Annotated in this window: 46 protein-coding genes and 2 pseudogenes (2 of these 48 only partly in view); 25 read left to right on the top strand and 23 right to left on the bottom strand. The window is 68.1% G+C overall.

Annotated elements, in window-relative coordinates; genetic code table 11:
- Together PSQ39_RS02960 and PSQ39_RS02955 are read right to left on the bottom strand one after the other, a co-directional pair.
- Positions 1-275, bottom strand: the 5' portion of a protein-coding gene (locus PSQ39_RS02960; RefSeq protein WP_273925100.1) for a transporter substrate-binding domain-containing protein. 595 nt of this gene lie to the left of the window's left edge; the window shows 275 of its 870 coding nt (coding positions 1-275); its start codon is at positions 273-275; its stop codon lies beyond the left edge, outside the window.
- Positions 276-526: 251 nt separating this feature from the next.
- The gene (locus PSQ39_RS02955) at positions 527-1,009 is read right to left on the bottom strand and encodes an Lrp/AsnC family transcriptional regulator (RefSeq protein WP_273925099.1); all 483 of its coding nucleotides are present in this window, start codon (positions 1,007-1,009) and stop codon (positions 527-529) included.
- A gap of 104 nt (positions 1,010-1,113) precedes the next feature.
- On the opposite strand from PSQ39_RS02955, the gene mdeB reads away from it, so the two are divergent.
- Complete coding sequence (gene mdeB, locus PSQ39_RS02950; protein ID WP_273925098.1) at positions 1,114-3,768, top strand: alpha-ketoglutarate dehydrogenase; 2,655 nt, start codon at positions 1,114-1,116, stop codon at positions 3,766-3,768.
- 161 nt (positions 3,769-3,929) lie between these two features.
- On the opposite strand, the gene PSQ39_RS02945 is transcribed toward mdeB, so the two are convergent.
- Positions 3,930-6,809 carry a bifunctional diguanylate cyclase/phosphodiesterase gene (locus PSQ39_RS02945; protein WP_273925097.1) on the bottom strand — a complete coding sequence of 960 codons (2,880 nt, stop codon included), beginning with the start codon at positions 6,807-6,809 and terminating at the stop codon, positions 3,930-3,932.
- A 157-nt stretch (positions 6,810-6,966) separates the two neighbouring features.
- Here PSQ39_RS02945 and PSQ39_RS02940 point away from each other — a divergent pair, with 157 nt between their 5' ends.
- The gene (locus tag PSQ39_RS02940; RefSeq protein ID WP_273925096.1) at positions 6,967-7,812 is read left to right on the top strand and encodes a creatininase family protein; all 846 of its coding nucleotides are present in this window, start codon (positions 6,967-6,969) and stop codon (positions 7,810-7,812) included.
- A 62-nt stretch (positions 7,813-7,874) separates the two neighbouring features.
- Here PSQ39_RS02940 and PSQ39_RS02935 read toward each other — a convergent pair whose 3' ends face one another.
- From PSQ39_RS02935 to PSQ39_RS02925, 3 genes are all read right to left on the bottom strand, one after another.
- Positions 7,875-10,286 (bottom strand): ATP-binding protein, encoded by a 2,412-nt coding sequence (locus tag PSQ39_RS02935; protein WP_273925095.1) that lies wholly within the window; start codon positions 10,284-10,286, stop codon positions 7,875-7,877.
- Positions 10,287-10,368: 82 nt separating this feature from the next.
- Complete coding sequence (locus PSQ39_RS02930) at positions 10,369-12,636, bottom strand: EAL domain-containing response regulator (protein ID WP_273925094.1); 2,268 nt, start codon at positions 12,634-12,636, stop codon at positions 10,369-10,371.
- Positions 12,637-12,768: 132 nt separating this feature from the next.
- The gene (locus PSQ39_RS02925; protein ID WP_273925093.1) at positions 12,769-13,695 is read right to left on the bottom strand and encodes a LysR substrate-binding domain-containing protein; all 927 of its coding nucleotides are present in this window, start codon (positions 13,693-13,695) and stop codon (positions 12,769-12,771) included.
- Between the two features lie 183 nt (positions 13,696-13,878).
- Between PSQ39_RS02925 and PSQ39_RS02920 the strand changes: the two genes are divergently transcribed.
- The 7 genes from PSQ39_RS02920 to PSQ39_RS02890 all read left to right on the top strand — a co-directional run bounded on the left by PSQ39_RS02920 (position 13,879) and on the right by PSQ39_RS02890 (position 22,663).
- Positions 13,879-15,552 (top strand): ABC transporter substrate-binding protein, encoded by a 1,674-nt coding sequence (locus PSQ39_RS02920; protein WP_409241973.1) that lies wholly within the window; start codon positions 13,879-13,881, stop codon positions 15,550-15,552.
- A gap of 25 nt (positions 15,553-15,577) precedes the next feature.
- Positions 15,578-16,531 carry an ABC transporter permease gene (locus tag PSQ39_RS02915; RefSeq protein ID WP_273925092.1) on the top strand — a complete coding sequence of 318 codons (954 nt, stop codon included), beginning with the start codon at positions 15,578-15,580 and terminating at the stop codon, positions 16,529-16,531.
- A gap of 32 nt (positions 16,532-16,563) precedes the next feature.
- Positions 16,564-17,457: an ABC transporter permease gene (locus PSQ39_RS02910; protein WP_273925091.1), complete on the top strand. Its 894-nt coding sequence runs from the start codon at positions 16,564-16,566 to the stop codon at positions 17,455-17,457.
- 2 nt (positions 17,458-17,459) lie between these two features.
- A complete protein-coding gene (locus PSQ39_RS02905) occupies positions 17,460-18,569 on the top strand; it encodes an ABC transporter ATP-binding protein (protein WP_273925090.1) in 1,110 nt (369 codons plus the stop codon).
- On the top strand, positions 18,566-19,630 hold the full coding sequence (locus PSQ39_RS02900) for an ABC transporter ATP-binding protein (protein WP_273925089.1): 1,065 nt from the start codon (positions 18,566-18,568) through the stop codon (positions 19,628-19,630). Before PSQ39_RS02905 ends, PSQ39_RS02900 begins: the two co-directional genes overlap by 4 nt.
- Complete coding sequence (locus PSQ39_RS02895) at positions 19,617-20,804, top strand: amidase (protein ID WP_273925088.1); 1,188 nt, start codon at positions 19,617-19,619, stop codon at positions 20,802-20,804. The genes PSQ39_RS02900 and PSQ39_RS02895 overlap by 14 nt, the downstream gene beginning before the upstream one ends.
- A gap of 164 nt (positions 20,805-20,968) precedes the next feature.
- Positions 20,969-22,663: a Na+/H+ antiporter gene (locus PSQ39_RS02890; protein WP_273925087.1), complete on the top strand. Its 1,695-nt coding sequence runs from the start codon at positions 20,969-20,971 to the stop codon at positions 22,661-22,663.
- Positions 22,664-22,688: 25 nt separating this feature from the next.
- On the opposite strand, the gene PSQ39_RS02885 is transcribed toward PSQ39_RS02890, so the two are convergent.
- The 4 genes from PSQ39_RS02885 to PSQ39_RS02870 are packed head-to-tail and all read right to left on the bottom strand — an operon-like array spanning position 22,689 to position 26,587.
- Positions 22,689-23,786: a serine/threonine protein kinase gene (locus PSQ39_RS02885; RefSeq protein ID WP_273925086.1), complete on the bottom strand. Its 1,098-nt coding sequence runs from the start codon at positions 23,784-23,786 to the stop codon at positions 22,689-22,691.
- A 59-nt stretch (positions 23,787-23,845) separates the two neighbouring features.
- Positions 23,846-24,826 (bottom strand): Bug family tripartite tricarboxylate transporter substrate binding protein, encoded by a 981-nt coding sequence (locus PSQ39_RS02880; protein ID WP_273925085.1) that lies wholly within the window; start codon positions 24,824-24,826, stop codon positions 23,846-23,848.
- Positions 24,827-24,851: 25 nt separating this feature from the next.
- The gene (locus PSQ39_RS02875) at positions 24,852-25,205 is read right to left on the bottom strand and encodes an AtuA-related protein (protein WP_273925084.1); all 354 of its coding nucleotides are present in this window, start codon (positions 25,203-25,205) and stop codon (positions 24,852-24,854) included.
- Positions 25,202-26,587: an acyclic terpene utilization AtuA family protein gene (locus tag PSQ39_RS02870; protein ID WP_273925083.1), complete on the bottom strand. Its 1,386-nt coding sequence runs from the start codon at positions 26,585-26,587 to the stop codon at positions 25,202-25,204. The genes PSQ39_RS02875 and PSQ39_RS02870 overlap by 4 nt, the downstream gene beginning before the upstream one ends.
- 60 nt (positions 26,588-26,647) lie before the next feature.
- On the opposite strand from PSQ39_RS02870, the gene PSQ39_RS02865 reads away from it, so the two are divergent.
- The 4 genes from PSQ39_RS02865 to PSQ39_RS02850 all read left to right on the top strand — a co-directional run bounded on the left by PSQ39_RS02865 (position 26,648) and on the right by PSQ39_RS02850 (position 30,668).
- Positions 26,648-27,580, top strand: a complete 933-nt coding sequence (locus tag PSQ39_RS02865) for a LysR family transcriptional regulator (protein WP_273925082.1) — start codon at positions 26,648-26,650, stop codon at positions 27,578-27,580.
- Positions 27,581-27,678: 98 nt separating this feature from the next.
- Positions 27,679-28,449 (top strand): transporter substrate-binding domain-containing protein, encoded by a 771-nt coding sequence (locus tag PSQ39_RS02860; RefSeq protein WP_273925081.1) that lies wholly within the window; start codon positions 27,679-27,681, stop codon positions 28,447-28,449.
- Positions 28,450-28,690: 241 nt separating this feature from the next.
- The gene (locus tag PSQ39_RS02855) at positions 28,691-29,380 is read left to right on the top strand and encodes a substrate-binding periplasmic protein (RefSeq protein WP_273925079.1); all 690 of its coding nucleotides are present in this window, start codon (positions 28,691-28,693) and stop codon (positions 29,378-29,380) included.
- Position 29,381: 1 nt separating this feature from the next.
- Positions 29,382-30,668: a GGDEF domain-containing protein gene (locus PSQ39_RS02850; RefSeq protein WP_273925078.1), complete on the top strand. Its 1,287-nt coding sequence runs from the start codon at positions 29,382-29,384 to the stop codon at positions 30,666-30,668.
- Between the two features lie 107 nt (positions 30,669-30,775).
- Here PSQ39_RS02850 and PSQ39_RS02845 read toward each other — a convergent pair whose 3' ends face one another.
- The 3 genes from PSQ39_RS02845 to PSQ39_RS02835 all read right to left on the bottom strand — a co-directional run bounded on the left by PSQ39_RS02845 (position 30,776) and on the right by PSQ39_RS02835 (position 32,605).
- The gene (locus tag PSQ39_RS02845) at positions 30,776-31,204 is read right to left on the bottom strand and encodes an organic hydroperoxide resistance protein (RefSeq protein ID WP_273925077.1); all 429 of its coding nucleotides are present in this window, start codon (positions 31,202-31,204) and stop codon (positions 30,776-30,778) included.
- Between the two features lie 55 nt (positions 31,205-31,259).
- Positions 31,260-31,742: a MarR family winged helix-turn-helix transcriptional regulator gene (locus PSQ39_RS02840; protein WP_273925076.1), complete on the bottom strand. Its 483-nt coding sequence runs from the start codon at positions 31,740-31,742 to the stop codon at positions 31,260-31,262.
- Between the two features lie 131 nt (positions 31,743-31,873).
- Positions 31,874-32,605 carry a GntR family transcriptional regulator gene (locus tag PSQ39_RS02835; RefSeq protein WP_273925075.1) on the bottom strand — a complete coding sequence of 244 codons (732 nt, stop codon included), beginning with the start codon at positions 32,603-32,605 and terminating at the stop codon, positions 31,874-31,876.
- Between the two features lie 125 nt (positions 32,606-32,730).
- Here PSQ39_RS02835 and pcaB point away from each other — a divergent pair, with 125 nt between their 5' ends.
- From pcaB to PSQ39_RS02820, 3 genes are read left to right on the top strand one after another with little or no spacing between them, the layout of a single operon-like run.
- A complete protein-coding gene (gene pcaB / locus PSQ39_RS02830) occupies positions 32,731-34,098 on the top strand; it encodes a 3-carboxy-cis,cis-muconate cycloisomerase (protein WP_273925074.1) in 1,368 nt (455 codons plus the stop codon).
- 29 nt (positions 34,099-34,127) lie between these two features.
- Positions 34,128-35,105 carry a tripartite tricarboxylate transporter substrate-binding protein gene (locus PSQ39_RS02825; protein ID WP_273925073.1) on the top strand — a complete coding sequence of 326 codons (978 nt, stop codon included), beginning with the start codon at positions 34,128-34,130 and terminating at the stop codon, positions 35,103-35,105.
- A 5-nt stretch (positions 35,106-35,110) separates the two neighbouring features.
- Positions 35,111-36,622 carry a fumarate hydratase gene (locus tag PSQ39_RS02820; RefSeq protein ID WP_273925072.1) on the top strand — a complete coding sequence of 504 codons (1,512 nt, stop codon included), beginning with the start codon at positions 35,111-35,113 and terminating at the stop codon, positions 36,620-36,622.
- Positions 36,623-36,645: 23 nt separating this feature from the next.
- Here the strand turns inward: PSQ39_RS02820 and PSQ39_RS02815 are convergent, their stop codons facing one another.
- Together PSQ39_RS02815 and PSQ39_RS02810 are read right to left on the bottom strand one after the other, a co-directional pair.
- A complete protein-coding gene (locus tag PSQ39_RS02815) occupies positions 36,646-37,476 on the bottom strand; it encodes a crotonase/enoyl-CoA hydratase family protein (RefSeq protein ID WP_273925071.1) in 831 nt (276 codons plus the stop codon).
- 109 nt (positions 37,477-37,585) lie between these two features.
- Positions 37,586-38,434, bottom strand: coding sequence for a 3-hydroxybutyryl-CoA dehydrogenase (locus PSQ39_RS02810; RefSeq protein WP_273925070.1), 849 nt, complete (start codon positions 38,432-38,434; stop codon positions 37,586-37,588).
- A 140-nt stretch (positions 38,435-38,574) separates the two neighbouring features.
- Here PSQ39_RS02810 and PSQ39_RS02805 point away from each other — a divergent pair, with 140 nt between their 5' ends.
- Together PSQ39_RS02805 and PSQ39_RS02800 are read left to right on the top strand one after the other, a co-directional pair.
- Positions 38,575-40,164 (top strand): GMC family oxidoreductase, encoded by a 1,590-nt coding sequence (locus tag PSQ39_RS02805; protein ID WP_273925069.1) that lies wholly within the window; start codon positions 38,575-38,577, stop codon positions 40,162-40,164.
- A gap of 101 nt (positions 40,165-40,265) precedes the next feature.
- Positions 40,266-42,170 (top strand): YhgE/Pip family protein, encoded by a 1,905-nt coding sequence (locus PSQ39_RS02800; protein WP_273925068.1) that lies wholly within the window; start codon positions 40,266-40,268, stop codon positions 42,168-42,170.
- Between the two features lie 6 nt (positions 42,171-42,176).
- Here the strand turns inward: PSQ39_RS02800 and PSQ39_RS02795 are convergent, their stop codons facing one another.
- Together PSQ39_RS02795 and PSQ39_RS02790 are read right to left on the bottom strand one after the other, a co-directional pair.
- Entirely contained in the window at positions 42,177-43,055 is an 879-nt protein-coding gene (locus tag PSQ39_RS02795; RefSeq protein WP_409241972.1) for an ABC transporter permease, read from the bottom strand.
- A 69-nt stretch (positions 43,056-43,124) separates the two neighbouring features.
- Positions 43,125-44,048 (bottom strand): ATP-binding cassette domain-containing protein, encoded by a 924-nt coding sequence (locus tag PSQ39_RS02790; RefSeq protein WP_273925067.1) that lies wholly within the window; start codon positions 44,046-44,048, stop codon positions 43,125-43,127.
- Positions 44,049-44,158: 110 nt separating this feature from the next.
- Between PSQ39_RS02790 and asd the strand changes: the two genes are divergently transcribed.
- The 3 genes from asd (at position 44,159) to PSQ39_RS02775 (ending at position 46,989) form a co-directional block, all read left to right on the top strand.
- Complete coding sequence (gene asd / locus PSQ39_RS02785) at positions 44,159-45,013, top strand: archaetidylserine decarboxylase (protein ID WP_273925066.1); 855 nt, start codon at positions 44,159-44,161, stop codon at positions 45,011-45,013.
- Between the two features lie 62 nt (positions 45,014-45,075).
- Positions 45,076-46,278, top strand: coding sequence for a formate-dependent phosphoribosylglycinamide formyltransferase (gene purT, locus PSQ39_RS02780; protein WP_273925065.1), 1,203 nt, complete (start codon positions 45,076-45,078; stop codon positions 46,276-46,278).
- Positions 46,279-46,308: 30 nt separating this feature from the next.
- Positions 46,309-46,989 (top strand): sce7726 family protein, encoded by a 681-nt coding sequence (locus tag PSQ39_RS02775; protein WP_273925064.1) that lies wholly within the window; start codon positions 46,309-46,311, stop codon positions 46,987-46,989.
- A gap of 92 nt (positions 46,990-47,081) precedes the next feature.
- Here the strand turns inward: PSQ39_RS02775 and PSQ39_RS02770 are convergent.
- From PSQ39_RS02770 to PSQ39_RS02760, 3 genes and pseudogenes are all read right to left on the bottom strand, one after another.
- Positions 47,082-47,183, bottom strand: a pseudogene (locus PSQ39_RS02770) (hypothetical protein); the annotation flags it as partial.
- Positions 47,184-47,326: 143 nt separating this feature from the next.
- A pseudogene (locus PSQ39_RS02765) lies at positions 47,327-47,551 on the bottom strand (beta family protein); the annotation flags it as partial.
- Positions 47,552-47,670: 119 nt separating this feature from the next.
- A complete protein-coding gene (locus PSQ39_RS02760; protein ID WP_273925063.1) occupies positions 47,671-49,668 on the bottom strand; it encodes a sigma-54-dependent Fis family transcriptional regulator in 1,998 nt (665 codons plus the stop codon).
- 375 nt (positions 49,669-50,043) lie between these two features.
- Here PSQ39_RS02760 and exaC point away from each other — a divergent pair, with 375 nt between their 5' ends.
- Positions 50,044-51,564: an acetaldehyde dehydrogenase ExaC gene (exaC, locus tag PSQ39_RS02755; RefSeq protein WP_273925062.1), complete on the top strand. Its 1,521-nt coding sequence runs from the start codon at positions 50,044-50,046 to the stop codon at positions 51,562-51,564.
- 110 nt (positions 51,565-51,674) lie between these two features.
- The gene (locus PSQ39_RS02750; protein ID WP_273925061.1) at positions 51,675-52,034 is read left to right on the top strand and encodes a DUF779 domain-containing protein; all 360 of its coding nucleotides are present in this window, start codon (positions 51,675-51,677) and stop codon (positions 52,032-52,034) included.
- 71 nt (positions 52,035-52,105) lie between these two features.
- Here the strand turns inward: PSQ39_RS02750 and PSQ39_RS02745 are convergent, their stop codons facing one another.
- The 3 genes from PSQ39_RS02745 to PSQ39_RS02735 form a co-directional block, all read right to left on the bottom strand.
- Positions 52,106-52,450 carry a TfoX/Sxy family protein gene (locus PSQ39_RS02745; protein ID WP_273925060.1) on the bottom strand — a complete coding sequence of 115 codons (345 nt, stop codon included), beginning with the start codon at positions 52,448-52,450 and terminating at the stop codon, positions 52,106-52,108.
- 93 nt (positions 52,451-52,543) lie between these two features.
- On the bottom strand, positions 52,544-53,098 hold the full coding sequence (locus PSQ39_RS02740; RefSeq protein WP_273925059.1) for a hypothetical protein: 555 nt from the start codon (positions 53,096-53,098) through the stop codon (positions 52,544-52,546).
- A gap of 21 nt (positions 53,099-53,119) precedes the next feature.
- Complete coding sequence (locus PSQ39_RS02735) at positions 53,120-54,616, bottom strand: AMP nucleosidase (protein WP_273925058.1); 1,497 nt, start codon at positions 54,614-54,616, stop codon at positions 53,120-53,122.
- Between the two features lie 119 nt (positions 54,617-54,735).
- Here PSQ39_RS02735 and dbpA point away from each other — a divergent pair, with 119 nt between their 5' ends.
- A complete protein-coding gene (dbpA, locus tag PSQ39_RS02730) occupies positions 54,736-56,151 on the top strand; it encodes an ATP-dependent RNA helicase DbpA (protein WP_273925057.1) in 1,416 nt (471 codons plus the stop codon).
- A protein-coding gene (locus PSQ39_RS02725; protein ID WP_273925056.1) for an SDR family NAD(P)-dependent oxidoreductase crosses the window boundary here: on the top strand, positions 56,148-56,496 show its beginning. It continues 434 nt past the right edge of the window; the window shows 349 of its 783 coding nt (coding positions 1-349); the start codon lies at positions 56,148-56,150; its stop codon lies beyond the right edge, outside the window. Before dbpA ends, PSQ39_RS02725 begins: the two co-directional genes overlap by 4 nt.

Below are 56,496 nucleotides of genomic sequence, written 5' to 3'. Positions count from 1 at the left end.
GAGATCAGGTCCACCTCGCCGCGCTGGGCTGCTGCCAGGATGTCCTTCAGGGGCTGCGCGGGCAGGATTTCCAGCTGCAGACCGGCGGGTTCGGCCAGTGCCACCAGCATGTCCATCGACAGGCCGCGCACCGCGCCTTCGCTGTCTTCGTAAATGAAGGGGCCGTAGTCTTTTTCGGGGGCAAAGCGCACGCGCAGCGGGGGCGTGTCGGCGGGGACGGCGGCGTTGGCCGGCCAGGGGCCCAGCGCGGCCAGGGCCATGAACAGCGTCAGCAAGGCCGTGAGCCACCGCCTGCCACGACCCGGGGGCGACGCCGTTACGGCAGCCTGCTCCCTCAGCACCCAAGGCAGGGCACCGATGGCGCATTCATGAAACACCCCCTTGCCCTGCATGGCTGACGACTTTCCTTGTTCGGACGCGACTGACCTGGGACCAATCACCCCATTCTGGAGGAATCCCCCAATCGTTACAAGTTGTTGCTTTACAAGGAGTCAAGTTAATTTGTCGGCCAGTTTTGACCGCTGAATCAGCGCCCGCTGGCTGGGGGCGCAGGCAGGGGCAGGGCGGTCTTGTAGCGCACCTGTTTCAAGGCAAAGCTGGAGCGGATTTTTTCGATGCCCGGGATGGGGGTGAGTTGCTCCAGGATGAAGCGCTCCAGGGCGGCGATGTCGGCCACCGCGATGCGGATCAGGTAGTCGCTGTCGCCGCTCATGAGGTAGCACTCCATGACCTCGTCGTGCTCGGCGATGCGTTGTTCAAAGTCGGCCAGCGCGGCCTTGCTCTGGGTGGTCAGGCTGATCGAAATGAACACGTTGAGCCCCAGGCCCAGTGCCGCCGCGTTGGCCAGCGCCACATAGCGGGCGATCACGCCGGCCTGCTCCAGCGCTTTGACGCGCGCCAGGCAGGGCGAAGGGGACAGGTGCACCCGGCGCGCGAGTTCGACATTGGACAGCGAGCCGTCTTGCTGCAATTCGGCCAGGATGCGTAAATCGAGTTGGTCCAGTTTCATGTGCTTTGAAAGTGATTTTTGAAGGCATTTTATGCTTCTTGAAATGGGTTTTATGCCGTAGATGAGCCGCAAATTTGGCGAGGACTTACCTACAGTCAAGGTCCATGAACGCCCCCACGCCCCCCCAGCACCTGCTCCATCCCCTGGCCTCGGACGCGGCATTGCCGGCCGACCTGGACCCTGTTGAAACCGCCGAATGGCGCGAAGCTTTTGACTCCCTGGTGCAAAGCCAGGGGCCGGAGCGTGCGCGCTTTGTGCTCGACGAGCTGGTGCGCCTGGCACGTCAGTACGCCACGGGCTGGCAGCCCGACCTCAACACGGCCTATGTCAACACCGTGTCGCTGGCGCAGCAGCCGGTGTTCCCGGGCGACCTGGCCATCGAGGAGCGCCTGGCCTCGCTGATGCGCTGGAACGCCCTGGCCATGGTGGTGCGCGCCAACCAGGCTTACGGCGAGTTGGGCGGTCACATCGCCAGCTACGCCAGCGCGGCCGACCTGTTTGAGGTGGGTTTCAACCACTTCTTCCGCGCCCGTGAAGGCGTGGGCCCGCAGCAGCACCGCGGGGACCTGGTGTTCTTCCAGCCCCACAGCGCCCCCGGCGTGTACGCGCGCGCCTTCTTGGAAGGCCGCCTCGATGAGGCCGACCTGCGGCATTACCGCCAAGAGATCGTGGCCCCGAGCGCGGGCGCGCGCGGCCTGTCCAGCTACCCGCACCCCTGGCTGATGCCGGACTTCTGGCAGTTCCCCACCGGCTCCATGGGCCTGGGGCCCATCAGCTCAATCTACCACGCCCGCTTCATGCGTTACCTGAGCCACCGCCAGCTGCTGGACTGCAGCCAGCGCAAGGTCTGGGGCGTGTTCGGCGACGGTGAAATGGACGAACCCGAAAGCATGAGCGCCCTGACCCTGGCCGCCCGCGAAGGCCTGGACAACCTGGTCTGGGTGGTCAACTGCAACCTGCAGCGCCTGGACGGCCCGGTGCGCGGCAATGGCCGCATCATCGACGAGCTGGAGCGCCTGTTTGCCGGCGCGGGCTGGAACGTCATCAAGCTGGTCTGGGGCAGTGACTGGGACGGCCTGCTGGCGCGTGACGTGACCGGCGCCCTGGTGCGCGCCCTGTCGGGCACGGTGGACGGCCAGATGCAGACCTTCGCCGCCAAGGACGGGCGCTTCAACCGCGACAACTTCTTTGGTCAGAACGAAGACCTGGCCCGCCTGGCCATGGGCCTGACCGACGAGCAGATCGACCGCTTGAAGCGTGGCGGCCACGACCTGGTGAAGATCCACGCCGCCTACGCGGCCGCCGCCGCCCACCGCGGCCAGCCCACCGTGATCTTGGCCCACACCAAGAAGGGCTATGGCATGGGCACGGCCGGCCAGGGCAAGATGACCACGCACAGCCAGAAGAAGCTCGACGACACCGACCTGATCGAGTTCCGCAACCGCTTCAACCTGCCGCTGAGCGACGAGCAGGCCACCTCGCTGAGCTTCTTCAAACCCGCGCCCGACAGCGCCGAAATGCAGTACCTGCAGCAGCGCCGCCAGCAGCTTGGCGGCTACCTGCCCCAGCGCGACACCGCCTGCGCCCCGGTGCCCGTGCCGGCCCTGGCCCACTACGGCCAGTTTGCGCTGACGCCGGCCGGCAAGGAGATGAGCACCACCATGGCCTTTGTGCGCATGCTGGGCAACCTGCTCAAAGACCCCGAATTGGGCCCGCGCATCGTGCCCATCGTGGCCGACGAAGCACGCACCTTTGGCATGGCCAACCTGTTCAAGCAGGTCGGCATCTACAGCAGCGTGGGTCAACGCTACGCGCCCGAAGACATCGGCTCGGTGCTGAGCTACCGCGAGGCCTTGGACGGCCAGATCCTCGAAGAGGGCATCAGCGAGGCCGGCGCCATCGCCAGCTGGACGGCCGCGGCCACCAGCTACAGCGTGCACGGTCTGGCCATGCTGCCCTTCTACATCTATTACTCGATGTTCGGCTTCCAGCGCGTGGGCGACGCCATCTGGGCCGCCGCCGATCAGCGCGCGCGCGGTTTCCTGCTGGGCGCGACGTCGGGCCGCACCACGCTGGGCGGCGAAGGCCTGCAGCACCAGGACGGCAGCAGCCACCTGGTGGCCGCCACCATCCCCAATTGCAAGGCCTACGACCCGGCCTTTGCCGGCGAGCTGGCGGTGATCGTCGACCAGGGCATGCGCGAGATGCTGGTCGAGCAGCGCGATGTTTTCTACTACCTCACCCTGATGAACGAGAACTACGCCCAGCCCGACCTGCCCGAAGGCGCTGCCGAGGGCGTGCTGCGCGGCGCCTATGTGTTCCAGCCCGGCGCCCCGGTGGCCGAAGCCGCCGCCCCCCAGGTCACCTTGCTGGGCTCGGGTGCCATCCTCACCGAGGTGCTGCAGGCGGCCGACCAGCTGCGCGCCGAGGGCGTGTCGGTGGAGGTGATCAGCGTCACCAGCTGGAGCGAGCTGGCGCGCGACGGCCAGGCCTGCGAGGCACGTGCGCTGGCCGGCCAGGCCGAGCCGGGTGAGCCCTGGATCAGCACCTTGCTGGCCGCCCGCAGCGGCCCGGTGATCGCCGCCAGCGACTATGTGCGTGCCGTGCCCGAGAGCGTGCGCGCTTTCGTGCCGGCCGGCCGCCGCTTGCTGACCCTGGGCACCGACGGCTTCGGCCGCAGTGACACCCGGGCCGCCCTGCGCGCCTTCTTTGGTGTGGACGCGGCCAGTGTGGTGCGCGCGGCGCGGCACTGCCTGTAAGAACCGCTCACACAAGCCTTGATGCGTCGTTGCTTCGCCTGGCCGTACCGCTGGTACTGCCTGTGGCTTCGCGCCTCGTCTCCAGCGCGAATCTTCGATGGGCGGGGTCGCGTGGGCGGTTCCAAGTGCCCCTGCGCCGGGGCGTGCGCCCCGGCCGGGCCTCAGGCGCTGCGCTGGCGGTAGCGGTACTGGCGAATCCATTCCCGGCATTCCTGCTCGGGCATGGGGCGGGCAAACAAATAGCCCTGCAAGGTGTCACAGCCGCGTTCGGTCAGGAACGCTCGCTGCGCCTGTGTTTCCACCCCCTCGGCCACGCAGTGCAGACCCAGGTCCTTGGCCATGGACAGGGTGGCGCGGGTGACAGCCTCGTCTTCCACATCGCCGGGCAGGTCGGCCACAAAGGACTTGTCGAGCTTGATGCGGGAGATGGGCAGGCGCTTCAGGTAGCCCAGGCTGGAATAGCCGGTGCCAAAGTCGTCCAGCGCAAAGGTCAGGCCCATGGCGGTCAGCTCACGCAGGCGGCTGTCCAGGTCGTTGAGCGGCTGCATCAGCAGGGTTTCGGTGATCTCCAGCTCGACGCGCTGTGGGTCCACGCCGCTGCTGTTGAGCGCGCTGCGCACCGTGTCGATGAAGCCGGGCTTGCGGAACTGCATGGGCGAGATGTTGATGGCCATCATCAAGCCGTCCAGGCCGTCATCGCGCCAGTCCTGCAGCTGTCGGCAAGCCTGGTGCAGCACCCAGGCACCCAGGGGTTCGATCAGGCCGCAGTCCTCGGCCACCGGGATGAAGCGGTCGGGCGGGATCAGGCCTTCTTCGGGGTGGTTCCAGCGCACCAGGGCCTCGACCCCGGCCACGCGACCGGTGCTGGCTTCGATCTGCGGCTGGTAGACCAGGTACATCTCGTTGCGCTCCAGCGCGCGGCGCAGGTTGTTCTCCAGGAACATGCGGCGCGACACGCGGGCGTTCATTTCCTTCATGAAGAACTGGTAGCCGTTGCGTCCCGCTTCCTTGGCCACGTACATGGCGGTGTCGGCGTGCTTGAGCAGGTGGTCCAGCGTGTCGCCGTCTTCCGGGTAGCAGGCGATGCCCATGCTCATGGACAGGTTGATTTCATGGCCTTGCACCAGCAGCGGGGTGTTCAGGGCGGCGCGCAACTCTTCGGCCACTTGGGCCGCCTCCTGGGGCTGCTCGACGCGTGGCATCAGCACCACGAACTCGTCGCCGCCGATGCGGGCGAGCAGGTGATGGCTTTCCAGGCAGGGGGCCAGGCGCTTGGCCACGGCCTGCAGCAACTCGTCGCCCAGGGCGTGGCCCAGGGTGTCGTTGATGTGCTTGAAGTGGTCCAGGTCCAGGAACAGCACCACCAGGCGTTCGCCCAGGCGCTGGGCCTGCTCCAGCTCGGTCTGGCTGCGGCTGACCCACTGGCTGCGGTTGGGCAGGCCGGTCAGGCTGTCGTAATGGGCCAAGGCCGCCAGCTCACGCGTGCGCAGGTCCACCAATGCCTGCGTGCGGCGCGCCTGGCCGGTGATCACCAGCAAGAAGGCCCCCAGCAGCCCCACGCACAGCAGGCACAGGGCCACGATGACCCAGGCGCTCCAGTCCCGCGCGCTGTCCATGAAGGCGGGGGTGGCGCGCACCCGCAGCTCCCACTCCCGGCCGCCAAAGCGCAGTGGGTGGCGCAGGCTCAATTCATGGGTCATCCATTGGGCTCGGTCGCAACCCAGAGGCCCTGCCAAGCGCTGGTTGTCCACTTCGGCCTGGGGGTCGACCAGGCAGCTCTCAGGCCGGTGTCCGCTGTCGGGCTGGCTCATGGCCTGCAGCACATCGTCCATGCGGAACACGGCCGAGACCACGCCTTTGAGCTGCTCGGGCGCCTGGGGCTCGAACACGGCCTGGTACATCACCACGGCGCGCTGTTCCCCGGCTTCCTGCACCAGGCGAATGCCTTCGCTGACCCGGGCCTGGCCGCTGGCGCGCGAGCTGGCCACGGTGGCGGCGGTGGCCGGCAGCACGGCCACGTCCAGGCCCAGGGCCCGGACGTTGTTGGCCCGGGGCTCGATGAGGGTGAGCGGCAGGTATTCGGAGCGCACGGCCGAGGTGTAGGTGGTGCCGGTGGGTGAGCGACCTTTGATCAACCAGTGCTTGGCCTCGTACAGCGATCGATCGTGCACATTCAGGTAGGGGCTCCAGCCAAAGTTCTGCGTGCCGCTGTAGCGCTCCAGCCAGTGCCGCGCGGTCTTGGCAAAGTCTTCCTGGGTGATTTCCTGCGGCGCGCCCACACGGGTCTGGCTGACCTGCATCACGCGGGCAATGGCCTGCACGCTGTCGCTTTGGGCGTCCAGGCGCCGCTGCAGGCGTTGGCCCATCTCGGTGGCGGCTTCCTCCAGCTGGGTCTTGATGCGCCGGTCTTCCCAGGCCTTGATCTCATAGACCACGCTGCCCACCAGCAACAAGGCCACCAGCATGGGCACCGCCACGGTCCAGCGCCGGTTGCGCCAATGGCTGCTGGGCTGGCCTTGCAGCACCAGCACCAAAGGCAGGCACAAGACGGAGCCCACAGCGTCGCCCAGCCACCAAGTCCACCAACTGAACAGCCCCTCGCTGGAGGCAATGGCGTTGGAGAGCACCAGCACGGGCACGGACAGGCTGGCGTTGATGAGCGCACTCAGCGGCCCCACCCCCATCAGCAGCCACATGACGCGGCTGGGACTTTCCACGGGGTCGGGGTAGTGCACCCAGCGCCGCGCCAGCATGGCGCCGACTTGGGCCTGCAGCATGGCGCCGATGGGTGACACCAGCAGGTTCCAGGACCAGTCGGGCAAGCCCGCCTGGCTGCTGGCCAGCCACTGCACCAGCCAGGACCCCAGGCCCACGCCTGGCAGCATCCAGGGTCCCCGCGCCAGCACCATGCCCAGGGCCAGGCCAGCGGGCAGGAACACCAGCGACACGTAGTCGGGCGGGATGCAGATGCGCAACGAGATCCAGCCCAGTGCTGCATACAGGGCCGCAGTCCAGCAGGCGGGGATCAGGCGGTCAGTCAAAAAAGCAGGCACGGGCGGACGGGCGGCAGGGCGGGTAAAAGAGTGGCCTATTGTCACAGCTTGAAATGATGGTTTTGCGGGAACTGCGCGAAGTGTTTCGCTTGCGCGACGTTATGGGCGGCTTGGGCGGGAGATGACAAGCACTAATATGCTCGCCATGACACTTTCATCGCGTTTTTGGGCCGAGTTGGGCAGCCGTGATTTCGCCCGCCTGCAGGCCAGCGGCCAGGCGGCCGAGGTGGTGGCGGTTTTGCCGGTGGCGGCCATCGAGCAACATGGCCCGCACCTGCCGCTGAGCGTGGACACCACCTTGGTCGACGGCATCGTGCAGGCCGCCTTGCCGGGCCTGCCTGCCGATTTGCCGGTCTTGTTCCTGCCGACCCAGGCGGTGGGGCTGAGCCCCGAGCACCAGCGCTTTGCCGGCACCCTGACCCTGTCGCCCGAGACGGTGATCCGCCTGTGGACCGAGCTGGGCGAGTGCGTGGCGCGCGCCGGGGTCAAGAAGCTGCTGTTGTTCAACAGCCACGGCGGCCAGGTCAGCGTGATGGACATCGTGGCACGCGAGCTGCGCAGCCGCTGCGGGCTGATCGTCTACAGCTGCAGCTGGTTCAACCTGCCATTGCCTCCCGAGGTGGAGTCGCTGTTCGGCGCGCAAGAGCAGCGCTTTGGCATCCACGCCGGCGACACCGAAACCTCCATGATGCTGGCCCTGCGCCCAGACCTGGTGCAGATGGAGCGGGCCCGAGATTTCCGCAGCAGCTCGCAAGACCGTGCCGAGCGCTATGCCTTGCTGGGCAACGGGCGCAGTGCCAAGCTGGGCTGGCAGATGCAGGACTACCACCCCGCCGGGGCGGCAGGCAATGCGGCGGCGGCCACCGCGGACAAAGGCCAGGCCCTGGTCCAGGCGGCGGCCCAGCAATTGGTCTTGCTGTTGCAAGAGCTGGCGTCTTTGCCCTTGAGCACCTTGGTCGACACGCCCGACCCAGGGCTGGCGCAGGACTGAGCCTGGCGCAGCCGGGCCGGCAGCCGGTCTGGCGGACGGTTGAGCGGGCTGTTCTGGGGGCCTCAGGCGGCGGTGCTGCGGGGCTGCTCGCCGTCAGGGGCGGGCACTGCCTGGGCCGGCATGCCCTCGCGCTCTGCCTTCGCCGGGGTCGGGGCCTGCCAGGGCAGGCGCAGCCGAAAGCAACTGCCCTCACTGGGCGCGCTGCTCACCTGCAAGTCCCCGCCCAGCACGTTGGCGGTGACGTTGTAGGCGATGTTCAGCCCCAGGCCCGTGCCCCCGCGCCCCATGCGGGTGGTCACAAAGGGGTCGAAGATGCGCTCGATCAAGCCGGGTGGAATGCCGTGTCCGTCGTCCTCGACGCGCAGCAGCACGCTGTCACCCGAGGGGTTGGCCTCGGCCAGGATCAGCACCCGCCCGTGGTCGCGGCCATCAAAGCCATGGGTGATGGCATTGGTGATCAGGTTGGTCAGCACCTGGCCCAGCGGGCCGGGGTAGCTGTCCAGCACCAGGCCAGTGGGCACCTGCACCTCGATGCGGTAGGGCTGGCGCGCAAAACTGGGCTTGAGGGTGAGCACGATTTCGTCGATCACTTCGCGCAGGTCAAAGCGCCGCCGCTGGGAGCTGGTCTGGTCGGCCGCCACCTGCTTGAAGCTGGTCACCAGCTCGGCGGCGCGTTCCAGGTTGCGGCTGCTGATGCGCGTGGCCTGTTCAGCGCTCTCCAGCAAGCCCTCCAGGGCGGAGCGGCGCAGGCCTTGGGCCAGACCGTCGCGGAACTGCCGCAGCTCGTCGCGGAAGGTGGTGACGGCCATCAGGCTGTTGCCCAGCGGGGTGTTGAGTTCATGGGCCACCCCGGCGACCAGGCTGCCCAGGGCGGCCATTTTTTCTGCCCGCACCAGCTCGCTGCGGGTGCTGGTCAGGTGCTCCACCGTCTGGGCCAGTTCGGCATTGCTCTGTTGCAAGGCCTCGGTGCGCTGCGCCACGCGGACTTCCAGCCGCTGGTTGAGGCTTTGCAAGGCCTGCTCCGCCTGGCGGTGCTCGGTGATGTCCTCCAGCGCCCAGACCGTGAGCCGCTGCGGACCCAGGGCCACCTGGCGCACGTTGACGCGGCACAGCAGCAGCCGGCCATCGGCGCACACCATCTCGGTTTCCAGCTGAGCCCCTTCGAGGTGGGTCTGCGCCAGGGACAGCAGGCGGTCACGCACCTCGGGATCACGCCACAGGCCGAGGGAGGAGCCACGCTGTCCGATCATCTGTTCGCGCGGGTAGCCCAGTTGGCGCTCGCAAGCGTCGTTGATCTCCAGGATCAAGCCCCCTTGGGCCAGGTCGGTCACCACCATGGGCACGGGCGCGGTGTTGAAGATGATCAGGCGCTTGTCCTCGCGGTCTCTCAAGCGCTCGGACATGGTTTGCAAGTCGGCGCTGAGCCGGTTGAACTCCAGCACCCGGCCGCGCGGCCAGCGGCCGGTCAGGTGACCTTCGGCCACCCGGTGGGCTTGCAAGACGATGGCCCGCAGGGCCCGCACCAGGCCCGAGGCCCAGAACGGGGCCAGCAGCAGCCCCACCAGCAAGGTGCCACCAAAAGCCGCCAGCAGCGAGAGCACCGCCGCCCGGATGCCTTTGTTGGCCAGTCCCGCCGGGGTGCGTGCCGCGTACACCCAGTTGATCAGGTGCGAGCGCTGCAGCGCCACATGCAGGTCGCGGCCTTCATGCGCCAGCAGGCCCGGTTCGGTGGGGACCTGGCCGGCGCGCAGCTGCTGCAGCAAGGGCCAGTCCTGGAGTTGCAGGCGCCGCTCGCCGAGGCCGGGGGCCGAGTCGACCAGCACCTCACCGGCGCCATTGATCACCCACACGTCCACCGGGCTGGTGTTGCTGCGCAGGCCTTCGGCCTGGGTGTTCGACAGGTCGTCGAGCAGGTAGCGCAGCGGGACTTCTGCCAACAGCAGGCGTTGTTGGGGCAGGGGCAGCACCACCCCCAGGCTCAGCTCGCCGCTGAGGGCGGAACGGTGTTCATCACCCCACAGCAGCTGCTGCCGGTGCACGCCCAGTTGGACCAGCTCGGTCGCGGACAGGTCCCGGCCCAGCAGCTCATCTCGGCGCAGGCGCAGCACGGGCGGCAGGCCCACGGACTCGATGCGGCCTTGCGGGTCCAGCACATACAGCGCCCGGAACACCTGGCCGGTGCCCGCGGCCTGGTTCAGCACGGTGGTGATCCCGCCCGGGCTGAGTTGGGGCAGGGCGCTGGCCAGCACGTTGAGCCGGTCCTCCAGCGCGCTGAGCAGCAGGTCTTCGCGGGCCGCAAAGGCGCGCGCCTCGTGGCTCACCAGGTGGCGGGCGTCGTCCTCGAGCCGAGGGATGCGCACCGACAAAATGGCCGAGCCGACCAGGACAAAGGTGATCAAACTGGTGAAGAACAGCAAGCCCGCCAGGGTGCTGCGCAGGCGCCATTCCCGTCGCCCATGGCGTTGCCTGCTCATGGGGTGGCAGCGCCTTCACCGCTCAGGCCCCCGTGCGCGGGCCTGGCCTGGGCGCTGTCTGCGCCCACGCCGCCGTCTGCCGTCATGCCTGGCCGCCCTGCGGCTGGTGCTGGGTCAGCCAGCTTTGCAACTGGTCCAGCGGCATGGGGCGGGCGTACAGGTAGCCCTGCGCCTCGTCGCAGCCCAGTTCGCGCAGGATCTGCGCCTGGGTTTCGGTCTCCACCCCTTCGGCCAGCACCTTCATGCCCAGCTGGCGGCCCAGGGGCACGATCATGCGGGCAATGCGGGCGCCTGGCCGGTCGGTGTCCAGCAGGTTGACAAAGGCGCGGTCGATCTTCAGGCGGTCGGCCGGCAGGCAGTCCAGGTAGGACAGCGAGGAAAAGCCGGTGCCGAAATCATCGATGGCCACCGCCACGCGCCGGGCCTGGATTTCGCGCATCAGGGCGGCCACCCGCTCCATGCCGACCATGGCCACGGACTCGGTGATCTCCAGCTCCAGCCGCTCGGGCGTCACCACGCTGTTGTCGCGCAAGGCCTCGTCCAGGATGTCGAGGAAGTCAGGTTGGCTGAATTGCACCGCCGACACGTTGACCGCCATGCGCAGCCCGGTGAAGCCCAGGGCGTGCAGGCGGCTCAGGTCGTAGAGCGCGGTGCGCAGCACCCAGGTGCCCAGGTTGACGATCAGCCCGGAGCGCTCGGCCACCGGGATGAAGCGGTCTGGCGGGACCATGGAGCCGTCTTCGGCGCGCCAGCGCAGCAGCGCCTCCACGCCCAGCACCTCGCCCGTGCCCAGCGACAGCTGGGGTTGGTAGACCAGGAACAGTCGGTCGTGGTCAAACGCGCGGTGCAGGCCATGCAGCAGCCGGGTGCGCTCTTTGGAGTCCGCGCCCAGCGCAGGTGTGAAGTACTCGATGCGCCCCTGGCCTGCTGCCTTGGCGCGCTTCATGGCGATGGAGGCGTCCTTGAGCAACTCGTTGCCGTTGAGCACGGGCGCGTCTTCGCAGCGCACCAGGCTCATGCACACGGACAGGCGCCGGTCGATGTTTTCGACCACAAAAGCCTCATCGAACAGCGGCTTGAGCACCTCCGGGCAGACCACCTCATGGCAGCCCACCACGGCAAAGGTGTTGCCCGCCACGCGGGCGATGAAGCAGCGGTCGGCCAGGCGTTCGGACAAGCGCCGGGCCATCGCGCCCAGCAGCAAGTCACCGTAGCGGTGGCCGAACATGTCGTTGGTCTCGGCAAACTGGTCGACGTCGATCTTGGCCAGCACCACGCCGGCGAGTTGGTCTTCGTTCACCAGGGCGTCCAGGTGCTGGATCAGCGCGCTGCGGTTGGGAATGCCCAACTGGCGGTCCTCAAAGGCCACGCTGCGCAGGCGGTCGAACAGCGTGACGTTGGACGCGCACAGCGCGATGTTGGTGCAAAACACCTCCAGCAGGTGGTGGTCCACCTCGCGCAACGGCCCCGAGGCGCCCACAAAAGCGGCAAAGTCTTGCTGGTCGCGCCCGGCGAAGAACAGGGTCAGGCTGTCGCTTCCCACGATGCTGCGCCGCTCAGCCAGGCTCTTGGAGAGTTGCGCCACGATGTCGGGGTTGTCGATGTCGCTGAGCCGCTTTTGCATCAGGTGCCGGTAGGGGCCGGCCGCGGCAATCACGATGTAGTCGCCTTCGGGCGTCTGGGCGCTGCTGGGGGCCTGGCTGGCGCAGACCAGGCCTTCGGGCTCCAGCCCCATCAGGCTGGCCATTTGGGTGATCACGCCTTCGGCAAAGGTCTGCAGGCCTTGTTCGGCCAGGAAGTAATGGCTGGCCGCGACGATTTTCTCCAAGCCCCGGCGGCTGGCGTCGAGCCGGCGAAGCTGGTCGTAGGAGCGGATGGCGGCGGTGAGCGTGGCGTACAGCTTGCCCCGGGTCAATTCGCTCTTGGTCTTGTAGTCGTTGATGTCGTACCGGCGGATGGTCTCGATCTCGGGCGCTTGGCCGGGCTGACCCGTGCGCAGGATGATGCGGGTGTTGTGCAGGTTCAGGCCGTTGCGGATGGAGTCCACCATGGCCAGGCCGGCGTGTTCGGTCTCCATCACCACGTCCAGCAGGATCACCGCGACATCGTGTTCGCGGCGCAGGAGCTCGATGCCTTCGGTGCTGGAATGCGCGTGCAGCAGGTGCAGTTTGCGCTCGGCGATTTCCAGACCACGCAGGGCGTAGGCCGTGCTCTCATGCACATCGGCATCGTCGTCCACGATCAGGATGCGCCAGGGCTGCCGAACGGGCTTGGGCGCGACAGGGGGCGACGGACTGCCCTCCGGGGGCATCTCTTCGTCGATGAAGGGAATCAAAGCGTCAGTGGACATGCGGCCCTCGGACTGGCAAACAGGGCCCAGGCCAAGACAGCCCGGGGTGAAATACTGATCAGTTCATGATGTAACGACAGAGTAACTAAGTCAACTTACATGAAGATGATGAAAGTTCAATGTCCCGATGTTTCAGGGCTTATTGCGCGTTTCTACCAAGAAATCCGCCAGCGCGGCCACCCCTTCATCCACTTGGGTCTCCAAAGTCCCCACCATCAGGCGGCGCTGGGCCCAGGGGTCGGACAGGGGGCGCCAGGCCAGTTTCATGGCCCGCACGATGGGCAGTGAGGCCGCTTTGGGCAGCACCGCCAGGCCCAGGCCTGAGGCCACCATGTGGCAGACCGCGTCGAAGCTGCGCACTTGCATGCGCAGGCGAAAGGGCTGACCCGCGATGCGCGCCGCTTGCTGCTGCTGTTGCAGCATGGCGGCGCCGGCGGCCAGGCTGATCCATTGTTCGCCCAGCAAGCTGGTGAAGGCCACGGCCTGGCGCGCGGGGCTGCTCAAGGCCAAGGGGTGCTGGCTGGGCAGCACCAAAATCAATTCGTCGTCACGAAAGTGCTGCGTGCGCAGGCCGCTGGTGTCGGGGCCTTCGACAAACACGGCCAGATCGGCCCGGCCTTCGCGCAGCGTGGCCACCACGCTCTCTGAGACCTGCTCCTCCAGGTCGACCTGCACCTGGGGGTGCAACTCACTGAAGCGCGCCAGCAGCGCGGGCAGGAACTGGTTGATGGCGGCGGTGCTGGCGCACAGCCGGATGTGGCGCGCAATGCCTTGGCGCAGGTCACTCAATTCTTGGCTCAGTTGCGCCATGGTCTGCAGCAGGGTCAACCCGTGTTTGACGAACAGGCGCCCGGCGGCGGTGGGGGTCAGTCCCTTGGCGTGACGCTCGAACAAGGGCAGGCCCAGCGCGTCTTCCAACTCACGGATGCGGCGGCTGGCAGCGGCCAGGGCCAGGTGGTTGTCGCGCGCGGCGGCGGTCAGGCTGCCCTGGTGCGCGCAGGCCACGGCCAGGCGCACCGAAATGAGGTCGAAACGGGCCAGGTTGAACGCCGGGTGCATGGCAGGGCTCCAGGGTGCATGTCCGGTTTTGGCGCCGTGCATGCAAGAAGGGGTTGAACGCGGGCACCAAGCCGGGGCTGCATGCACTCTTGCGGTACAGCGCAGGGGCCATTTGGTGTCAAAACGTTGGCATGTTACTTGCGGATTGTCTCGCTCCTCATTCTTACGTTCGCAGGAGCCCCCATGAATCGCTTGGCAACCCGTCCCTCCCTGAGCTGGCTGAAGCGCCCCGCCACCCTGACCTTGCTGGCCGCCGCGCTGATCGCCACCGGCGCTCAGGCGCAGGAAAAAGTGCTGCGCATCGCCATGACGGCGGGCGACATCCCCCGCACCCTGGGTCAGCCTGACCAGGGCTTCGAGGGCAACCGCTTCACCGGCATCCCCATGTACGACTCGCTGACCCAGTGGGACCTGTCCAAGGCCGATGCCGCCAGCGTGTTGATCTCGGGCCTGGCCCTGAGCTGGGCGGTGGACGCCAAGGACAAGACCAAGTGGGTGTTCAAGCTGCGCCCGGGCGTGAAGTTCCATGATGGCTCGGCTTTCAATGCCGACGCCGTGGTCTGGAACGTGCGCAAGGTGCTGGACAAGGAAGCGCCGCAGTTTGATGCCAGCCAGGTCGGTGTGACCGCCTCGCGCATGCCCACGCTCAAGTCGGCGCGCAAGATCGACGACCTGACGGTGGAGCTGACCACGGGCGAGCCGGACTCCTTCCTGCCCATCAACCTGACCAACCTGTTCATGGCCTCGCCCACCCACTGGGAGGCCAAGCTGAAGGCCGTGCCCGCCAGCGTCAGCGATGCGGCCGAGCGCAGCAAGCAGGCCTGGGCCGCGTTTGCCGCCGACGCCTCGGGCACCGGCCCCTTCCACATGACCCGCTTCGTGCCGCGTGAGCGCCTGGAAGTGGCTGCCAACAAGAGCTACTGGGACCCCAAGCGCACCCCCAAGATCGACAAGGTCGTGATGGTGCCGATGCCTGAAGCCAACGCCCGCACCGCGGCCCTGTTGTCGGGCCAGGTGGACTGGATCGAGGCCCCCGCACCCGACGCCATGGACCAGATCAAGCAGCGCGGCTTCAAGATCTACACCAACGCCCAGCCCCATGTCTGGCCGTGGCAGCTGTCGTTTGCCGAGGGCTCGCCCTGGTTGGACAAGCGTGTGCGCCAGGCCGCCAACCTTTGTGTGGACCGCGAAGGTCTGAAGCAATTGCTGGGCGGCAACATGGCCATTCCCAAGGGCACCGTGGCCCCTGGCCACCCCTGGTGGGGCAACCCGGCGTTTGACATCAAGTACGACACCAAGGCCGCCCAGGCCTTGATGACCCAGGCCGGCTTCAGCGCCGCCAAGCCGGTCAAGGTGAAGGTGCAGATCTCCGCTTCGGGCTCGGGCCAGATGCAGCCGCTGCCCATGAACGAGTTCGTGCAACAGTCGCTCAAGGCCTGCTACTTCGACGTGCAGTTCGACGTGATCGAGTGGAACACCTTGTTCACCAACTGGCGCAAGGGGGCCAAGGACCCGTCGGCCAACGGCACCAACGCCATCAACGTGAGCTTTGCCGCGATGGACCCGTTCTTTGCCATGGTGCGCTTCGTCAGCACCAAGACCTTCCCGCCGGTGTCCAACAACTGGGGCTACTTTGGCAATGCCGAGATCGACAAGCTGGTCACCGACGCCCGCACCACCTTTGACGACAAGTCCCGCGACGCCGCGCTGGCCAAGCTGCACGCGCGCATCGTGGACGAAGCGCCCTTTGTGTGGATTGCCCACGACGTGGGCCCGCGCGCCATGTCGGCCAAGGTGAAGAACGTGGTGCAACCGCGCAGCTGGTTCATCGACATCGCCACCATGACCCTGGACTGACCTTCGTCCTCGCCGGAAGCCCGACATGCTGACCTATCTTTTGCGCCGCCTGAGTTACGCCCTGCCCATCATGCTGGGGGTGTCGCTGGTGTGTTTTGCCCTGGTGCACCTGGCACCGGGCGACCCGCTGGTGTCCATCCTGCCGCCCGACGCTTCGGCTGAATTGGCGGCGCAAATGCGCCAGATGTACGGCTTCGACCGCAGCTACCCCGAGCAGTTCGGGCTCTGGCTGTGGCGTGCGGCCCATGGGGATTTGGGCACCTCGATCGCCACCGGTCGCCCGGTGGCGGGCGAGGTGATCAAGGCCGTGGGCAACACCCTGCGCCTGGCCGTGCTGGCCACCGCCATCGGCTTTGTGCTGGGCAGCCTGTTTGGCTTTGTGGCGGGCTTCTTCCGCAACTCCTGGCTCGACAAGCTGGCCTCGCTGATCTCGGTGCTGGGGGTCAGCGTGCCGCATTACTGGCTCGGCATGGTGATGGTGATCATCTTCTCGTCCACCCTGATGTGGCTGCCCGCCACGGGGGCCGGGCCCTCGGGCTCGGAGGGCTGGGCCTGGGACTGGGAGCACCTGAAGTTCATGGTGCTGCCGGCGCTGACCATGTCGGTCATCCCCATGGGCATCATCTCGCGCACGGTGCGCGCCCTGGTCGCTGAAATCCTGGAGCAGGAGTTCATCGTCGGCCTGCGCGCCAAGGGCCTGACCCAGCTGGGCGTGTTCCGCCACCTGCTGAAGAACGCGGCGCCCACCGCGCTGGCCGTGATGGGCCTGCAACTGGGCTATTTGCTGGGCGGCTCGATCCTGATCGAAACCGTGTTCTCCTGGCCTGGCACCGGCTTCTTGCTGAACTCGGCCATCTTCCAGCGCGACCTGCCGCTGCTGCAGGGCACCATCCTCGTGCTGGCCCTGTTCTTTGTGCTGCTCAACCTGATCGTGGATGTGCTGCAAACCCTGCTCGACCCGCGCATCGCGCGCGCCTGACGCCGAACCCGACCCCACAAGGAGCTTTGCCCATGTCCACCACCCTTGCACCGCGTCGGCGCACCTTGCCCGAGCCGGTGCTTCAATCGCCCGGCTACTGGCAGTCCGTGCTGCAACGCCTGCTGCGTGACCGCGTCGCCATGGCCGCTGGCGTGGTCGTGATCCTGTTGTTGCTGATGGCCGCCCTGGGCCCGTGGATCACCCCGGCCGACCCCTACGCGGCCTCCATGCTCAAGCGCCTCAAACCCCTGGGCACGCCCGGCTTCCCCCTGGGCACCGACGAGCTGGGCCGTGACCTGCTGTCGCGCCTGATGATCGGTGCGCGCCTGTCGCTCTTCATGGGCTTGGCGCCGGTGCTGTGCGCGTTTGTGGTGGGTTCGGTGATCGGCCTGGTGGCGGGCTACACCGGTGGCCCGGTGAACACCGTGATCATGCGCACCATCGACGTGTTCTACGCCTTCCCCTCGGTCTTGCTGGCGATTGCCCTGTCGGGCGCGTTGGGCGCGGGCATTTTGAATTCGCTGGTGGCGCTGACGGTGGTCTTCGTGCCGCAGATCGCCCGCGTGGCCGAGGCCGTGACCACCCAGGTGCGCAACCGCGACTACGTGGACGCGGCGCGCGCCTCCGGGGCCGGGCCCATCACCATCGTGCGCGTGCACGTGCTGGGCAATGTGCTGGGGCCGATTTTTGTCTACGCCACCAGCCTGATTTCGGTGTCCATGATCCTGGCCAGCGGCCTGAGCTTCCTGGGCCTGGGCGTGAAGCCTCCGGAGCCCGAGTGGGGCCTGATGCTCAACACCTTGCGCACGGCCATCTACACCCAACCCGCGGTGGCGGCCTTGCCGGGCGTGATGATCTTCATCACCTCGGTGGCCTTCAACCTGCTGTCGGACGGTCTGCGTTCGGCCATGGACAACAAAGGCTGATCATGAGCACTTGGCATTCCCTTCCCAAGACCGGCGACAGCGAGCCCGCGACCGACGTCGGCGGCCCGGCCCAGCCCCTGCTGACGGTGCGCGGCTTGGTCAAGCACTTCCCCCTGAAAGGCGGCCTGTTCGGTCGCGCCACCGGCCAGGTGCGTGCGGTCGACGGGGTGAATTTCGAGGTGCTCAAGGGCGAGACCCTGGGCGTGGTGGGCGAGTCTGGTTGTGGCAAGTCCACCACCGCGCGGCTGTTGATGCAGTTGATGGAGCCCACCGCCGGCGAGATCGTCTTTGACGGCCGCACCGTGGGCAGCCGCGACCTGCCGCTCAAGGAGTTCCGCCGCCAGGTGCAGATGGTGTTCCAGGACAGCTACGCCTCGCTCAACCCGCGCCTGACCATCGAGGACTCGATCGCCTTCGGGCCGCAGGTGCACGGCGTGTCGGCTGAAGAATCCATGCGCCGCGCCCATGACCTGCTGGCGCGTGTGGGCCTGGAGCCTGCGCGCTTTGCCGGCCGCTACCCGCACGAGCTGTCGGGCGGCCAGCGCCAGCGCGTCAACATCGCGCGCGCCCTGGCGCTGCGCCCGCGCCTGCTGATCCTCGACGAGGCCGTGTCGGCGCTCGACAAGTCGGTGGAAAGCCAGGTGCTCAACCTGCTGCTGGACCTGAAGGCCGAGTTCGGCCTGACCTATGTCTTCATCAGCCACGACCTCAACGTGGTGCGCTACATGAGCGACCGCGTGCTGGTCATGTACCTGGGCGAGGTGGCCGAGGTCGGCCCGGCCGGCGACTTGTTCGACAACCCTGCCCACCCCTACACCCGCGCGCTGCTGTCGTCGGTGCCTTCGATGGACCCCGACCACCGCACCCTGGCGCCAGCCCTCACCGGCGACCCCCCCAACCCCATCAACCCGCCCTCGGGCTGCCGCTTTCACCCGCGCTGCCCTTTGGCGGATCCGGTGTGTTCCACCCGCGTGCCGGCGCGCAGCCTGGCGGGCGAGCACCATGTGGTGGCCTGCCTGGTGCACGAGCTTGGCAGTGGCCACCCACGCGCGCCCACGCGCTCGCTGACCGATCCGCAAAACCTGTTCATCGCGAAAGAGGCCCTGGCATGAGCGCTGACCCCAAGACCCTGTCTCCTGGCGCTGGCGACGACGCGCCCCTGGTGCAGATCGAAGACCTGTGCGTCACCTTCACCGGCGGGCGCAAGCCGGTGCAGGCCGTCAGCGGCGTGACCCTCAACGTGCCGCGGGGCCAGGTGGTGGCGTTGATCGGCGAGTCCGGTTCGGGCAAGAGCGTCACCTTGCGCACCTTGCTGCGCCTGCACCCTGAGCGCCGCACGCAAATGAGCGGCCGGGTCCTGGTCGGGGGGCGCGATGTGCTGAGCATGGGCTCGCGCGAGCTGTACGACTACCGGGGCAAGACCACCTCGATGATCTTCCAGGAGCCGCTGCTGGCGCTGGACCCGGTCTACCCCCTGGGCGCGCAGATCATCGAGTCGATCCGTCGCCACGAAAACATCAGCAAGGCCCAGGCCCATGAGCGCGCCCTGGCCTTGTTTGAGCAGGTGCGCATCCCCAGCCCCGAGCGCCGCCTGCAGGCCTACCCGCACGAGATGTCGGGCGGCATGCGCCAGCGCGCCATGATCGCGCTGGCCCTGGCCTGCCGCCCCCAGCTGCTGCTGGCCGACGAGCCCACCACGGCGCTGGACGCCACGGTGCAGATCCAGATCCTGTTGCTGCTGCGCGAACTGCAGCGCGAGCTGGGCCTGTCGGTGATCTTCGTCACCCACGACATTGGCGCCGCGGTGGAAGTGGCCGACCGTGTGGCCGTCATGTACGGCGGGCGCATTGTCGAAGAAGGCACGGTGCGCGAGTTGATTCGCCACCCGCAACACCCCTACACCCAGGCCTTGCTGGGCAGCCGCTCGCACGGCGCCATGACCCCGGGCCAGCGCTTGCAGACCATCGGGGGCTCGCCACCGGACCTGGCCAACCTGCCCGCCGGTTGCTCTTTCGCCGAGCGCTGCAGCCGTGCCAGCGAGCACTGCCGCAGCGCCCAGCCCGCCGCCCAGGACGTGGTCTACGAAGGCAGCCAGGGCCACCGCGTGCGCTGCTTCCACGCCGGCCCCGCCACCCCCTCGACCCCTGTTGGAGAAGCCCATGCCCTTGCATGACCCGGCGCACGCCTTTGTGCCTTACCCCGATGTGCCGGTGGCCCATGCGTCCACTGGCCCCTTGAGCGGCCTGCGCTTCGCGGTCAAAGACCTGTTCGACGTGGCCGGCTACCCCACCGGCGGGGGCAACCCCATCGTGCTGGCGATGTCGGGCATCAAGACCCGCACCGCACCCACGGTGCAGGCCTTGCTGGACGCGGGCGCGGCCCTGGTGGGCAAGACCGTGACCGATGAGCTGGCCTTCTCCATGAATGGCAACAACGCCCACTTTGGCGCGCCCATCAACGGCGCCGCGCCCGAGCGCATTTCGGGCGGCTCGTCCTCGGGTTCGGCCTCGGCCGTGTCCAGCCACCTGGCCGACTTCGCCCTGGGCACCGACACCGGTGGTTCGGTGCGCGCCCCTGCCAGTCACTGCGGGCTGTGGGGCCTGCGCCCCAGCCACGGCCGCATCTCGCTGGCGGGCGCTTTGGACCTGGCCCCCAGCTTTGACACCTGCGGCTTTTTTGCCCGCGAGGCCGACACCTTCTTGCGCGTGGGCCAGGTGCTGCTGGGCCCGGACACCGCTCCGCTGCCGGCCACGCCGCGCCTGCTCAAGCCCCTGGACCTGTGGGCCCAGGTGCAGCCCGCGGCCGTGGCCGCCGTCACACCGCTGTTCGAGCGGGCCCAAAGCCTGTGGGGTGCTGCCGCTGACAGCGCTGCGGTGCTGGACTCGCTGGAGGCCATGTACTGGAACTTCCGCTACCTGCAAGGCCGCGAAGCCTGGATGACCGATGGCCCGCTGATCGAGCGCTACGCCCCGCCGCTGGGCCCGGGCGTGGCCGAGCGCTTTGCCTGGTCGCGCGCCGTGACCGACGCCCAGGTGGCCCAGGCCCAGGCCTTCCGCCGCGCCTACCAGGCCCACCTGGCGGCGCTGCTGGGCCCCGACGGCGTGATGATCCTGCCCACCATGCCCGATGTGGCGCCGCTGCGCAGCGCACCCGAGTCGGCGCTGGAGGACTACCGCAACCGGGCCATCCACCTGCTGTGCGGCGCTGGCCTGGCGGGCTGCCCGCAGGTGTCCGTGCCTGGCGCCATCCAGCCAGAGACCGGGGCCCCGATCGGCCTGTCCTTGATCGGCCCGGTGGGCTCGGACGCCAGCCTGTTGCGCCTGGCCGCGGCCTTGAGCGCCGCCTGAGCCAGCCCCGCGCCGCCCTCACCGGGGGGCGCGGCGGCTGCCGCAATTTGTAACAAACTCAGCGCCCACTTTGCCGGCTTTTCATGCCGGTCCAGCGCCAAACAGCGCCGACGCCGACTACAGTGCACGGGCCCGCGCGCAGCGGGCGGTGACTGGGTGTTCCGATGCAGACTGTTCTTTCTCTTTTGGCGCTGTTGGCGCTGGTGGCCTTCTCCGGCGTGCTGACGCGGTTTTGGCCGCGCCTGCCGCAGCCTTTGCTGCAACTCGCCCTGGGCGCCTTGGTGGCCTGGCCGGTGTCGGGCCTGCGGGTCGAAATCGACTCCGCCACCTTCATGCTGTTGCTCATCCCGCCGATGTTGTTTGCCGATGGCTGGCAAATGCCCAAGCGCGAGTTCGGCGCCAACATGTGGCCCATCTTGCTGCTGTCGGTGGGCCTGGTGCTGATCACTGTGCTGGTGGTGGGGCACTTCATCCATTGGATCTTGCCCGCCATGCCACTGTCGGTGGCCTTTGTGCTGGCGGCGGTGCTGTCTCCGACCGACGCCGTGGCGGTGTCGGCCGTGTCGCAGCGCCACCCCATGCCGGCCCGGCTGCAAAACCTGCTCGAGGGCGAGTCGCTGATGAATGACGCCTCGGCCCTGGTCGCGGTCAAGTTTGCTGTGGCTGCCACCGTGACACAGCAGTTCTCACTGCGCGAGGCGGGCTGGGACATGCTGTGGATGTCGGGCGGCGGCGCTTTGGTGGGCCTGTTCTTCAGCCGGGTCTTTGCCTGGGTGCATGACCGCTTTTTGTTCTGGCGCGAGGGCGACCCCGCCGGCCCCACTGTGCTGTTGATTCTGCTCATGCCTTTTGCCCCCTACTGGGTGGCCGAGCACCTGGGCCTGTCGGGTGTGCTGGCGGCGGTGGCGGCGGGCATGAGCGCCAGCTTGCTGGACCTGCGCAGCACCCGTTTCAACGCCTTCCATGTGCAGGCCCAGGGCACCTGGGAGGTGATCCGCTTTGCCTTCACCGGCCTGGTGTTCGTGCTGCTAGGCCAGCAGGTGCCCGAGCTGCTGCAAAACCTGCAAGAGCCCCTGCAGGACCTGCGCGAGGCGGGGGCCTTGCTGCACCCCAGTCGGGCCATCGGGCCCTTGCTGGTGAGCACCTTGCTGATCGCCCTGTCCCTGCTGGCGGTGCGCTTTGCCACCCTGGTCCTGGGCGCGGTGTTGCCGGCCTGGCTGCCCCCGCGCTGGCGCCGGGGGCCGGCGCGGCCGGTGCCGCTGAGCTGGGTGGCGGTGGCCTCACTGGGCGGCATCCGGGGGGGCATCACCCTGGCGGCGGTGCTGGGCCTGCCGGTGCTGCTGGGCCATGGCGAGCCCTTTCCGGCGCGCGACCTGCTGGTGTTCTTGACCACGGCCATCATCGTGATCTCGCTCTTGGGCGGCAGCCTGGGCCTGCCGGTCTTGCTGCGCCGCCTGAAAGCGGCCAGCGGCCCGGGGCGACCCCACCTGGAGCAGCGCTGGGCCCGCAAGCGGGCTTTGCGGGCGGCCTTGCAGTCGCTGGACCAGGTGCCCGCCAGCCTGACCTCGCGCCACCTGGGGCCTGAGGCCCAGGCCCAGTCGGCGGTGGTGGAGAAAGTGCGTCTGCGCGTGCGCCACCTCTACCAGCACCGCTTGACCGAGGCGACGGGCGACCAGGCCGGGCGCGCCGCCTCGCAAAGCGTGCTGGGCCTGGAAAAGGGTTTGCGCCTGCACGCCTTGCAGGCCGAACGCGAGGCCTTGTACGCGCTGCGCACACGCCATCAAATCAATGACGAGACCTTGCGCCTGTTGATCCGCGAAATCGACATGGTGGAGCTGGCGCTGCGCGGCGTGGTGTGACGCCCGCACCGCGTGCCGCGCGGGCTCAGACCCACAGCGGCTCGGCCTCCAGCGCCTCCAGTTGGTCGTGCAGCAGGTGGGTCTGACCCTGCCAGTAGTCGCTGCTGCCAAACCAGGGGAAGTGGATCGGGAAGGTGGGGTCGCTCCAGCGGCTGGCCAGCCAGGCGCTGTAGTGGATCAGGCGCAGCGTGCGCAGCGGCTCGATCAGGGCCAGCTCGCGGCGGTCGAAGTCACGCACCTGCTCATAGCCTTCCAACAGGGCGCTGAGCTGGCCGGTTTGCTGCGCGCGGTCCCCCGACAGCAGCATCCACAGGTCTTGCACGGCGGGGCCGGTGCGGGCGTCGTCCAGGTCCACAAAGTGCGGGCCGCCCTCGGGCAGCTCGGTCGGGGTCCAGAGGATGTTGCCGGGGTGACAGTCGCCGTGCAGGCGGATCAGCTTCAGTGCATCGGCGCGGAAGTGCCCGCTCACCGGGTCGCAGGCTGGGTGGGCCGCGATGCGCGCCAGCGCCTCGTTGCAGGCCGCCAACCAGGGGCCGGCGGCGTCGGCGGGCAGGGCGTTGGATTGCAGCAGGCTGTCGCGCGCGGCCCAGCCAAAGCTGGCCAGGTCCAGCGCAGGCCGTGCCACAAAGTCCTGCTGGGCGCCGACCTGGTGCAGGCGGGCCAGGAAGCGGCCGGTCCATTCCAGCACTTCGAAGTCGTCCAGCTCGGGCTGGCGACCGCCGCGGCGCGGGCTGACCGAAAACGCAAACCCCTGGTGCTGGTGCAGGCTGTGGCCGTCGATCAGCAGCGGGCCCACAGCGGGCACTTCAGCCGCACTGAGCTGGGCCGAGAACAGGTGCTCTTCGAGGATCTGCGCCTCGCTCCAACGCCCGGGCCGGTAGAACTTGCACACCACCCGGTCGTGGCCTTGCACGGGCGACTCCAGCTGCACGTCGTAGACGCGGTTCTCGTACGAGGACAGGGCCATCAGGCGGCCGTCGCCATGCAGGCCGATCTGGGCCAGCGCGTCCAGCACGGTGTCCGGGGTCAGGCGCTCGTAGGGGTGCTCGGCGGCCGGGCTGGCCGAGGCCAGTTCGTCGAAGGTGAAGGGAGGTTGGTCGTCCAGGGGATCGGTGTGGGGCATGCCCTGATTGTCGTTGCCCCAGCGCCGCGTGGCGTGGCGGCCGGGGCGCTCCGCAGGCCTTATTCGGGCTCGATGCCCGCGGCCTTGATGATGCGGCTCCACTTCAGCGACTCAGCCGCCTGGAACTTGCGCAGCTCGTCTGGGCTGTTCACATAGACCTCGGTGCCGGTGGGCTGGTAGAAGGCCGGGCCGGCGCTGCCGCGCGCGGCCTTGTGCAGCAGCTCATTGAGCTTGGCCACCACCGGGGCCGGGGTGCCGGCCGGGGCGTAGGCGGCAAACCAGTACGTGGCTTCATAGCCCTTGACGCCGGCTTCTTCGATGGTGGGCACCTCGGGTGCCAGCGGGCTGCGCTGGCGCGGCGTCACGCCCAGGGCGCGCAGCTTGCCGCCCTTGACCTGGGGCAGGCCGGTGGCCATGTCGGTGAACATCAGGTCCAGCTGGCCGCCAATCAGGTCGGTCACCGCGGGCGGGTTGCTGCGGTAGGGGATGGCCACGATGTAGGTGCCCGTCAATTGCTTGAACATCTCGCCCGCGATGCGGCTCGACGAACTGCCGGCGCCAAACGAGTACTTGCCCGGGTTGGCCTTGGCCGCCTTGACGAAGTCGCCCACGCTGTGGAACGGCGACTGCGCGCCCACCACCATCAGCTGCCCGCCCCGGCCCAGCGCGGTGATCGGCTCAAAGTCCTTGATCGGGTCGTAGGGCAGCTTTTTGTAAAGGTGCTCGTTGGCCGCGTGGGTGGTGTTGGTGGCGATCAGCACGGTGTAGCCATCGGGCTTGGCCTTGGCCACGGCCTGGGCGCCAATGAAGGCGTTGGCGCCGGGCTTGTTGTCCACCACCACGGCGTGCTTGCTGTCGGCACTGATGGCATTGGCCAGGGCGCGCGCCAGCTGGTCGGTGGCGCTGCCGGCGGTGAAGGGCACGACGAAGGTAATGGGTTTGTCGGGGAAGCTCTGCGCCAGGGCGCTGCCGCCCAGGGGGGCCAAGCCCGCCAGCAAGGTGGCTTGCAGCAGCAGGTGGCGGCGGTTCGGGGTGTTCATGGGGTCTCCTTGGTGTTGTGGGGGCTCAGGGGGCGGGGCGCGTGATCGGCAAGCTCAGCAACAGGCCGGACAGGCTTTTGCCATGGCCATCGAGGTTGAGCGCGTCGTTCACGCCGCCTTCCAGCACGTCTTCCAGCACGAAATTCAGGGCCTGCAACTGGGGCAGCAGGTAGCGCGTGACCCGGCTTGGGCGGCGGTGGGCGAACAGCTCGGCCACGCGCGCCTCGGTCACTTGCGCCAGCAGCAGCGGCCAGGATTGGGGCTCGTAGGCGATCACGCTGATGTTGGAGTGGTTGCCTTTGTCACCGGTGCGGCCATGGGCCAGGTAGCTCAGTGGCACGGTGTCCGGCAGGGTCTCGAAAAGGGGCGATTTTGTCACAGCAGGCTCCAGCGTTCTTGGATCCAGGCGCGGGGCACGAACCAGGATTCGCTGGCCAGGCGCGGGGTGATGGCCGTGCGCACGCCGGCGCCACCGGCGGGGCCGCAGGTGTAGAGCGCCAGCACTTCGCGGGTCAGTTGTTCGGCGTCCTCGCGCCGTGGGCTGCGGGCCGCGACGCGCAGGCGCACATCGGCCAGGGCCAGCGGGTCGGCCAGGGCCTCGTGGCCCTGGGCCTGGGCCCAGTCGCTGGCGTCGTCGTTGAACAGGCTGGCCACACCAATCAGGTCGCAGCGCAGCGGGGCCAGGGCGGGGGCCAGTTCGGCCAGGCGGGTGCGCACCACCTGCGCGGCCAGGTGGGCGCGGGCCACGGCGTTGGGGCCGGCGTAGGAGATCTCGCCCTCGGCCAGCCAGCCGCCTTCAAAGCAGGCGGTGGTCTTGAGCGTGGCCGGCCGTGGGTGGCCGCGCACACCGCTGACCTGCACCTGGTTGGGGCCGATGGCCGAGACCTGCACCGCGCTGATGTCGGCCACCACGTCGGGGGTCAGGTAGGCGGCCGGGTCGTGGATCTCGTACAGCAGTTGTTCCTTGACGGTGCGCTCGTCGACGCAGCCGCCGGTGTGCTCGGCCTTGCCCACGGTGAAGCGGCCGTCCGCGTCCATGCACAGCACCGGAAAGCCCACGTGGGCCAGGTCGGGCACGTCTTTCAGGCCCGGGTCGGCAAAGTAGCCGCCGCAGACCTGGGCACCGCACTCCAGCAGGTGGCCGGCGATGGTGCCGGCGGCCAGGCGGTCCCAGTCGTCCTCGGCCCAGCCGAAGTGGGCCAGCATGGGGCCCAGGGCCAAGGCCGGGTCGGCCACGCGGCCGGTGACCACGATCTGGGCACCGGCGCGCAAGCAGGCCGCAATGCCCTGGGCGCCGAGGTAGGCGTTGGCGCTGACCGGGGTGCCGGGGTGGGGCCCGCGCACCTGGGCCAGTTGCTCGGGGCTGAGCTGGGCCAGCACGTCGTCGCCTTCGACCACGCCGATGCGCAGTGGGGGCAGGCCCAACTCTAGGGCCAGGGCCTGCAGGCAGGCCGCTGCGCCATGCGGGTGGGCGGCGCCGAAATTGCCCACGATGGGGATGCCGTGCGCCACGCAGTCGGCCAACACCGGGCGGATGAAGCGCGCCAGCGTGGGCTCGTAGCCCGCTTGCGGGTTGAGCCGGCGTTGCAGCTGGGCCAGGGCCAGCGTGCGCTCGGCCAGGGTTTCGAACATCAGCACGGCGGGGCCGCCACGCGCGATCAGGGTGCGCACCACGGGGACGGCAGCGTCCCAGCGGTCGCCCGAGAAGCCGGCGCCGCAGCCGATCAGCAGCGGGGTCTGGGAAGGGTGGGGTGAAGACATGGGCGCAGTCTGGTGGCCGGCTGGGCATTTGTAAAATGGATTGATTGAATGGATTGATCCATGAATTCACTGAATCCTGTTCGCTGGTCCTCGTCCGATCTGGAGGCCTTTGGCGCCCTGGTCCAGACCCGGCATTTCACGCGGGCGGCCGAGCGCTGCCACCTGTCGCAAAGCGCGTTCAGCCAGAAGATCCGCCGGCTGGAGCTGGCCGTGGGCGCGCGCCTGTTCGAGCGCTCCACGCGCCAGGTCAGCCTGACGCCCGAAGGGGAGGTGCTGGCCCAGGAGGTGTTGCGCCTGGAGCAGGAGCTGCAGCAGGCCCTGGGTCGGCTGCAAGCGCTGGCCGGCTTGCAGGCTGGGCGCGTGGCGGTGGCGGCCTTGCCGTCGATGGCGGCGGTCTGGTTGCCCGGGTTGGTGGCGCAGTGGCGTCAGCAGCACCCCCAGGTCCAACTCTCGGTGCACGACACCCTGGCCCAGGGCGCCACCGCCTTGCTGCGCGAGGGGCGGGTCGACTTCGCCCTGACCGCCGGGGGCGACCTGCGCGAGTTCGACACCGAGCTGCTGTTGACCGAGCCCTATTGGCTGGTCTGCCCCGCCAGCCACCCCCTGGCCGCGCGCGGGCCTGCCGGGGCCCACTGGGCGGACTTGGGCGGCGAGGAGTTGATCCACCTGGCGCGCAGCAGCAGCGTGCGCCAGCAGATCGAGCGCCTGGACCTGCCTCCCACCTGGCGCACCAGCCCGCTGGAGGTGGAGCACCTGGCCACGCTGGCGGGCCTGGTGCGCGCGGGCCTGGGCCTGAGCCTGGTGCCGGCGCTCACGCTGTTCCATTTCACCGGGCCGGGTCTGGCGGCGGTGCCGTTTCAGGAGCCCGCGCTGGCACGCCCCCTGGTGCTGGCGCGGCGCAAAGGGCAGGCCTTGTCGGTGGCCGCCCAGGCGCTGCGCGAGCTGCTGCGGCAGCGGCTGGCGACCCCGGCCGCTGCGCTGCCACCGCCCTGAGGCCCCGGCCCGAGGGTTGATGGGGATGGGCGTCAGCCCCGGGGCGCCTGCATGATGGCACCCTACTTGCATATCGTTTCCATTCAACAGGAACCCCCATGTCCATGCTTTCCCGCTCTTTCGTGGCGACCGCCCTGGTCGCCCTGTCCGCCACTGCCGCCCAAGCCGGCGGCGTCGATGAGATCCAAAAAGCCGGTGTGCTCAAGGTCTGCACCCCGGGTGACTACAAGCCCTTTAGCTTTGCCCTGCCCGATGGCAGCTTCGAGGGCCTCGATGTGGACCTGGTCGCCTCGCTGGCCAGCTCGCTGGGGGTGAAGCCGCAGTTCGTCAAAACCAGCTGGGCCAAGCTGATGGACGACTTCACGGGCGGCGCTTGCGACATCGCCGTGGGCGGCATCTCCGTGACCCTGGAGCGCCAGAAGCGGGCTTGGTTCAGTGCGCCCTACATGGTCAATGGCAAGACGCCGCTGGTGCGCTGTGCCGATGTCTCGCGCTTCCAGAGCGTGGCCGCCATCGACCAGGCGGGCGTCAAGGTGGTGGCCAACCCGGGGGGCAGCAACGAGCGCTTTGCCCGGGCCAACTTCAAGACCGCGCAGCTGACCATCCACACCGACAACATCACCATCTTTGACGAGGTGCTCAGTGGCCGCGCCGATGTGTTCGTCACCGAGTCGGCCGAGACCCTGGTGCAGCAAAAACTCAAGCCGGGCCTGTGCGCGGTCAACCCCGACAAGCCCCTGCAATACGGCGAAATGGCCTACCTCTTGCCGCGTGGCGACGCCCTGACCAAGGCCTACGTGGACCAATGGCTGCACCTGATCCGTGCCCAGGGCGACTACCAGCGCATCACGGCCAAGTGGTTGAACTGATGGGGCCCAGGGCCTAGCTTGTCCGCGCATTGGAAGCGCTACCAAGGACGCTTGGTTTGGCGTGTCTCTTTGGCGACAAGTCAGTTGATCGAACGGGAATGTATCCACATGTAACTTCATTCGCCGCATACTGGGGTGATTGATCGAGATATCTTCCTTTGCCGTGCTGAACTGCGCTTCCTTTCCTGTTTGGAGATCTGTTGGACGGCTTGGGTCTGGCCTGTGGCTGGCCCTGGGCCTGATGAGCGCGTCCCAGGCAGCGGAGGTGGTCCGCATGGGCGTGCTGGGCCATGTGCCGCCCATGTCCTACCGCAATGCCCAGGGCGAGTTCGTGGGCTACAGCGTGGACATGGCCCGCGCCGTTTGCCAAGACCTGGGCTGGACCTGCCAATGGGTGCCCACCAGCCTGGCCACGGTGGCGGACGAACTCAAGCAAGGGCAGTTGGATGTGGCCGCCATGAGCCTGTTGTCCACCCCGGAGCGGCGCAGCCACATGCTGTTTGCCCGGCCTTACTACACCTCGATCTCGGCCTGGGTGGCCCGCCCCGGCGTGGCCCTGGAAGCCCCGGGCACCCGCGTGGCCGTGGTGCAGGGCTCGGCCCAGGCGCGATTTGCCCAATCGCGCCAATGGACCCTGGTGGAGGTGAAGACCCACACCGAGCTGGCCCAGCAACTGGCCCAGGGCCGGGTGGATGGCTTGCTGGCGCCGATGATGACCGTGGTGGGCCTGATGGCCGCCCAGCCCTTGCAAAGCCTGCAGCTCCAGGTGCAGCCTCGGCGCGACCCGGAGCTCACCGGGGCCGCCTCGTTTGGCATCAGCCCCATGCGACCCGAACTCAAGCCCTTGATCGACGGCGCCCTGGAGCGCCTGGAGCGCAATGGGGTCTACGACAAAATCAACTCGCGCTACCTGCCGTTCAAGGTGAACTGACATGCCCCGGGCTTGGCGCAACACCCGATCGATCTGGTTTTTCTCGCTGGCGGCGGCCGTGTTCGTGCTGCTGTGCCTGGGCATCTCAGGCCTGATCGACCAGCAACAGCGGCAGGTGCTGGACGCCACGCGGCGCATGCAGGAGCAGACCGTGCCGCAGATCGTGCGCCTGCAGCGCCTGGGTCGCAACCTGGAGCAAATGCGCCACGCGGGCGAGCAGGTGCTGGGGTCGGCCACCGCCACAGACCGGCAAAACACCTTGCTGCTGTTGAACCTGGTGAGCCACCACCCCAGCTTGCTGAGCCACCCGCAAGCGGCCCCCTTGGCCGAGCAAGTGGCCCGCTTCTTGACCGAGGCCGACGCGGCCGTGGCCCGCGACCCGACGGCCATGGCCAGTTGGCGCCAGCGCTGGCAGCCGCTGGCGCGCCAGCTCAGCCAACTGGCCGATGAGGTGATGACGGAAGCCGCGCATTTGATGAGTGCGGACCTGGACAACCTGTCCGACGTGGTGAGCAAGGCCCGTGTTCAGTTGCTGGGCTCCATGCTGCTGGTCGGCGGCTTCAGCCTGGCTTTGCTGGCCAGCCTGCACCGGCAGATCTTCCAACCCTTGGCGCAGATTCACCGCGTCTTGCTGGCCTTGAACAGCCGCGACCCCGTGCCCGATCTGCCGCCTTCCCGGGTCATGGAGTTGCGCTCTGTGGCCTCGGCCATCACGGCGCTGCACCGCGCCATGCGGGACAACGAGTCGGTGCGCCAGCAGCTTGAGTTTCAGGCCCACCACGACGCTTTGACCGAGTTGCCCAACCGCCGCCACTTCATGGCCCAGGCCCAGCTGCAGGCGCAGCGTTTGCTGGGCCATCAAGGACGCGCCATCGTGGGCATGGCCGACTTGGACTTCTTCAAGCGCGTCAACGACGAGCACAGCCACGCCACGGGCGACGACGTGTTGCGCCAATGTGCCCACTTGCTGCGCGGCGCGCTGCGGGCCAACGACCTGGTGTGCCGCTATGGCGGTGAAGAGTTCGCCTTCCTCTTGCCGGAGGCCGGGCCTGAGCTGGGCCAGGCCCTGGCCGAGCGTCTGCGCCAGAGCCTGGCCAGCCATGCTTTTGCGCTGAACACCGGCGGCACCTTGCCCCCGATGACGGTCAGCGTGGGGCTGGCGGTGTTGGGGCCTGAGGGTTTGGAAAAGGCCTTGGCCGAGGCGGACCAGGCGCTCTACTCGGCCAAGCGAGGCGGTCGCAACCAGGTGGTGCTGCATTGGCACCAGCCCCTGCCCGCGTCCGCGTGAAGGGGGAGGCGCAGCCTCCAAAGCAAAACAGCCCACGGGCACGGGGCCGGCGGGCTGTTGTTGCTCGGGGCAGCCCCGTGGTGCGGGGCCGCCGACCGAAGGGCCGATCAGGCCAGGGTCAGGGTGACTTCGATGTTGCCACGGGTGGCGTTCGAGTAGGGGCACACGCCGTGGGCCTTGTTCACCAGGTCTTGCGCCACGGCGCGGTCCATGCCAGGCAGGCTGATGGTCAGGTGGGCTTCGATGCCGAAGCCGGCGGGAATCGCGCCGATGCCGACCTTGGCTTGGATCGAGGCGTCAGCCGGCACGGCGATCTTGGCGGCGCCAGCGACGTGCTTGAGCGCGCCCATGAAGCAAGCCGAGTAGCCGGCAGCGAACAGCTGCTCGGGGTTGGTGGCGCCACCGGCACCGCCCAGTTCCTTCGGCGGGGCCAGCTTGACGTCCAGCAGGCCGTCGGCGCTGATGGCGCGGCCATCGCGGCCACCGGTGGAGGTCACGTCGGCGGTGTACAGGACTTTTTCGATCTTGGTGGTCATGGTGCTTCCTTCAGGTTGATGCCCGCATGGCGGGACAGGGGGTACGGGGTGAATGTCAGGCCGAAGCCAATCGGTGTCGCAAGGCCTGCAACTGGGTGGTCAGGCTTTGCAGTTCGGGCAGGCTGCACTGGCTGGCGGCCAGCACGCAGGGCGGGATGCGCTCGGCCCGGTCGCGCAGGGCGCGGCCTTGGGCGCTGAGCGTCAGGCGCACCCGGCGCTCATCGCTGGCGTCGCGCAGCCGGCTCAGCAGGCCGGCGGCCTCCAGGCGCTTGAGCAGCGGGGTCAGCGTGCCGGAGTCCAGGAACAGGCGCTCGCCCAGCTCGGACACCGTCAGGCCGTCGCCTTCCCACAGCACCAACATCACCAGGTACTGCGGGTAGGTCAGCCCGATCTCGTCGAGCAAGGGCTTGTAGAGTTTGGTCATGGCCAGGGAGGCCGAGTACAAGGCAAAGCACACCTGATTGTCCAGCTGCAGCATGGCCGGGCTGGGGCCCGCGCTGGGCGCTGCCGGGTTGGAGGAGGTGGGCTGCGTTGTCATGGGTTGGATTGTGGGCTTGATTTAAATTGTGTGCAATTTAATTGCGAGAAACCATTTTGAGCGAAGGGCTTCAGCGACTGGGTTTGACGTTCTCGGCGCGGCGGGCTCGGCGTGCCGTGCACGCAGAGGCGTCAGTCCCGGTTGCGCTGCATTTCCATCGAGAAGGTGAAGCGCTGCGCAGGGTGGATGCTGCGTGAGATCTCCAGCATCGCGTCTGCACCATCGAAGTAGCGGCGCACGATTTGCAGCGCCGGGGTGCCTGCATCCGCCTGCAAGGCTTCGGCCAGGGCCGCGGGCAAGGCGATGGCCTGGATGTCCTGCCGGATGCGTGCAATGGCCCGGCCGTAGCGCTTTTCAATCAGGCTGCTGATCAGGGTCTCGGGTGAGGCTTTCACCAGGTCGGCCACTTCACTGAACGCTTCGTCCACATACACATCGGTCCAGCACAGGGGCACGCTGGCGCCGGCGTGGGTCATGCGCAGGCTGGATATGCGCAGCCAACGCGAGCCCCCAGCACAGCCCAATTCGTGGGCCAAAGCGAGGTCGGCGATCACCGACTCGGTGCCGCGTATGACCCGGGTGTGTTGGGCTCCGAACTGAGCCAGGTCGTCCACGGTGGCGATCGACTGGGTGAATCCGGTTGCGGGCTGGGTGGCCTCCACCCGCGTCCCGACATTCTTGCGCCGCGAAATCAGGCCGAGCTCCTGGAGTTGGTCCAAAGCCCGGCGAACGGCGTAGCGGCTCAGGCCGTGCTGCTCACACAAGGCCATTTCGGTCGGCAACAGCGAGCCCACTGGGTGTCGTCCCGCTGCAATCGCCTCCGCCAGTTCACGGGCCAGTTGGGAATGGGTCGAAGCGTTCATGGCGAGGGCAGGCCGTCACGCCCCTCAGGGTAATCCCGAATGTCAGTTTGTTCGAACATATCCATACTCAATATGTTCGAACATATTTCTATGTCCGAATGTTTTCAACATTCTTCTATTCTCCCATGTCCATTTCTTCAGCCAGCACGGTGCTCGACTCCATCTTGTTCCGCGATGCATTCGGCACCCCGGCCATGCGCGCGGTGTTCTCTGACCAGGCCCTGATCGGCCGATACATCGAAGTCGAGGTCGCATTGGCGCGGGCCCAGGCCCGCTGTGGCGTGATTCCCGCCGAGGCCGCACAGGCGATCGAGCGCGAGTCCCGCCTGGACCGCATCGATTTCGACCACATGCGTCATGAGACGGACATCGTGGGTTACCCCATCCTGCCGCTGGTGCACCAACTGGCGGCCATGTGTGGTGAGGCGGGGGGCTATGTGCACTGGGGGGCCACCACGCAAGACATCATGGACACGGCCAATGTGCTGCAGGTGCGGGCGGCACTTGAGCTGATCGAAGCCGACTTGGTGGCATTGCGGGCCATCCTGGCGGACCTGGCTCGCCGACACCGAGACACCCCGATGGCCGGGCGTACCCATTTGCAGCAAGCCCTGCCAGTCACCTTCGGCTACAAGGTGGCGATCTGGCTCGCCATGATGGACCGTCACCAGGAGCGTCTGCGCGAGCTTCGCCCCCGTGTGTTGTGCGTGCAATTCGCGGGCGCGGCCGGGACGCTGGCGTCGCTGGGCGAGCAGGGGCTGCAGGTGCAGCGTGCGCTGGCGGAGGAGCTGCAGCTGGCGGTGCCCGTCACCACTTGGCACGTGGCGCGCGATGGGCTGGCCGAGGCGGTCAATCTGTTGGCGCTGATCACCGGTTCCCTGGGCAAGATCGCCCTGGACATCATGATCATGGCCTCGACTGAATTTGCCGAGGTCTACGAGCCTTTTGTCAAAGGCCGGGGCGCCAGCAGCACCATGCCGCAAAAGCGCAACCCCATCTCCAGCGAATTGATGCTGGCGGCCGCCAAGGCGGTGCGCCAGCACGCCGGGCTGATGGTCGACGCGATGATTCAGGACTTTGAACGCGCCACCGGCCCTTGGCATGCCGAGTGGGTGGCCTTGCCCGAGAGTTTCATCCTGAGCGCCGGGGCGCTGCATCAGGCCAAGTTTGCTCTGGGCGGCTTGATCGTGGACACCGACCAGATGCGCCGGAACCTGGGCATCAGCCGAGGCTTGATCGTGGCCGAGGCGGTGATGATGGGCCTGGCGCCTGCCATGGGGCGCCAGCAAGCCCACGACTTGGTCTACGACGCGTGTCGTCTGGTCCATGCGCAGGGTGGAACGCTGGCCGATGCTCTGGCCACCTTGCCCGCGGTCACCGCCCACTTTGATCGCGCGGCACTGGACCGGATGACCGACCCCGCCAACTACCTGGGCCTCGCCCCACAAATGGTGGATCAGGCGCTGAGCGCCTCGGCAGCCTTGTTCCGTTGACCACCTCGATTCCAGTTGGAGACAGCACCATGAAATGCCTCAAAACCCTCTTGGCCGCCCTGTGCATCACCTTCAGTGCAGGGGCTCTGGCCCAGGCCTGGCCCGCCCGCAACATCACCTGGATCGTGCCTTTTGCAGCGGGGGGGCCGACCGATGCCATGGCCCGCGACATCGCGGACAAGGTCAGCAAGCAAATGGGTCAGGTCATCGTGATCGAGAACGCGGCGGGCGCCGGTGGCACGATTGGCGCAGCCAAGGCCGCGCGCGCCACCCCCGATGGCTACACCTTCCTTGTGGGCCACATGGGCTACATGGGTGCCGGCCCTGCGCTGTACAAAAAGTTGTCGTATGACCCGGTGAAGGACTTCGATGCCGTGTTCCGCTTTCCCGACACACCGCTGGTGTTGCTGGTGGGGAAAAGCTCGCCCTACAAATCCGCCGCCGACCTGATCGCGGCGGCCAAGGCTGCACCGGGCAAGGTGAACTTCAGCAACGCGGGCCTGGGCTCGTCCTCGCACCTGATTGCGGCCTTGTTCGAGGCCAAGGCGGGCATCGATGTGACCCAGGTGGCTTACAAGGGCGCGGCGCCCGCCATCAACGACCTGATCGCCGGCCAGGTCGATGTCATGTTTGACCAAAGCAACACGGCGCTGCCGCAGGTCCAAGGGGGGCGCTTGACCGCCCTGGCGCTCACCTCGACCAGCCCCATGCCCCAACAGTACCCAGGGGTGCCGCCCTTGGCTGAGAAGGTGTTGCCTGGCTTTGAAGCGGCGACCTGGTATGGCCTCTACGCCCCCAAAGGGGTACCCCGCGAGGTGGTGCAGAAGATGCACCAGGCCTACCTCAAGGCCTTGGGTGACAAGGAGTGGACCCGCCGCATGGGCAGTCAGGGCATCCTGCTGCTGCCCGACGCCAGCTACGCCCCCGAGGCCTTTGCCAAGCACACGGCGTCCGAGGTGGAACGCTGGCGCAAGGTGGTGACGGACGCCAAGATCCAGCTGGATTGAGCCCCATGACGCGCATCGCACAGGAGGACTTGGTCGCCAGTCTGGCGCAGGCCTTCCAGCACATCAGCCACCACCATCCCCCCGAATTTGTGCGCGCGCTGCGCCGGGCCTTCGACGCCGAAACCCACCCGCCAGCGCGGGCGGCGCTGTCGCAATTGTTGGTCAACAGCCGACTGGCTGCGCAGGGGCAGCGCCCGCTGTGTCAGGACACGGGGGTGGCCCAGGTGTTTGTCAGCCTGGGCATGGCCGTCCAGTTCTATCGCCGCGACGCCCAGCCGCTGTGGAGCCTGCAGGCCCTGGCCAATGAGGGGGTCCGGCGCGCCTACCGTGATCCCGACAACCCCTTGCGGGCCACGTTGGTGGCCGACCCACTGGGCCAGCGCCGCAACACCGGGGACAACACCCCGGCGATCGTGCAGTGCGAACTGGTGGCCGGTTCTGGCTTGGAGGTGCTGGTGGTGGCCAAGGGCGGTGGCGGTGAGCTCAAGGCGCGCTTTGCCACCCTGCTGCCCAGTGACAAGGTGGCCGATTGGGTCGTGGCCCAGTTGCCCGGCCTGGGCGCGGGCTGGTGCCCGCCGGGCACACTGGGGGTGGGCATTGGGGGCAGTCCGGAGCAGGCCATGCTGCTGGCCAAACAGGCCCTGTTCCAACCCATGGACCTGGCTGAATTGCAGGCGCGCGGTGCCCATACGCCGGAGGAGCAGTTGCGTCTCGAGGTGCACGCTCGGGCCAATGCTTTGGGGATTGGAGCGCAGGGCTTGGGCGGTCTGTCTGCCGTCTTGGACGTGCAGGTCCGATCAGCCCCCTGCCATGCGGCGGCCTTGCAAGTTGCCCTGATCCCGAACTGCGCGGCCACCCGTTACCTGCGCTTCTCGCTGGACGGCCAGGGGCCAGCGACCCTGCCGACGCCAGACCCTTCCTTGTGGGCCGGTGTGCCCGAGCAGGCAGAGCTGCCTGGCGCGACCCGGGTGGCGTTGGATCAGCTCACGCCGGAGGTGGTGGCGGGCTGGGCGATTGGCCAGACCCTTCTGCTGTCCGGGCGGGTGCTGACGGCGCGTGACGCCGCCCACCAGCGCTTGGTGACCCAGTTGGCGAACGGCGAGCCCTTGCCCGTGGATTTGCGCGGCCGGGTGGTTTATTACGTGGGGCCCGTGGAGGCGGTCCGTGACGAGGCCGTGGGCCCCGCAGGCCCCACCACCGCCACCCGGATGGACCGCTTTGTCGAGCCGCTGATGGCTCAAGCCGGTTTGTTGGCCATGATCGGGAAGGCCGAGCGCGGACCGCAGGCCGTGCGCGCGATCCAGCGGCATCAGGGGGCCTACCTGTGCGCCACGGGGGGCGCAGCCTACCTGTTGTCCCGGGCGATTCGGGCCGCCCGGGTGGTGGCGTTTGAGGATCTGGGCATGGAGGCCATCCACGAGTTCGAGTTGCAAGACTTTCCCGTCACCGTCGCAGTGGACAGCCAAGGCCGTTGCCTGCACCGCTTTGGTACGTCCGATCCGTCTGACCAGGCTTGAATAGGGCGGTCGAGCCCAGCACTTCAGCGCCCCACAAAGCGCGCAGCGCGCTTCTCGACGAAGGACTGCACGCCCTCGCGCGCGTCCTCGCTGTTGGACAGGCGCTGCTGGGTCTCAATGAACTCGTGCATCGCCACCACCGGGCCGTGTTCGACCGCCTTGAGGGCGTTGAGCCGTGTGGCCACCACGGCCAGCGGGGCCTGTTCGGCCACGGTTTGGGCCAGGGCCAACGCGACCTCCAGTTGCTGGCCGGCAGGCACCACTTTTTGCACAAAGTTCAGGCGCAAGGCCTCGGCCGAGCCGAATTCGTCGCCAGTCAGCAGGTGCAGCAGGGCGTTGCCCAACCCGGCACGCTCGGCCATGCGCAGGGTGGCGCCGCCCGTGGCCATGATGCCGCGCTTGACCTCGAGTTGGGAAAAACGGCAGTCGTCGGCCGCAATCACGATGTCGGCGGCCAGCATCAGCTCGATGCCCACGGTGAAGGTGATGCCCTGCACGGCCACCACCATGGGTTTGGTGCGGCGTCGGTAGCCGGGCGTGCCCAGGTCGTTGGGCTCGACCAGGCCCAGCGGCATGGCGCGCTCGCCGCGTTTCATCAGCGGCGCGATGGTGGGCAGGTCCAGCCCGGCGGTGAAATGCGCGCCAAACGCATGCAGCACGCCCACGCGCAGCGCGGGGTCCTCGTCGAGCCGGGTGTAGGCCTCGGCCAGCTCTCGGTACATGCGGGGCGTGAAGCCGTTGCGCTTGGCGGGGCGGTTGATGCCGATCAGCAGCACGGCGCCGCGCACTTCGGTGACGATGCAGCCCTCGGGCGGGGCCGGCGGCAGGGTGGGGGCGTTGGGGGTGTGGGTCATGCCGGCCATGCTAGGCCGGCAGCCCGAGCCCCGCTTTCACCGATGTGACAAGGGGGTCGGGCGCTTGGGGGCTGAACGGACGCGCTGTCCGCTCAGCAGGCTGGGCGCCTCAGTAGGCGTAGACGCCGTGGCCCGTCTTGCGGCCCAGGCGGCCGGCAGCGACCATTTCGCGCAGCAGCGGGCAGGGGCGGTACTTGCTGTCGCCGTATTCCTTCAGGTAGACCTCCATCACGGCCAGGCACACGTCCAGGCCAATCATGTCGGCCAGGGCCAGCGGGCCGATGGGCTGGTTGCAGCCCAGCTTCATGCCGGCGTCGATGTCTTCGGCCGTGGCCAGGCCTTCGGCCAGCACGAAGAAGGCTTCGTTGATCATGGGCACCAGGATGCGGTTGACCACAAAGCCCGGCGCGTTCTTCACCGTGATCGGGCTCTTGCCCAGGGCCAGGGCCAGTTCCTTGACGGCGTCGTGCGTGGCGTCGCTGGTTTGCAGGCCGCGGATGATTTCCACCAGGGCCATCATCGGCACCGGGTTGAAGAAGTGCATGCCAATGAAGCGGTCGGCGCGCGAGGTGGCGGCCGCCAGTTGGGTGATGGAGATGGACGAGGTGTTGGACGCCAGGATCACCTCGGGCGCCAGCAGTGCATCGACCTGCTGCAGGATCTTGACCTTGAGCGCGTGGTTCTCGGTGGCCGCTTCGATCACGATCTGGGCCTGCTTGAGAGCCTCGTAGTCGGTGCTGCCCTGGATCAGGGCGAGGGCCGCGTCCTTGTCGGCGGCGCTGATCTTTTCTTTCTTGATCAGGCGGTCCAGGCTGCCCGCGACGGTGGCCAGGCCGCGCTGCACAGCGGCTTCGGCGATGTCCACCATCACCACCTTCAGGCCCGCTACCGCGCAGGCCTGCGCGATGCCGTTGCCCATGGTGCCCGCGCCAATGATGCCCACAGTCTGAATGCTCATAAACAGTGCTCCTAGTGATGAATTCAATGCGTGGATTGTTATCGAATTTGGCGGCGGTCCCGTTTGGGGCGCTGGCAGACAGGTGACAGCGGGGGCGCTCGCGGCCTGCTAAAACACAGTCCCTTGCGGAAAGGCAAACCATGTTCGATTACCTCGTGATCGGTGGCGGTTCGGCGGGCTGTGTGCTGGCCGGGCGCTTGAGTGAAGACCCCGCTGTGCGCGTGGCCCTGCTGGAGGCCGGCCCTGCCGACACCAGCCCCCTGGTGCACTGTCCGGGCGGCCTGGCGGGCATTGCACGTTTTGGCTTGCTGGGCTGGGACCAGCACACCACGCCGCAGCCCGGGCTGAACGGGCGTCGGGGATACCAGCCGCGCGGCAAGGTGCTGGGCGGCAGCAGCTCGGTCAATGCCATGGTGTACGTGCGCGGCCAGCGCGCCGATTACGAGGCCTGGGCCCAGGCCGGCAACCCCGGTTGGGGCTGGAACGATGTGTTGCCGTATTTCAAGCGGGCCGAAGACAACGAACGTGGCGTCGATGCCTGGCACGGCCAGGGTGGCCCGCTGCATGTGATGGACTTGATGTCGCCGCACCCGGCCAGCGCCGCCTTTGTGGCCGCAGCCGTCCAAGCCGGCCACGCCCACAACCCCGACTTCAACGGCGCCGACCAGGAAGGGGTGGGCCTGTACCAGGTCACGCACCGGGCGGGTGAGCGCTTCAGCGCCGCCAAGGCCTACCTGACGCCGCACCTGGGGCGCTCCAACCTGCAGGTCATCACCGGGGCGCGGGCCAGCCGAATCCTGTTCGAAGGCCGCCGGGCGGTGGGCGTGGCCTACCTGCAAGGCGGGCAGGAAAAGCGCCTGATGGCTTCGCGCGAGGTGCTGCTCAGCGCCGGGGCCTTGCTGTCACCCCAGTTGCTCCAACTGTCGGGGGTGGGGGCGGGCGCGCAGCTGCAGGCCCTGGGCATCCCGGTGCTGCACGACCTGCCTGGCGTGGGTCAGCACCTGCACGACCACCCCGACGTGGTGCAGGTGATGGACGCGCCGCACCGCAAGGACTTGTTTGGCATATCACTCACCGGCCTGGGCCGTGTCGCCCACGGCGCCTGGCAGTGGCAGCGCCAGCGGCGCGGCGTGCTGACCACCAATTTTGCCGAGGGCGGGGGCTTCATCCGCAGCCAAGCCAGCGAGCCGGCGCCCGACCTTCAACTGCATTTTGTGATTGGCAAGTTGATGGACCACGGGCGCCAGACCGTGCTCGGCCATGGTTATTCCTGCCATGTCTGCGTGTTGCAGCCGCAAAGCCGGGGCTCGGTGCGCCTGGCCAGCACCGACCCGCGCGACCTGCCCTTGGTGGACCCCAACTTCCTGGCCGAGCGCGCTGACGTGGACCGCCTGGTGCGCGGCGTGCAGCGCATGCGCGAGATCCTGGCCCAACCGGCCCTGGCCGCCCTGGGCGGGCGTGAGCTGCCCGATGCGGCCCGCGCGCGCAGCCCGGCCGAGATCGAGCACTGGGTGCGCCAGCAAGCCGACACCATCTACCACCCGGTGGGCAGCTGTCGCATGGGGCCGGGGCCGCTGGATGTGGTGGACGCCTCGCTGCGCGTGCACGGCCTGCAGGGCCTGCGCGTGGTGGACGCCTCGGTCATGCCGCGCATCGTCAGCGGCAACACCAACGCGCCCACCATCATGCTGGCCGAAAAGGCGGTGGACCTGATCCGCGCCGCGCGCTGAGGCCGCCCGCGCTGGGGGCTTGAGGCGGCCGCCAGCAGCAGGACACGAGCGTTGTTACAGTCTGCCCATTCCCCGCTCTCCTTTCTGTAAGCGCTCCTCCCATGCTCCTGTACCTGCGCGACCTGGTTCGTGGCACCTTGGCCATCGCGGGGGCCGAGTTCGCCCTGCTGCGCCGCTTTCCGCGCATCTGGCTGGCCATCCTGGCCGTGGGCGTGGTGCCTGCGCTGTACTCGCTGATCTACCTGAGCAGCGTCTGGGACCCCAACGGCCACACCAGCGAGCTGCCGGTGGGCATCGTCAACGAGGACCAGGGCATCCACTACATGGGACGCCAGGCCAATGTGGGCGCTGAGCTGAGCCAGACCCTGATCGAACGCCAGTCCTTCGGCTTTCGGCCTTTGAACAACCCCGAGGAGGCGCGCCAGGCGGTGCGCCGGGGCGAGTTGGCCTTTGCCCTGCTGATCCCGCCCAACTTCAGCGCCAACGCCGTGCCTGGCATCGAGCGCGGCGCGGGCGAGCTGGTCATCTACACGTCGGAGGGCAACAACTACAGCTCGGCCGGGCTGGCGCGGCGTTTTGCCTCCGAGATCGGCCACCAGGTCAACGAGATGCTCAACGAGCAGCGCTGGTCCCTGGTCCTGGACACGGCCTCCAGCTCGCAGGACCGACTGACCCAGTTGCGCCGCGCCATGGCCCAGTTGCACGACGGCGCCCACACCCTGGCCACGGGCAGCCAGCGCTACCGCGACGCGGCCAGCCAGGTGGGTGAGGGCTTCAAGGAGGTCAATGCCGGCATCCGCACGCTGGAGTCGCACCTGCCGCCGCCAGCCGACCTGAAGGCCCTCAAGCAAGGCGCCCAGCAGCTCAGCGCGGGCCAACGAGAGCTGGGCAGCGGCCTGGCGCAGCTGGGCAATGGCCTGGACCAGCTCGACGGTGGGGCCGGCCAGTTGCTCGCCGGGGCGCGTCAGATGCAGACCGAGACCGAATCCCTGTGGCTGGTGGGCGAGCGCGTTTCTGCCGGGGCGGGGCAACTGGCCGATGGGGCCGAGCAACTGCAGCAAGGCCTCAAGCAGGCGCGTGCGGCCAACCGCCAGGCGCTGGCGGGCAACAAGCAATTGGTCAGTGGATCGGCCGCGCTGGAGGGGGGCGTGGGCCAGCTCACCGATGGGCTGCAGACCCTGGGCGAGGGCGTGCACAAGATGTCGGCCAAGCTGCCGGCGGACAAGCAGCTCGATGAGTTCAGCGACGCCGGCGTGCAACTGGCCCACGGTGCCCAGCGCTTGTTGATGGGCATTCAGACCATCGAGGCGGCGCTGCCCAAGTCCATCACCCGGCTGGAGGGCAATGCCTCGGGCCTGGCCGAGTCGGTGGCGCCCCAGGTGCAGGTCGAAGCGCCGGTGGCCAACAACGGCGTGGCCTTCATCCCCAACATGGTGTCGGTGGCGCTGTGGATTGGCGCGGTCATGGCCGGCTATTTGTTCAACATGAGCCTGGTGCTGCACGACCACGGCCACTACCCTCGCCTGGCCAAGGCGGTGGGCAAGATGGCCGTGCCGGTGCTGGTGGTGTTGTTGCAAGTGGCCCTGGTGGAGCTGACCTTGCTGTTTGTGCTCTCGGTGCACACCCCGCGGGCGGGGGCGCTGGGCGTGACCATGGCCTTGGCTGCGGTGGTGTTCCTGGCCGTGCTGTCGGCGGTGGTGCAGGTGTTCGGCGACTTTGGCCGCATCCTGACCGTGCTCTTGCTGACCCTGCAACTGTCGGCGGGCGGCGGCGTGCTGCCGGTGGAGCTGTCGGCGGGCTTTTTCCGCGCGGTGCACGACTGGCTGCCGTTCAGCTGGGTGGTCCAGGCCTTCCGAGCGGTGTTGTTTGGCGCTTACGACAACGGCTGGGGCCACGCCTGCGCCATGGTGGTGCTGTCCGGCGTGGTGGCGGTGGCGCTGATGGCCTTGTTTGGCCGATGGGTGCGCGTGGGCCTGGACGAGTACCAGCCCACGGTCAAGCTCTGATCGGGCTCAGCCCCGAAAGCGTTTGCGCGTCAGGGCCAGGGCGACCCAGAAGGCCACCACGGTGTAGCCGGTCAGCACGCCCGCGTGGCGCAGCGCGTGTTCGGGCCAGCGGTCCATGAACAGCGGGCGCACCAGCTCCACGGCGTTGGTCAGCGGCAACCAGTCCGAGGCCAGGCGCACCAACTCAGGCAGCTGCTCACGCGGGAAGAAGATGCCCGACAGGAACATCATGGGCGTCAGCACCAGGGTGAAGTAGTAGGTGAAGAAGTCGTAGCCCTTGGCCAGGGCGTTGAAGATCAGCGCAATGCTGGAGAACATGGCCCCCACGCCCAGCAGCACCAGCCAGGCCAGCAGCAGCTTGGGGCTGTGGCTGATGCCCAGGGCCAGCATCACGCACAGGATGGCGGTCACGGTGAACAAGGACTTGAAGGCGGCCCACAGCATCTCGGCCAGCACCACGTCGTCCAGGGAGACCGGCGCGTTCATGATGCCGTCCCAGGTCTTTTGCACATGCATGCGTGAAAACGCTGAGTACAGCGCCTCGAACGAAGCCGCGTTCATGGCGCTCATGCAGATCGAGCCGCTGGCCAGGAACAGGATGTAGGGCACCTGGGTGGCGCCTTCGGGGCCGTTGACCGTGATCTGCCCCACCAGCGCGCCCATGCCGTAGCCAAAGGCCACCAGCCACATCAGGGGCTCGGCGATGTTGCCCACCAGGCTGGGGATGGCCAGCTTGCGCCAGACCAGCAGGTTGCGCAGGAACACCGGCCACCAGCGCATGGAGAGCTGGGGCGCCCGCCAGATCGACGGCGTGGGCGGGGGGGGTGGCAGGGCCGGTGGATCGGCCGGGATGTCGGCTGGGGCGGCTGAGGTCGGTTCGGTCATGGTGTGTGCGTTGCAAAAGCGCCAGGTCGAGGGGCGTTGGGGGCGGTCGCGGGGCCGTGCGGGCTGGGCTCAGCCGCCCTCGCGGATTTGCCGGCCAGTGAGTTTGAGGAACAGGTCTTCCAGATTGGCCGGCCGGTGCAAGGTGCGCAGCGTGGGCCATTCGGCCAGGGCGCTGAGCAGGGGCGGCGCGGCGTGGGTGTAGAAGAACACGGTTTCGCCACTGACTTCGGTGCGGCTGGCCAGTTCGGCCACCGGGCTGTGGGCCAGTGCCAGCGCGCCTTGGCCATAGACCTCGATCACCTCGGGCTCCAGGTGTTGGGCGATCAACTCGCGCGGCGGGCCTTCGGCGATCTTGCGGCCGTGGTCCAGCACCAGCAGGCGCGAGCACAGTCGCTCGGCCTCGTCCATGAAGTGGGTGGTCAGCAAGATGGACTTGCCCTGCTGCATCAGCAACTGCAGGCGCTCCCACATCAGGTGGCGGGCTTGCGGGTCCAGGCCCGTGGTGGGCTCGTCGAGCAGCAGCAGGCGCGGATTGTTGACCAGGGCGCGGGCCAGGCTCAGGCGGCGTTTCATGCCGCCCGACAGCTCGCCGGGCTTGGCGTCGGCCTTGTGCGACAGGGCGGCGAACTCCAGCAGCTGCGGGCCGCGCTCCAGCATCACGCGGCGCGGAATGCCGAAGTAGCGCCCGTAGACGATCAGGTTCTCCAGGCAGGTGAAGTCGGGGTCCAGGGTGTCGAATTGGGTCACCACGCCCAGCTCGGCCTTGATGGCCAGGGCGTCGGCGGGCATGTTCAGCCCAAAGGCGCGGATCTGTCCCCCATCGGGCGTGGCCTGGCCCAGGCACATGCGGATGGTGGTGGTCTTGCCCGCGCCATTGGGCCCAATCACGCCCAGGCACTCGCCCGGCGCGATGGCAAAGGACAACTGATCGACCACCGTGTTGGGGCCGTAGCGTTTGTGCAGTTCATGCACCTCGAACAGGGTCTGTGGCATGGCCTGCATTGTGGCGCAGGCGCCGCTGGGGCGGGGCTGCTGGTGGCTTTGTCCTGCAGCGCCTGCGGGCTGAATAAAATGGGGGGTTAACAACTCCCCGGGGTGCGCTCTTGTCTGACCGTCTTGTGGTGCTGCCGCAGTACCTGATGCCCAAGTTGGCGCTGACCCGTTTGGCCGGCCGCCTGGCCAGTGCCCGGGCCGGGGCTCTGACCCACTGGGCGATCCGCCGCTTTGTCGCCCGCTACGGCGTGGACCTGTCCGAGGCCCAGCTGGGCCAGGCCAGCGACTACGCCAGCTTCAACGATTTCTTCACCCGGCCCCTGCGCGAAGGGGCGCGTCCCCCCGCCCAGGCCGACTACCTGTGCCCGGTGGACGGCGCGATCAGCCAGTTCGGCCCGATCGAACGCGACCAGATCTTCCAGGCCAAGGGCCACTCGTACAGCACCCAGGCCCTGGTGGGCGGCAACGCCGCGCTGGCACGCCAGTTCGAGGACGGGCACTTCGCCACCCTGTACCTGAGCCCGCGCGACTACCACCGCATCCACATGCCCTGCGACGGCCGCCTGCTGCGCATGATCCATGTGCCGGGCGACCTGTTCTCGGTCAACCCCGCCACGGCGCGCGGCATCCCGGGCCTGTTTGCGCGCAACGAGCGCGTGGTCTGTGTGTTCGAGGACGCCGCGGGGCGCCCCTTTGTGCTGACCCTGGTCGGCGCCACCATCGTGGGCAGCATGGCCACCGTCTGGCATGGCCTGGTCAACCCGCCGCGCCCCGGCACGGTGCGCGAGTGGCGCTACGACAGCCAGTCCGTGCAGTTGAAAAAAGGCGACGAGATGGGCCGTTTCCTGTTGGGCTCCACGGTCGTGATGCTGTTCCCCAAGAACACCCTGGCCTTCAATCCCGACTGGGCGCCCGCCCGCGCCATCCGCATGGGCGAGGCCATGGCCCAGGCCTTGGCGGCCTGATTGGTGTTCTTGTTCTTCTTCCTGCAACCCTTACCAACCGACGCGCACTGCGCTTGATCCCCATGACCACACTCGGCACCCCCCTCTCGCCCTCGGCGACCAAAGTCATGCTGCTTGGCTCCGGCGAGCTGGGCAAAGAAGTGTTGATCGCCCTGCAACGCCTGGGCGTTGAAACCACCGCGGTCGACCGCTACGAGAACGCCCCCGGCCAGCAGGTGGCGCACCATGCGCGCACCATCACCATGAGTGACCCGGCCCAGCTCAAGGCCCTGATCGAGACCGAGCGCCCGCACCTGGTGGTGCCCGAGATCGAAGCCATCGCCACCCCCATGCTCGAAGAACTGGAAGCCGCTGGCGTGGTGCGTGTGATCCCCACCGCGCGTGCCGCCCGCCTGACCATGGACCGCGAAGGCATCCGCCGCCTGGCCGCCGAGACCCTGGGCCTGCCCACCAGCCCCTACCAGTTCTGCGACTCGCTGGCCGAGCTGCAAGCCGCCATCGACGCCGGCATTGGCTACCCCTGCGTGGTCAAGCCTGTGATGAGCAGCTCGGGCAAGGGCCAAAGCAAGATCGACGGCCCCGCCGACGTGCAAAAGGCCTGGGACTACGCCATGGCCGGTGGCCGCGTCAGCCACGGCCGCGTGATCGTCGAAGGCTTCATCGACTTCGACTACGAAATCACCTTGCTGACCGTGCGCGCCCGTGGCGCGGATGGCCAGGTGCAAACCCAGTACTGCGAGCCCATCGGCCACGTGCAGGTCAGCGGCGACTACGTGGAAAGCTGGCAACCCCAGCCCATGCACGCGCGTGCCCTCGAGGCCTCGCGCCACATCGCCAAGGCCGTGACCGACAACCTGGGCGGCCAGGGCTTGTTTGGCGTGGAACTGTTTGTGAAGGGCGAGCAGGTCTGGTTCAGCGAAGTCAGCCCGCGCCCGCACGACACCGGCCTGGTGACCCTGTGCACCCAGCACCAAAGCGAGTTTGAGCTGCACGCCCGCGCCATCCTGGGCCTGCCGGTGGACACCAGCCTGCGCAACCCCGGCGCCAGCGCCGTGATCTACGGCGGCGTCGAAGCCCAGGGCATTGTGTTCGACGGCGTGGACGAAGCGCTGGCCATCCCCGGCACCGACCTGCGCCTGTTCGGCAAGCCCGAGAGCTTCACCAAGCGCCGCATGGGTGTGGCCCTGGCGCGCGGCACCGACGTCGACAGCGCCCGCGACACGGCCAAGCTGGCCGCCTCCAAGGTCAAGCCGCGCCAGGCCTGAGGCCCGCCAAGGCACCGGGGGACGCCTGACATGAACGAGGCCCCAATCCGCGTCGCCTTGATCGATCACCTGCGGCGTCAGGGGGCAGGTTGTCAGGCGCGCTTCATCTCGGAGCTCTTCATTGATCGTTTTGGGCGGCGTGCTGACTTGGTTCAGGTGGGCACGCGTTTAGCGGCGTTTGAGATCAAGAGCGAATACGACCGTTTGGACCGACTGCCTGGGCAGTTGCTCAGCTACTGCCGATTTTTTGAGCGGGTGACCGTGGTCTGCGCCCCATGCCATGGGCTGGAGGTGAAGGCCCTGGTGCCAACGGGTGTGGGGGTTTGGCAGGTCAACACCGATGGTGGGTTTCAGGTTGTTCAAGCGGCGTCCTTGCAAAAAGGGCCTGTCGTGGATGATTGGCTGAGTTTCTTGCCGGTCAGCGAATTGAGGGGGCTGTTGCGTGCGCAGGGGCTCAGCCCCACAGGCTCGCGTGAGTCGCTGCTCACCCGGGCCCGTGTCCTGTCCAAAGCCTGGGTGCGCCAGCAGGTCTTGAGCAGCCTGCGCCGGCGGGCGGACCGCCCGGCGCGCAGGGGGGCGCCGTTGTCCGCCCCGATGGGGCCGACCGCCGAGGAGCGTTTGCAGGCATTCTTGGCCCAGGTCAGTGTGCCTGCTGCTGCCCTGCCTCGGCTTGGGTCCCCTGTTGACTCATCGGTCTCATCTTCGCCTTGATCTGGGTTCTCTCGCAGTCGCTGAGACCAAGCCAACTGTCGAGCCAGGTGGAGGTTGACCCGCACGGCAATCCAGGACACTGGCGCCGCCCCGTGAGGATGTCCTTGAGCGGCCCTCAAAATCATTTGCTCACCCCACAGGCCGCGGGAGCCCAGGTGGGGGTCTGTGCTGACGATGGCTTGGGCTGCGCGCACATAACCTTGGATGCTTTGGTCCTTGGGGCTGCGTGCAAAGTCCCAGAACAACTGGCCTGTGGCCAGCGTGCCACGAACTGGCGCCAGGCTTCATACCCGCGGGCTGGGTTGCGAAGTTGTTGCTGTGCCTCGGGGAGGTGGTTGCCGTCATGGGTCAGGTCCAGGCAATAGGGGGCGCCTTGCATGACCTCAGCCGCCCGCTCCGCGCTTCTGAGAAAGTCGTTGGACCTGGGCCAGCGCCCCAGGGTCAGCAAGGGCAGCATCGCCGCTCGTTGTTCGATGGCGAGATGCTGCAGGCCTTTGAGCTCAGAACTTCGTGTGCGCAGCGCCGGAAAATAGGGGTAGCCATCAAAGCGGAAGTGGTTCATCGGACCCTCCTGAAGGTCGATGATTCTGAGCCGCCCCGTGCCTTGCCTTTTGGTGCTTTCAGATCAAAGGGTTTCGCCAGCTGACCGATCGAGTCAGCCGTGCCCGAACACCACTCTTCTCAAGCCCCCATCCGCCGATAAAGCGTCTGCCGGCTGATGCCCAGCTGCCGGGCGGCGGCCGACAGGTTGCCCTGGTGCTGCTGGATGGCTTGCTGGATCGCCGCGCGCGAGATGTCGGCCAGCTTTTGCTCGCCGCTCGGGGGCGTGCCCACGGCCGCAGCAGGCGGGGTGGTGGCGGCGCTGTCGCTGCCGCCCGCCCATGGCGCGGCGGCGCGCTGCAGCAGCTCGCGCAGGTCGTCGCCCAGGTGGGGCCAGTCGATGCAGTGTTCGTCGGGGTCCAGCATGGCGATGGCGGTGCGCAGCACGCTGGCGTATTGGCGCAGGTTGCCGGGCCAGTCGTAGGCGGCCAGCCGGGCTTGCAGTTCGGGCGCCAGGTGCAGGCGCGGCTCGCCGCTCAGTTCCAGCAGCAGCTTGTCGGTCAGCGCGGCAAAGTCGCTGCGCGCGCGCAAGGGCGGCAACTGCAGGCTCAGGCCGTTGAGGCGGTAGTACAGGTCGGCGCGGAAGCGCCCAGCCTCGGCCGCTTCGCGCAGCGGCTGGTGGGTGGCGCAGACCAGGGCAAAGTCCACAGCCACGGCCTCGCCACCCCCCAGCGGGCTGACCTGGCGCTCTTGCAGCACGCGCAGCAGCCGGGTTTGCAGGGCCAGTGGCATGTCGCCGATCTCATCAAGGAACAGGGTGCCGCCGTCGGCCTCGCGCAGGCGGCCCGGGCGGCCCTCCTTGCGGGCACCGGTGAAGGCCCCAGCGCTGTAGCCAAACAGCTCGGCCTCGATCAGCTGCTCCGGCAGGGCGGCGCAGTTGATGGCCACAAAAGGGCGGTGGCGGCGCGGCGAGCTGTCGTGCAGGGCGCGGGCAAACAGCTCTTTGCCGACGCCGGACTCGCCCAACAACAGCACCGGGATGGGCTTGCCCGCCACGCGCCGGGCCTTGTCGGCAGCGGCACGCCAGGCGTGGTCGCCGGTGTCGAGTTGCTGCAAGGCGTCCTGGACTTCGCTGGGGGTGCTTGGCGCGCTGCGGCCTTCGTGCGGGGCGGGGTGGGCGCGCAGGGTCAGGGGGCGGGCGGGGCTGCGGCCGGGCGGGTTGTACAGCTGGGCATGGATCGGGCTGCCGTCGCGTCGGTGCAGGCACAGGGGCTGCTGCGGCTGCTGGTGGGCGCGCAGCAGCAGGGCCTCGAAGCGGGTGTCCAGCACGCGGGCCAGCGGGGTGGCGCCAATGTCCTCGCGCTGCAGGCCCAGCAGCTTCAGGGCCTGGCGGTTGGCGCCCATGATCCAGCCGTCTTCCGACAAGGCCACGATGCCTTCGGCCAGGGTGCCGATGCCGTGGGCTTGCGGGTGCAGGTGCAGGCGGGTCTGTTGCTGGCAACTGGTGGTGAACAAGCGGTTCTCGATCATGCGCGCCGCCGTGTTGACCAGGCCCAGGGTGTGCGGGTGGTGGCTGCGCTGGTCGCCCGAGATGTCCAGGATGCCCAGCAGCTCGCCGGTGGCCGAGGCGATGGGCGAGGCCGCGCAGGTCAGGAAGTCGTTGCGCTCCAAGTAGTGCTCGGGGCCGTGGATCTCGATGCCGCAGGACTCGGCCAGGGCGGTGCCGATGGCGTTCGTGCCGCGCTGCGCCTCGTGCCAGTTCGCGCCGGCCTGCAAGGCCACGCGCTCGGCCTTGCCCAGGAAGTCGGCGTCACCCAGGGTGTGCATCAGGGTGCCGTGGCGGTCGGCCAGCACCACCATGCTGTGGCTGTGGCGCACCTGTTCGAACAGGTACTCCATGACGGGCTGGGAGTGGTTGATCAGGTCGCGGTTGCAGGCCAGGGCCTGACGCAGCTCACCGCCGCTCAGGTGCTCGGCATGCCGGCTGTTGTGGCTGGGCGCCAGGCCGGCGGCCAGGCTGCGGCGCCAGGAGCGGGCCACGCGTTCGTCCACGCGGCCCAGGGACAGGTCGTCGCCGCTCAGCAGGCGCAGCCGGGCTTCGCGCAAGAGCGGGGCGGGAACAGGGTGCAGGTTCGCCATTGGGATGTGTCTCCAGGGCACCTGAGGTGCTCGTTTGCCTGCAGTTTAGGGCCTGCCGGGTCGGTGCGGCCAGGCGCATGGCCACGGACAGAAGAGCTGTTCCATTTCTGGACAGCTGTCTGCTGTTGAGACGTCCGTTGGCGGACAAGGTGTCCGGCTTCAGCCGGGGCGCTGCGTTCCGTGGGGCCCCGGTGTCGGCTGCTTGCCAAGAAAAAATCCTTTTGAAATCAGTCGCTTGCGTGGCTGGTGTCGCGCCTGGCCGGGGTGGAGAAGCCCCCGCTGCGCAGGCCCCAGCGCGCTGGCATGGCTCTTGATAAACCAAGGTGTCCAAGGGGCTGGGCCCCGAGGCGAATTCCATAACACCAGGAGACATTTGTGATCTACGCAGCACCCGGCGCCGCAGGCGCCAAGATCGTCTACAAACCCCGTTACGACAACTTCATCGGTGGCCAATGGGTGCCGCCGGTCAAGGGTCAGTACTTTGACGTGATCACCCCGATCTCGGGCACGGTCTACACCCAGGCCGCCCGTTCGGGTGCCGAAGACATCGAGCTGGCCCTGGACGCCGCCCACGCCGCCGCTGACAAGTGGGGCAAGACCTCGGCCGCCGAACGTGCCAACGTGCTGCTGAAGATTGCCGACCGCCTGGAAGCCAATGTCGAGCTGTTGGCCTACGCCGAGACCGTGGACAACGGCAAGCCAATCCGCGAAACCCTGAACGCCGACATCCCGCTGACCGTCGACCACTTCCGTTACTTCGCCGGTTGCGTGCGCGCCCAAGAAGGCGGCATCAGCGAGATCGACGAGAACACCATGGCGTACCACATCCACGAGCCGCTGGGCGTGGTGGGCCAGATCATCCCCTGGAACTTCCCCATCCTGATGGCGGCCTGGAAGCTGGCCCCGGCCCTGGGCGCGGGCAACTGCGTGGTGCTCAAGCCCGCTGAATCCACCCCCATCAGCCTGCTGGTGCTGGTCGAGCTGATCGCTGACCTGCTGCCGCCGGGTGTGCTCAACATCGTCAACGGCTATGGCCGCGAAGCCGGCATGCCCCTGGCCACCAGCCGCCGCATCGCCAAGATCGCCTTCACCGGCAGCACCAGCACCGGCCGCGTGATCGCCCAGGCCGCCGCCAACAACCTGATCCCGGCCACGCTGGAGTTGGGCGGCAAGTCGCCCAACGTCTTCTTCGCCGACATCATGGACCAGGACGACGCTTTCCTGGACAAGGCCATCGAAGGCCTGGTGCTGTTCGCCTTCAACCAAGGCGAAGTCTGCACCTGCCCTTCGCGCGCCCTGATCCAGGAGTCGATCTACGAGAAGTTCATGGAGCGTGTGCTCAAGCGCGTGGCCGCCATCGTGCAAGGCAACCCGCTGGACACCGACACCATGATCGGCGCCCAAGCCAGCAAGGAACAACTGAGCAAGATCCTGTCCTACCTGGACCTGGGTGTGCAAGAAGGCGCGCAACTGCTGGCCGGTGGCGCCCAGTCGCACCAGCCGGGTGACCTGGCCGGCGGCTACTACGTGCAGCCCACGCTGTTCAAGGGCCACAACAAGATGCGCATCTTCCAGGAAGAAATCTTCGGCCCCGTGCTGGCCGTGACCACCTTCAAAGACGAAGCGGAAGCCCTGGCCATTGCCAACGACACGCTGTACGGCCTGGGCGCTGGCGTCTGGAGCCGCAACGGCAACGTGGCCTACCGCATGGGCCGCGCCATCAAGGCCGGTCGTGTCTGGACCAACTGCTACCACGCCTACCCGGCGCACGCCGCCTTCGGTGGCTACAAGGAATCGGGCATTGGCCGCGAAACCCACAAGATGATGCTCGACCACTACCAGCAGACCAAGAACCTGCTGGTCAGCTACAGCGAGAACAAGCTGGGCTTCTTCTGATCCCGCTGACGCTGGAACCCTGACACAGCGGCTCTCCCCTTGACGCGCCCCGTCGCTCGGCCCCAGGCTGGGTGCCCGGGCGCTTTTGAACGTGTGATGGAGGTGTTTTCATGGTCGATAAAGTCATGGCCACGCCGGCGGCGCTGGTCCTCATCGAACGGCTGCGTGCCGAGCACGGTAGCTTCTTCTTTCACCAATCGGGCGGCTGCTGCGACAACAGCGCCGCCAACGCCTACCTGCCCGGTGAGCTGACCATCGGCGCGGGCGATGTTTACCTCGGTGACATCGGTGGCGTCCCGTTCTACATCGGGGCCAAGCAATACGAGTACTGGAAGCACACGCAACTCATCATCGATGTGATCGAGGGCAGTGGCGGCACCTTCTCGCTCGAAGGCCCCACCGGCCAAGCCTTTCTGACCCGCTCGCGGGTGTTCACGGACGCGGAGGCGGCGGCGCTGGGTTTGGGCTGAGCTGAGCCGAACGCGGGCCGGTGCAGCGCCCCTCCGTGCCGAGGGTGGGGCCGTGCGCCCCTGAGGGCGCTTCAGCCGCCGCGCAGGCGCTTGGTTGGGGGTTTGGCCACCGGCTCCGGCAGGGCCAGGGCGGTGGTGCGCACCAGCTCGACCAGCCAGTCGCGTTCGTCCCAGTGGTCGGGGTCGATGTGGAAGTAAGGCTTGCCGCCGGGGTAGGGCGGGCGCTCGTCGGCCGACTTGAGCAGGGGCCGGGCGGCCTCGGTGGGCTTGAGGAACAACTGCTCGTCGCAGACCAGGCCCACCGGCTTGCCCGCGAGGTAGAGGCAGTACTCGCCGAACATCTTGCGCGCGCTCACCGGGCCGGCGGCCGCGAGCAGGTCCAGCAGGTGGTCGATGGTGCTTTGTCGGGTGGCCATGGTCGACTCCTCAGGCGGTGCGGTGGCGCGATTCTGAACCGATCCCCGGGCTTTGCCAAACGCGTGGACGCTGCCTGCGCCCAGGCCGCGCCCTCAGGGCGGGGGGCAACTGGGCTCCACGTCCATGCCCAGGCTGACGTAGTAGGCCCGCCGCTGCGGCGGGCGCTTGTCCGTCGTCAAGGTCACGTGCAAGCCCTCCTGGCTGGTGCAGTAATGCACCCGCACCGCACCCGCCGCCCCGGGCCACTGCAGGCGCAGGGACGAGGGCGGCAGCGGTGTGACCGTGGTGCCTGGGGGCAGCAAGAGACCCACCAAGCCACTGGCCGGTTGGGCGGAGGTGAACTTCGCCGCACGGCCCTCCAGGGGCGCTTCATGGCGCATCCAATCGCTTGGTCGGGGGCGTGTCCCCACGCGCACGCAGCACTGTGGCCCCGCCTCGATACCTGCCGGGGTCAGGGGCAGGTAATGCCATTGCCCAGCGGCACTGGGGCGGGCCAGGGGGGCGAGCGCCACGGCCTGAGTGGGGTCGCGGGCGTCGATCAGCCCCAGCGCTTGCCACATCGGGTCGGCCTGGGCGCTGCACGCCCCAAGCCACCAGACGGTGGCGAGCAGGGCGGGTCTCAGCCAAAGAGGCAGGTCAGCGGCCATCATCTGCCGGGTTGGGTCGGGTTACTGGAACGCCACTTCCGCAAAGCTGCGCAGCTTGCGGCTGTGCAGGCTGGCCATGCCTTCGGCGCGCAGGATCTCCAGCGCGCGGATGCCGATGCGCAGGTGCTGGTCCACGCGCTCACGGTAGAAGTGGTTGGCCATGCCGGGCAGCTTGATTTCGCCGTGCAGGGGCTTGTCGCTCACGCACAGCAAGGTGCCGTAGGGCACGCGGAAGCGGAAGCCGTTGGCGGCGATGGTGGCGCTTTCCATGTCCAGCGCCACGGCGCGGCTTTGGCTGAAGCGGCGCTGCGGCTGGTTGTCCGGCAGCAGCTCCCAGTTGCGGTTGTCGGTGCTGGCCACGGTGCCGGTGCGCATGAAGCGCTTGAGGTCGGGGCCGCTGACCTGGGTCACGTCGCTGACGGCGGCTTCCAGGGCGAGCTGGATCTCGGCCAGCGCGGGAATGGGCACCCACAGCGGCAGTTCTTCGTCCAGCACATGGTCCTCGCGCACATAGCCGTGGGCCAGCACGTAGTCGCCGAGCTGCTGGCTGTTGCGCAGGCCGGCGCAGTGGCCCAGCATGATCCAGGCGTGCGGGCGCAGCACGGCGATGTGGTCGGTGATGTTCTTGGCGTTGGCCGGGCCGACGCCGATGTTGACCATGGTGATGCCGCTGTGGTCGGCGCGCACCAGGTGGTAGGCCGGCATCTGCGGCAGGCGCGGCGGTGGCGCACCCAGTTCGTCGCCCGGCTCGGCGGCGAGGCCGACGCGGCGCGTCACCACATTGCCCGGCTCGATGAAGGCGATGTACTCGCTTTCGGGGTTCTTCATCTCCTCGTGGCCCAAGCGCACGAATTCATCGATGTAGAACTGGTAGTTGGTGAACAGCACAAAGTTCTGGAAGGCCCGCGGCGAGGTGCCCGTGTAGTGGCGCAGCCGGTGCAGCGAATAGTCCACGCGCGGCGCGGTGAACAGCGACAGGGGCTGGGCCTCGCCGGGCTGGGGCGTCCAGGTGCCGTTGGCAATGCCGTCGTCCATGGCCGCGAGGTCGGGCAGGTCGAACACGTCGCGCATGAGCTGGCGGCGCTCCAGGCTCATCTGGCCTTCGACGTGGTCGTGCTCGCTGAACGAGAAGTGCACCGGGATGGGCTGGTTGCTGGTGCCCACCTCCAGCTCGACGCCGTGGTTTTGCAGCAGCAGGCGGAACTGGTCCAGGTAGTAGGCGTGGTACAGGTCGGGCCGGGTCAGCGTGGTCTCGTAGCGGCCCGGGCCGGCCACAAAGCCATAGGCCAGGTGGGCGATGTCGGGGTTTTGCTTGCTGCGCGACACCGTCTCGGTGTGGATGCGCACAAAGGGATAGCACGCCCGCACATGGCCTGGCAGGGTTTCGCCGGCCACAAAACGCTGCATGGCGTCGCGCAGGTGGGCGATTTGCTGGTCGTAGATTTCATGCACCTGTTGCAGTGCCGATTCGGCGCTGAGGTGGCGGGTCGGGGCAATGAAAGAGGGCAGATATGGCATGTGACACATTGTGCAGCGGAGATTTCACAGCACTGTGAAGCGGCTGTTTTTTTTAAGCGCTGCCCGGGGTCAAGCCCGGTGCTGGAGCGGTCCCCGCCGCCGACCCGGATAATCCGGGGATGAACACGTCTTCCCCCGCCTCCGCCACGCCCCGTTTTGACACCCTGGGCCTGCCCGCTGCCGCCCTGCAGAACCTGGAGCAACTGGGCTACACCAGCATGACCCCGATCCAGGCCGCCAGCCTGCCCCTGACCCTGGCGGGCCGTGACCTGATCGCCCAGGCCAGCACCGGCAGCGGCAAGACCGCCGCCTTCGGCCTGCCCCTGGTGCAGAAGCTGCAGCCCACGCGCCTCGATGTGCAGGCCCTGGTGCTGTGCCCCACGCGCGAGCTGGCCGACCAGGTGACGCAAGAGATTCGCCGCCTGGCGCGTGCGGTGGACAACATCAAGGTCGTCACCCTGTGCGGCGGTGTGGCCTTGCGCGGTCAGACCCTGAGCCTGCAGCACGGCGCCCATGTGGTGGTCGGCACGCCGGGCCGCATCATGGACCACCTGGACCGTGGCAGCCTGAACCTGGGCGCCGTCAACACCCTGGTGCTGGACGAGGCCGACCGCATGCTGGACATGGGCTTCTTCGAAGACATTGCCTCGGTGGTGCGACGCTGCCCGGCGCAGCGCCAGACCCTGCTGTTTTCGGCCACCTACCCCGAGGGCATCGACCGCCTGGCCGCGCAGTTCATGCGCGAACCCCAGCAGGTCAAGGTCCAGGTGCAGCACGACAGCAACACCATCCGCCAGCTCTACGTGGAAGCCAGCAACGCCCAGCGCCTGCCGGCTGTGGCCCAGCTGCTCAACCACTACCGGCCCGAGTCGAGCCTGGCGTTTTGCAACACCAAGCAGCAGTGCCGCAACCTGGTGAACCTGCTGCAAAGCCAGGGCTTCAGTGCCCTGGCCCTGTACGGTGAGCTGGAGCAGCGCGAGCGCGACCAGGTGATGATCCAGTTCGCCAACCGCAGCTGCTCCGTGTTGGTGGCCACCGACGTGGCTGCGCGCGGCCTGGACGTGGCCAACCTGCAGGCGGTGATCAACGTCGACGTCAGCCCCGACGCCGAGGTCCATGTGCACCGCATTGGCCGCACTGGCCGCGCGGGCGCCGAGGGCCTGGCCCTGACCCTGGTCAGCATGGACGAGATGGGCTACGTGGGCCGCATCGAGCAGATGCAGGGCCGCGAGTCCGACTGGGTGCCGCTGGACAGCCTGACCCCGACCGGCAAGGGCCCGCTCAAGGCCCCGATGGCGACGCTGCAAATCGTCGGCGGGCGCAAAGAGAAGATCCGCGCCGGCGACGTGTTGGGCGCCCTGACCGGCGAGGCCGGCTTTGTCAAAGACCAGATCGGCAAGATCAACGTCAACGAGTTCTCCACCTACGTGGCGGTCGACGCCGGCATCGCCCGCGAGGCGGTGCGCCGCCTCTCGGCCGGTCGCATCAAGGGCAAGGTGGTGAAGGTGCGCCTGCTCGAAGGCGAAGACGCGTGAGCGATTCCGCCGCTGCTGCCCCGCCCCAGTCTGCCGGGCCCTGGCGCCTGGCGGCCCTGGACCCCGCTGGGGCGTTGGCCCTGGTGGTGGGCGGGCAAGGCGGTGTGGGGGCGGCCCTGGCGGCGGGCTTGGCACAGCGCCATCCGCAGGCCACGGTGCGCCTGAGCGCGCGCCAGCCCGCTGCGGCGGACGTGCTGGCCCTGGACCTGCAGGACGAGGCCACGATCGAGGCCGCCGCCCAGCGCCTGGCGCAGGACCTGGCCGCGCGCCAGCAAAGCCTGCGCACCCTGGTGCTGGCCAGCGGCTTTTTGCACCACGCGGGCGCGGGCCCCGAGCGCAGCTGGC

The sequence above is a fragment of the Curvibacter microcysteis genome (assembly GCF_028649455.1).
Lineage (GTDB): Bacteria > Pseudomonadota > Gammaproteobacteria > Burkholderiales > Burkholderiaceae_C > Curvibacter > Curvibacter microcysteis.
Note: the sequence above shows the minus strand (reverse complement) of the source record. Positions and strands in the feature narration are given on the sequence as shown.

Coding starts and splice junctions, on each gene's coding strand:
- PSQ39_RS02955 (WP_273925099.1), bottom strand. CDS start 1,009: ATGAAACTGGACCAACTCGATTTACGCATCCTGGCCGAATTGCAGCAA.
- mdeB (WP_273925098.1), top strand. CDS start 1,114: ATGAACGCCCCCACGCCCCCCCAGCACCTGCTCCATCCCCTGGCCTCG.
- PSQ39_RS02940 (WP_273925096.1), top strand. CDS start 6,967: ATGACACTTTCATCGCGTTTTTGGGCCGAGTTGGGCAGCCGTGATTTC.
- PSQ39_RS02935 (WP_273925095.1), bottom strand. CDS start 10,286: ATGAGCAGGCAACGCCATGGGCGACGGGAATGGCGCCTGCGCAGCACC.
- PSQ39_RS02930 (WP_273925094.1), bottom strand. CDS start 12,636: ATGTCCACTGACGCTTTGATTCCCTTCATCGACGAAGAGATGCCCCCG.
- PSQ39_RS02925 (WP_273925093.1), bottom strand. CDS start 13,695: ATGCACCCGGCGTTCAACCTGGCCCGTTTCGACCTCATTTCGGTGCGC.
- PSQ39_RS02920 (WP_409241973.1), top strand. CDS start 13,879: ATGAATCGCTTGGCAACCCGTCCCTCCCTGAGCTGGCTGAAGCGCCCC.
- PSQ39_RS02915 (WP_273925092.1), top strand. CDS start 15,578: ATGCTGACCTATCTTTTGCGCCGCCTGAGTTACGCCCTGCCCATCATG.
- PSQ39_RS02910 (WP_273925091.1), top strand. CDS start 16,564: ATGTCCACCACCCTTGCACCGCGTCGGCGCACCTTGCCCGAGCCGGTG.
- PSQ39_RS02905 (WP_273925090.1), top strand. CDS start 17,460: ATGAGCACTTGGCATTCCCTTCCCAAGACCGGCGACAGCGAGCCCGCG.
- PSQ39_RS02900 (WP_273925089.1), top strand. CDS start 18,566: ATGAGCGCTGACCCCAAGACCCTGTCTCCTGGCGCTGGCGACGACGCG.
- PSQ39_RS02895 (WP_273925088.1), top strand. CDS start 19,617: ATGCCCTTGCATGACCCGGCGCACGCCTTTGTGCCTTACCCCGATGTG.
- PSQ39_RS02890 (WP_273925087.1), top strand. CDS start 20,969: ATGCAGACTGTTCTTTCTCTTTTGGCGCTGTTGGCGCTGGTGGCCTTC.
- PSQ39_RS02885 (WP_273925086.1), bottom strand. CDS start 23,786: ATGCCCCACACCGATCCCCTGGACGACCAACCTCCCTTCACCTTCGAC.
- PSQ39_RS02880 (WP_273925085.1), bottom strand. CDS start 24,826: ATGAACACCCCGAACCGCCGCCACCTGCTGCTGCAAGCCACCTTGCTG.
- PSQ39_RS02870 (WP_273925083.1), bottom strand. CDS start 26,587: ATGTCTTCACCCCACCCTTCCCAGACCCCGCTGCTGATCGGCTGCGGC.
- PSQ39_RS02865 (WP_273925082.1), top strand. CDS start 26,648: ATGAATTCACTGAATCCTGTTCGCTGGTCCTCGTCCGATCTGGAGGCC.
- PSQ39_RS02860 (WP_273925081.1), top strand. CDS start 27,679: ATGTCCATGCTTTCCCGCTCTTTCGTGGCGACCGCCCTGGTCGCCCTG.
- PSQ39_RS02855 (WP_273925079.1), top strand. CDS start 28,691: ATGAGCGCGTCCCAGGCAGCGGAGGTGGTCCGCATGGGCGTGCTGGGC.
- PSQ39_RS02850 (WP_273925078.1), top strand. CDS start 29,382: ATGCCCCGGGCTTGGCGCAACACCCGATCGATCTGGTTTTTCTCGCTG.
- PSQ39_RS02845 (WP_273925077.1), bottom strand. CDS start 31,204: ATGACCACCAAGATCGAAAAAGTCCTGTACACCGCCGACGTGACCTCC.
- PSQ39_RS02840 (WP_273925076.1), bottom strand. CDS start 31,742: ATGACAACGCAGCCCACCTCCTCCAACCCGGCAGCGCCCAGCGCGGGC.
- PSQ39_RS02835 (WP_273925075.1), bottom strand. CDS start 32,605: ATGAACGCTTCGACCCATTCCCAACTGGCCCGTGAACTGGCGGAGGCG.
- pcaB (WP_273925074.1), top strand. CDS start 32,731: ATGTCCATTTCTTCAGCCAGCACGGTGCTCGACTCCATCTTGTTCCGC.
- PSQ39_RS02825 (WP_273925073.1), top strand. CDS start 34,128: ATGAAATGCCTCAAAACCCTCTTGGCCGCCCTGTGCATCACCTTCAGT.
- PSQ39_RS02820 (WP_273925072.1), top strand. CDS start 35,111: ATGACGCGCATCGCACAGGAGGACTTGGTCGCCAGTCTGGCGCAGGCC.
- PSQ39_RS02815 (WP_273925071.1), bottom strand. CDS start 37,476: ATGACCCACACCCCCAACGCCCCCACCCTGCCGCCGGCCCCGCCCGAG.
- PSQ39_RS02810 (WP_273925070.1), bottom strand. CDS start 38,434: ATGAGCATTCAGACTGTGGGCATCATTGGCGCGGGCACCATGGGCAAC.
- PSQ39_RS02805 (WP_273925069.1), top strand. CDS start 38,575: ATGTTCGATTACCTCGTGATCGGTGGCGGTTCGGCGGGCTGTGTGCTG.
- PSQ39_RS02800 (WP_273925068.1), top strand. CDS start 40,266: ATGCTCCTGTACCTGCGCGACCTGGTTCGTGGCACCTTGGCCATCGCG.
- PSQ39_RS02795 (WP_409241972.1), bottom strand. CDS start 43,055: ATGACCGAACCGACCTCAGCCGCCCCAGCCGACATCCCGGCCGATCCA.
- PSQ39_RS02790 (WP_273925067.1), bottom strand. CDS start 44,048: ATGCCACAGACCCTGTTCGAGGTGCATGAACTGCACAAACGCTACGGC.
- purT (WP_273925065.1), top strand. CDS start 45,076: ATGACCACACTCGGCACCCCCCTCTCGCCCTCGGCGACCAAAGTCATG.
- PSQ39_RS02775 (WP_273925064.1), top strand. CDS start 46,309: ATGAACGAGGCCCCAATCCGCGTCGCCTTGATCGATCACCTGCGGCGT.
- PSQ39_RS02760 (WP_273925063.1), bottom strand. CDS start 49,668: ATGGCGAACCTGCACCCTGTTCCCGCCCCGCTCTTGCGCGAAGCCCGG.
- PSQ39_RS02750 (WP_273925061.1), top strand. CDS start 51,675: ATGGTCGATAAAGTCATGGCCACGCCGGCGGCGCTGGTCCTCATCGAA.
- PSQ39_RS02745 (WP_273925060.1), bottom strand. CDS start 52,450: ATGGCCACCCGACAAAGCACCATCGACCACCTGCTGGACCTGCTCGCG.
- PSQ39_RS02740 (WP_273925059.1), bottom strand. CDS start 53,098: ATGGCCGCTGACCTGCCTCTTTGGCTGAGACCCGCCCTGCTCGCCACC.
- PSQ39_RS02735 (WP_273925058.1), bottom strand. CDS start 54,616: ATGCCATATCTGCCCTCTTTCATTGCCCCGACCCGCCACCTCAGCGCC.
- dbpA (WP_273925057.1), top strand. CDS start 54,736: ATGAACACGTCTTCCCCCGCCTCCGCCACGCCCCGTTTTGACACCCTG.